Consider the following 55,538-nt stretch of genomic DNA (forward strand, 5'->3'; position numbering starts at 1 on the left):
CCGCTCGCAACCACAAGGAACCTCGGAGAACCCGCCACCGGAACGGTCATCCGGGATACCGGCCTGCCCCACAACCGCGAAAGGCACCCGAAAACCAAGATCGGAAATCACGCGGTGGATCGAGGCTGAATACCCGATCACCCCACAACGGGGACGGCCCGACTCCGAGTTCTTCGCCCTCCTTGCCGAATGCATCGTCAACGACCTCAAGAGTCAGACGGCCCAGTTCAAGACGCTGACGGCCGCGGCACCGGACGACGTATCGCTGCTGCGCGTGTTCGACGTTGTCGCATGGAGTCTCCGCAAGACCGCTTGAGCTGGCCGCCACCTCCTGCCTGACGGAACGGCGCCCGTGCGGGTCCGTGGCTTTTTGTTGACCTGTCGGCAACTGGCCGTTCTGGCATCAGGGTTGTCGGGCGCGGACACAATGCGCATGGACGCTGCTGCCGCAGCTCGGCACGCCGCCTGCACCGCCGTGGCGACCTCCGAGGCCAGGCTCTGAGGCGCATCTGCGCATCACCATCGACCGGGCCATCACCGAAGCGGTGAAGAGCCTGCCGCAGATCACCGAGACTGCCCCGGCCGGTGAGCCTCCCGCCGCGGTGGAGCCCCTGCATGAGCTGGACGCGGAGGAGTGGCGGGCGCATGCCGGCCAGGCCTGGACGAAGGCACTTCCGACGCTGCATCACGGTCCTGCCACCATCAGTGACTTGATCGCCTCGTACTGGCGAGGGCGGCGCGGAGTAGATGGCCGCGCCGTTCGTGCTGCTCCGACGTACCGTCGCCGTGGTGATGGAAAGGGCCGCTTGGTCTCCAGAGAATCGGGTCCAGCTGACCGTTGCGGCCGGGTGGGAGCACGGACACGACGAGCTCCCCGAGGGGTGCGCTCTGCCACGGCGAGCAGCTGGCCCGTGTCTCAATCCAGCAATACCGCCACGCGGATGCGACGGTTCCGGTCAAATGGGTCGCCTCACCCCAGGGGGACCCATGCGCACAACCCACGCCATCGCCGCGACCGCGGCCATTCTTCTCGCCGCCGGCTGCTCCAGCGGCGGCACCCCGACGGTCGGGAGCAACGGGCCCGGCAGCACGTCAACTGCGGCCAGGCCCGCCCCGTCCACCGTCACGGCCACGACCGCGCTCCAGAAGCTCACCACGACTGTCCCGAGCGCCAAGCTCACCGTCACCGTGACCGCCGAGAACGATGGCAACCATCTGCTGGGCAGGCCCGGCCAGTACACGTCCATGGTCAAATTCGCGGACACTCGCATCCCGGCCGCAGACGTCAGCTTCTACAAGAAGGGCGACGTGGAACTCGGCGGCGCCATCGAGGTATTCCCCACCGCAGACGACGCGGCCACCCGCGCCCAGTACATCCAGACGGTCACGAAGAAAATCCCGGCGCTCGCCGAATACGACTACCCGCACGGCACCGTTCTCGTGCGCCTCTCCCGCTTCCTCACCCCTACCCAAGCCGCCGCCTACGACAAGGCAGGCGCCCAGTTCGGATAGCTGTAGACATGATGAAGGCCCCGCCGGGGATGCATTGCCCGGACGGGGCCTCGTGACGCTATCGGTTTCGGTGCGCTCAGGTGGCTGTCGGCGTGCCGGGGATGACGAACCCGCGGACCGGGTTGTGCCTGCTGCTTGCGCCAGGCAGGCGCGGCTGGTCATCGGCGGCGGCTTGTGCCTTCTTCATCGCCGCGACCAGGTTGGCGTACTTCGGGTCTGTCCACGTCATCGGTAGTCCTCCCGTTCCAGTACGTAGGGTACGCGCGGCCTCCGCCTAGGTGCGCGGGTCGGGAGGCGTGGGCATGGGCAGGATCGCGCATTCGGGGGAGTGCTGGCACTCCGCTGCGACGGAGACGAGGCGGTCGGTAGGGCTGCCCCACAGTTCGGCGTCGACCGCGTAACCCGCCTCGCCGATCATGGCTCCGGCCCGGTCGAGGATCTCGGGGTCGTAGAACGTCGGGTCGTAGCCAGGGGTGTGGTGGACGAATACTCCGAACCTGCTGCACAGGTTGGCGTAGAGGCGGGTGTGGAGGATCAGGGCATGCCAGCCTTCGTCTACGACCCGGCTCGGCGCCAGGGGGACGGCGGGGAACTGGGCTGCGGCCACGACGAACTTGATGGCCTCGCCGACGATGCGGTCGGCCATGTCGTCTGCCATGCCGGGGTTGTTGTCCCGGACGGTCTTGGTGACGCCGGCGAATTCGGCCGCGTTGAGGATTCGCGCACGTCGGTCATGCGATTGCCTCCGCGGTTCGGGAGCCGGCCGGGGTTAACAGGGCGCGCATAGGATCGCTCCTTGTGCTGGTGGGTACGGGGTTCGGCCCCGCGCCGTCGTGCACGTGCACCCGTCCCGGCCGGTTCGCTGTCCAGGCCAACGGCCGGGGCGGGGTCTATCGGACGGCCTCACCGGGATGCAGTACCGGTGAGGCATTGGGACCGCCCTCGCAGCCAGGGGGATGCTGCTGCAAAGGCGGAACGGTGAGCCGCCGACGCCGCGGGGGCAAGGCCGGCGGCCCGGTCTCAGAGGGCTATGCGCCGCTCGATGTACCGCGGCTTGCCGTTGGTATTCGGCGGGTGGTCCGCGAACGGCATGATGCGGTAGGCGACCTTGCAGGGACTGCAGGCGTACACGGGGCGTCCGGGGCCGGAGGCGACCTCGACCACGCCGACCATGACGCGGTCGTTCTCGGCGAGTTCAGCCTTGCACCAGGGGCACCATGCGGGCGCGCTCATCGGATGGCCTCCCCGGCGCGGCACCGGGCGCAGCAGCAGATCGGCCACTGGCCCGTGATGGGCACTATGCCGGCGGGCACGGGCCGTGCGGGCTGGAGGGTGGTGCGGCGGCCGTGCTCGTCGACCTTATAGACGCCGATGATCAATCCCGGATGTGCATCAATACTCCGTGATGTCGTCACATGTACACGGTGGCCCTGGCGGTGAGCATCGCGCGGCGGCGTAGCAGGCGTCATTCCGGCGTCATTAAGGGCGACAATCCGACGTCGTTTTCGGGCGCAGACGGCTACCGTGAATCCATGGGTACACCGAACGCCACGCTGCGCGCGATCCGCATGGGAATGCTCCTGTCGCAAGACGACCTGGCCCGCAATATCCGTAACGCCGGCGACCGCGCCGGGGAGCCGAACGACGCCAACAAGCGGCTCGTCCAGCGCTGGGAGTCCGGAGAGACCACGGCACCGCGGCCGGTGTACGCCCGCGCGCTGGAGGCCGTGACAGGGCTGCCGATAGAGTCCCTCGGCTTCACCCTGGCCATGCCGCAGGCCCGTGTTTCCGATGACGGTCACGGCGGTCACGACATGGAGCCGTCGCCGGCCGGGATCGCAGCTGCCAGCGCCTCGCCAGCTCCGCAGACCGGGCCGCGCGGTAACCATTCGGGGGTGTGGCTGTCGCGGTACGAGTACTTCTCCAGCGGCCGGGACGGCTCGTTCAAGGGCCAGCACTACGTAGTGCTGCTCCAGCACGGGAAGCGGCTGACGGCGCGGAGCCTGCCCGGCTCGTCGGACTCGCCGCTGACGATGGACCTGGAGCTGGACGGCAACGTCATCACGGGCACGTGGACGGAGCAGACGGCCCGGGAGGGCTACTACCAGGGCGCCCGGTACCACGGTGCGATTCAGCTTCTCGCCGAGCCGACGGGCCGGCGGATGTCCGGGAAGTGGGTCGGTTTCGGTAAGGAGTTCGACGTTAACACCGGCCCGTGGGAGCTGATTTTCCAGGACGCGTCCACCTCGAAGGCGACCTTGCAGGCGTACAACCGGCGCCCCTGAGAACGAACGAAGCCCCGCCCGGATTGGACCGGGCGGGGCTCTCTCGTGCGGGGCAGCGGGCGCCTCCCTGCCTCCCCGACGGGCCCGTTACCCCTCAACCGGCCTGTAGCGGGCTGGGGAGATGGCCATGACCCCGCTGGACTTGTACGGTGCGGCCCCGACGACGTCGAGGACACGCGTCAGGTCGGATGCCGTCCACTCCCGGTACGCATCCGGGTTGCGCTCGGCAAGCTGCTGGCGGACTTCGTCGGTGCGCATCCGTTGGACGTCGCCGAGGACGGCCGCGATGTCGGCGAGCGGGTCGGCTTCCTCGGCGGGCTCGGCCGCGGCGCGGGTCTTCACTCACGCTCGGCGCGCCTTGATGCGCTCGGCGATCTCGTCGGCCGTGCCCAGCAGCTCGCCGGCGGCCTGCCGTGCGTCGGGCCCGCGCTGGCCGCGCCGCTGGAGGCCCGCGCGCACGCCATCCTGGGACGCCGGGAGGAGACCTCGGGCGCCCTGGACGCGGCGGAGACCGCCCTCAAACCGGCTCGACCCGGGCGACCGCATCGGCAGCGCGTTCGGGTACAGCGAGTCGCAGCTCCGGTTCCACAGCGGCAACGCCTGGACACACCTCTGCGAGACGGGACGGGCGCGGGAGCAGCAGGCGCGGGCGCTGCGCCTGTACCCGATGGGCGGCCACACCGACCGCGCGCTGATCCAGCTCGACCAGGCCGTGTGCCTCGCGGCCGGCGGAGAACCGGCCGCCGCCGCGGCGCATGCGACCGACACCATCGTGAACCTGCCGCCCGAGCACCGCTCCGCCGTGATCATCCATCGGGCGCGGGAGCTCGCGGCTACTGTTCCCGAGGCACGGGAACTGCGGTTACTGCGCGAGGTCTTGGCGCTGCCCCTGGCGAGAGGGACAGTTGACATGGTGGCGATCGAGCGGGCAACGGCGGCCGACGCGGGCGTGATCTCCGAGCCCCGCCGGATCACCAGCCCCGGGCCCGCCACTCCGCGAGATGCGGGCGCTCCGCGCCGAGCGACGTGTCGCCGCCATGGCCGGGGTAGACCCAGGTCTCGTCGGGGAGGGCGTCGAACAGCTTGGTGGTCACGTCGCCCAGGAGCCGGGTGAAGGCCTCCGGATCGTCGTGGGTGTTTCCGACGCCGCCCGGGAAGAGGCAGTCGCCGGTCCACAGGTGCGGGTGGCCGTGCGGGTCGTCGTAGACCAGGGCGATGCTGCCGGGGGTGTGGCCGACCAGGTGGCGGGCGGTCAGCGCGATCCGCCCGACCCGTACGGTGTCGCCGTCCTCCACGAGGACGTCGGTGGGCACCGGGATGCCCTCCGCGTCATAGCGCCCGGCATAGGTGCGGGCACCGGTGGCAGCGGTGACCTCGCGGAGCGCACCCCAGTGGTCGGCGTGCTGGTGGGTGGTGACGACGGAGGCGATGCCGTCGTCACCGATGAGGCCGAGCAGGGTGTGGGGCTCGCTGGCCGCGTCGATCAGCAGCTGCTCGCCGGTGTCGCGGCAGCGCAGCAGGTACGCGTTGTTGTTCATCGGGCCGACCGCGACCTTGGTGACGATGAGGCCGGTGAGCTCATGCACGTCCGGCGCGCCGCCGACCTTCACTTCTCCGTTATAGGGCATGCCGCCAGGTTAGTGGCGTCAGATGAGCGGCGGGAGGACGGGCAGTGGGTGGTCGGGGTTGGTGGCCAGACCCTCGCCCTTGGCGCGGCCGCTGACCCAGGCGAGCAGGGCGTTGCCGGTGCCGCTGACGGTGAGCTCCGGTGCGTTGGCGGCGCCGAGATCCCACGTGGACCCGCTGCCGGTGTCGTGCAGCCGGACGGCGGCGACGCCCTCGTGGCCGGAGAGGCTGTCGAGGAGGGCGTCGAGCTGCCGCCCGGTGAAGTCGGCCGGCAGATCGTCGAAGCCGATGCCGATACCGAGGTCCACATGGTGGAAGTTGATCTCGACGAGCCGCCGCCACGGGATCTCCGCCGCGGCGATGACCTTGCCGGAACGCATCCGCACCTGGCTCGCCCAGGCGCGTGAGGGCGTCACCTGCACGGCCATCGCGAAGCGGTCCGCGGAGATCCGCAGATCGTCCAGGTGCTCGGACAGCGGGCGGTTCGCGCCGTCCTCGATGTCCTTGTCGCGGATCTCGGTACTGGCGTACTGCGGGATCTCCTCGCCGGTGCGCGCCCAGGTGAGGAGGTTGACCAGGGAGTCTGCGTTGCGGGCGAGGTGGGTGAGGACGTGGCCGCGGGTCCAGCCGGGGAGCAGCGAGGGCTCGGCGACCGCGGAGGCGGTGAGCGCCGCGACCGCCTCGATCAGCCGTTCGGTGGCCGTGTGCACGGCGGCGGCATCGAGGGCGGGGTCGGGTCGTTGGACGGACACGGGGCCTCCTTGATCGACGGTGTGATGACGACGCTAGCGCGGTCACTCGGTCGGGTGAACATGGCAGGTGCACCCCGTAAATCGAATGCGCGTGCTATAGGCTCGGTGTGCCGCAACAGGAAGAAATGTTGACGGCGCCCCGTTTAGGCTGACTGGGGGGTGCCGACTCTCTCCTTTTCCAGACCTTCCTTATCTATGAAAGGTGCGCACTGGCGTGGCCGATCGACTCACAGTCCGTGGCGCTCGCGAGCACAACCTCAAAAACGTCTCGCTCGATCTTCCCCGTGACTCGCTCATCGTGTTCACGGGGCTCTCCGGGTCGGGCAAGTCCTCCCTCGCGTTCGACACGATCTTCGCCGAGGGGCAGCGCCGGTACGTCGAGTCGCTCTCCTCCTACGCCCGGCAGTTCCTGGGCCAGATGGACAAGCCCGACGTCGACTTCATCGAGGGCCTGTCGCCGGCCGTCTCGATCGACCAGAAGTCCACCTCGCGCAATCCGCGCTCGACCGTCGGCACCATCACCGAGGTCTACGACTACCTCCGGCTGCTCTTCGCCCGGATCGGCAAGCCGCACTGCCCCGAGTGCCGCCGGCCGATCTCCCGCCAGTCGCCGCAGGCGATCGTCGACCGGGTGCTGGAGCTGGAGGAGGGCAGCCGCTTCCAGGTGCTGTCCCCGCTGGTGCGCGAGCGCAAGGGCGAGTTCGTCGACCTCTTCTCGGATCTGCAGACCAAGGGCTACAGCCGGGCCAGGGTGGACGGCACCACCATCCAGCTGACCGAGCCGCCGGTGCTCAAGAAGCAGGAGAAGCACACCATCGAGGTGGTCATCGACCGCCTCACCGTCAAGGGCAGCGCCAAGCGGCGGCTGACCGACTCCGTGGAGACCGCCCTCGGGCTGTCCGGCGGCATGGTGATCCTGGACTTCATCGACCTGCCCGAGGACGACCCGCAGCGCGAGCGGATGTTCTCCGAGCACCTCTACTGCCCTTATGACGACCTGTCCTTCGAGGAGCTGGAGCCGCGCTCCTTCTCCTTCAACTCGCCCTTCGGCGCGTGCCCGCAATGCACCGGCATCGGCACCCGGATGGAGGTCGACCCCGAGCTGATCGTCCCGGACGAGGACAAGTCGCTCGAGGAGGGCGCGGTCGGGCCCTGGTCGGGCGGGATGTCCAAGGGGTACTTCGAGCGGCTGGTGGAGGCGCTCTCCGAGGAACTCGGCTTCCGCACCGACATCCCCTGGGCAGGACTGCCGCAGCGCGCGAAGAAGGCGCTGCTGTACGGGCACAAGACCCAGATCAAGGTGTCCTACAAGAACCGGTACGGCCGCGAGCGCGCCTACACGACCAACTTCGAGGGCGCGATCCCCTTCGTCAAGCGACGGCACCAGGAGTCCGAGACCGACTCCAGCCGGGAGCGCTTCGAGGGCTATATGCGCGAGGTGCCGTGCCCGACCTGCCAGGGCACCCGGCTCAAGCCGATCGTGCTCGCGGTCACCGTCCAGGACCGGTCCATCGCCGAGGTCTCGGCGATGTCGATCAGCGACTGCGCCGAGTTCCTGGGCGCGATGAAGCTGGACGCCCGGGACAGGACGATCGCCGAACGGGTCCTGAAGGAGGTCAACGAGCGGCTGAAGTTCCTGGTCGACGTCGGCCTGGACTACCTCTCGCTCAACCGCGCCGCGGGCACCCTGTCCGGCGGCGAGGCCCAGCGCATCCGGCTCGCCACCCAGATCGGCTCCGGCCTGGTCGGGGTGCTGTACGTGCTGGACGAGCCGTCGATCGGCCTCCACCAGCGGGACAACCACCGGCTCATCGAGACCCTGGTGCGGCTGCGGGACCTGGGCAACACCCTGATCGTCGTGGAGCACGACGAGGACACCATCAAGGTCGCCGACTGGATCGTCGACATCGGTCCCGGCGCCGGCGAACACGGCGGCAAGGTCGTGCACTCCGGTTCGCTCAAGGATCTGCTGGTCAACGAGGAATCGCTGACCGGGCAGTATCTGTCGGGCAAGCGCTCGATCCCGATGCCGGAACAGCGCAGGCCCGTGGACCGCGACCGGCAGCTCACCGTGCACGGCGCCCGCGAGCACAATCTGCAGGACATCGACGTGTCCTTCCCGCTCGGGGTGCTCACCGCCATCACCGGCGTCTCCGGCTCCGGCAAGTCCACCCTGGTCAACGACATCCTCTACACCCACCTGGCACGGGAGCTGAACGGGGCGCGCAGCGTCCCGGGCCGCCACACCCGGGTGGAGGGCGACGACCTCGTGGACAAGGTCGTGCATGTCGACCAGTCGCCGATCGGCCGCACCCCGCGCTCCAACCCGGCCACGTACACCGGTGTCTTCGACCATGTCCGCAGGCTCTTCGCGGAGACGATGGAGGCGAAGGTGCGCGGCTATCTGCCGGGCCGGTTCTCCTTCAACGTCAAGGGCGGCCGCTGCGAGAACTGCTCGGGCGACGGCACCATCAAGATCGAGATGAACTTCCTGCCGGACGTCTACGTCCCGTGCGAGGTCTGCCACGGCGCCCGCTACAACCGCGAGACGCTGGAGGTGCACTTCAAGGGCAAGTCCATCTCCGAGGTGCTGGACATGCCGATCGAAGAGGCGCTGGACTTCTTCGAGGCCGTCCCGACGATCTCCCGCCATCTGCGTACCCTCAACGAGGTCGGGCTGGGCTATGTCCGGCTCGGGCAGTCGGCGCCCACCCTGTCCGGCGGTGAGGCGCAGCGCGTGAAGCTCGCCAGCGAACTGCAGAAGCGCTCCACCGGCCGGACGGTCTACGTCCTTGACGAACCGACCACCGGTCTGCACTTCGAGGACATCAGCAAGCTCATCAGGGTGCTGTCCGGCCTGGTCGACAAGGGCAACACGGTGATCGTCATCGAGCACAACCTCGATGTCGTCAAGACCGCCGACTGGGTCATCGACATGGGTCCCGAGGGCGGCAACGGCGGCGGTCTGGTGGTGGCCGAGGGCACCCCCGAGGAGATCGCGGCGGTGACGGCCAGCCACACCGGCAAGTTCCTGCGCGACATCCTCGGCGACCGGGTGAGCGACGCCCCGGTGGCGCCGAGGAAGAAGGCGGCGAAGAAGAGCACCGCGAAGAAGGCCGTCGCGGCGACCGCGGTCTCCTCATCCGGCTCCGCCTCCGCATCCGCCTCCGTATCCGCCTCCGTATCCGCCAAGAAGGCGGCAGCGCCGAGGAAGAAGGCGGCGGCGAGCAAGGCGTGACGGATGGGCACAGGCTCGGGCCGTAGGGTACTGGTCGCAAGATCAGTCCCTACGGCCCGTAGCCTGGAGCACCGCCATGACGGAACCGCACGCCACCTGCCGCCGCACCGTACTGCGGGGCGCGACCCTCGCCGGAGCCGTCGGCCTGGGTCTCACGGCCTGCGGTGGATCCGGCAAGGACACTGCCGCTGCCGCGTCTCCGGCCGACCTCGGCGCGGCCACCGATGTCCCGGTCGGCGGTTCCAAGCTGTACCGGGACGACAAGGTCGTGGTCTCGCAGCCCACCCAAGGCGTCTTCAAGGCCTTCAGCGCCGTGTGCACCCACGCCGGCTGCGTGGTGGACAAGGTCGAGAACGGCGTCATCTCCTGCCCCTGCCACGGCAGCCGATTCAACGCGACGACCGGCGCTGTCGAGCAGGGACCGGCGTCCGCGCCGCTGCCCGCCGTCGAGGTGCGCGTCGAGGGCGGCAAGCTCGTCACCGGCTCCAAGGCCTGACGCGAGACCCAAGGCCTGACGCGAGCCCCTGGGCCTGACGCGGGGCTCGCGTCAGGACCAGTCCCAGGCGATCCCCAGCAGGCCCGGCCGCACCGTCTCCTGGACGAAGTGGACGGTGCCGCGCCCGTTGAGCACCAGCTCGGCGACGGCCTGCCGCGGCGCGCTGGACGAAGGCTGGACGAAGCGCCGGCAGCGCACCGGCAGGGCGCCGGGAGCGAAGCCGGCCTGCAGCACATACTGCCCACCGCCGAAGGGGAATCCGCGCACGTACTCGCCGCTGGGCGGCCCGCTTCCGTCCTCGAAGCCGTAGCCGAGCAGCGCCGTGTCGCCGGACCGCAGCCGCCCGTCGAAGAGCAGCTCGGCGACCACGACGCCGGACTCCTCGTGCCGCCGGATGCGCCCGACCCGGCAGTTGTCGGCCGCCCGCACCCGGACCCGGGTGACATCGCAGCCGGGATCACCGTGGTGGATGGCCACATAGCGGTCCACACCGTCGCGGTGTGCGCGGACCACATGCTGCGAATCGTGCGCCACGAGCTCCCGCGCCTCCCCGATGCGCACCCGCTCGTAGTGCATGACCGTGTGGAGTCCGCCGTCCGCCGGGGAACCGATGTCGGCGAGCAGCGTCTCCAGGGCGGCGGCCGGTTCCATCAGCGACTGGTACGAGCGGGCCGCGGGCCGGCCCGGCGCCGTGCGCGGCACGAGCAGCCGGGTCAGCGAGTGCGCCGGCAGCTCCAGGACCTCCTCCAACACCCGGACGGCGCGCAGTGATTCGGCCCGCTCCGGTCTGCGGACGCCGCTCTGCCAGTAGCTGAGACTGGTCACGGACACCTGCACGCCGCGCTGCGCGAGACGGTGCCGCACACGTTGCAGGGCCAGGCCGCGGGCGGCGACGGCCGCCCGCAGCGCGCTGTGGAAGGGACCGGTGCGCAGCGCCTCGGCCAATACGGTCCTCTGGGACATCACGCTCCTCCCGCCGCGCAGCGTGTGAACGTTCAACCGCGCAGCTGCCGGGTACGCCCCACGGCACATTGCTGACCTGCTGATCCGCGCCCGGCGTTCACACCAGTACCGCCGGCGTTCACATCCGGCTCGCCCGCCATAGTGAAGCCGTTGACCTGTTCCCGACAACACCCGATGCTCTGACCAGCGTCCGGACGCGCTCCTCCACCCCCCACTTCCCGACAGGGAGGAACGCCATGCTCCATTCCCTCCGCATGCGCTTCCGAGGCCGCGGGCGCCTCGCGGCCGCCGCACTCGCCCTCGCCGCGCTGCTCGGCCTCGGCATCGCCGGCACCCCCGCGGCCGGCGCAGCAACCGGCGCGAAGCAGCTGAACATCACCATGCAGGCGCAGCAGAACACCAACTGGTGCTGGGCCGCCGGCGGCAACACCATCGCCACCTGGTTCGGCCGCGGCTACTCGCAGAACCAGTTCTGCAACGCTGCCTTCAACAGGCCGCAGGGCTCCACCTGCGGCAACTGGCAGGCATCCCTGGACAACGTCCAGACCGCCCTGGACTGGGCGGGCATCAACCCCGGCAGCTACGTGAGCGGCTATCTGCGCTACAGCACCGTGCAGACCGAGATCAGCGGCAACCGGCCGGTCGAGACCCGTATCGAGTGGAGCTCCGGCGGCGGTCACATGCATGTGCTCTACGGCTACGACACCGCCGCCAACCAGGTCTACTGGGGAGATCCCTGGCCGTCCAACTACCGCTACAACTGGGCGGACTACTCGTACTACGTCAGCAACAGCTCGTTCTCCTGGACCCACTCGCTCTACCGGATCGGAGCGTGAGGGACCGATGAAGACGAGGAAGATCGCGGCAGGCGCCGCCGCCGTCCTGGCATCCGGCGTCCTCACCCTGGCCGCAGTCCCGACGGCGCACGCGGACGACGCCCCCACCGCCGCCCGCGACGCCGCGGCAGCCCCCACCACACTCGACACGCTCTCCCGCTTTTTCGCACGTGACGGCGTCACCGCCATGAAGTCCGCCGCACCGCACATCGAAGGCGCGACCGTCACCGTCAACACCCTCAATCCCGGCTTCGTCGCGGGCGACCGGGGCGCGGCCGTCGCCCTGCCGGACTTCGCCGCCACGAAGGCGGTTTCCGCCGACGGGCGGACCGCATCCGTGTGGACGGTGCGCAGTGGCGCGACCTGGAAGGTGGTGAACATCGCCACCGGCAGCGACGAGACCGACTACGTCGCCCAGGGCGGCGCGCAGCCCGGCTCCACCGTCTTCCGCGAGCCGCAGATCGACGCCTGGTACGTGCTGCGTGCCGGCCGGGTCCTGCCGCTCGACCCGGACGCGGTCAAGGCCGTCGGCCGCGGCGGCACCACGCTGGCCGGCTACCAGCAGCTCGTCCACCGCCGCTACGGCGACAAGCTGCCCGGCTCGGCGTACGACAGGGCGGGCATGGGCGGTGGCTACGACACACAGGCCGGCGCCCAGCCCGGCGCCCAGCCCGACACCCGGGCCGGCGCCCAGGCACCCGCCGTCGCCGGGGGCGCCCCCGCGGCGCAGGAACCCCGGAACGCTGCGGCCGGCGAGCACACCGGAAGCGGTGCCTCGATCGGCGCGGTCGGCGCCGGCCTCGCGCTGATCACGGCCCTGGCCTTCGCCGTACGCCGCCGCACCACGCGGCGTAGCTGAACCGTCATTCCCGGTCCCCGCGCGTGACCCGCGCCGGGACCGGGAATGTCACCGCCCGCCAGTAGGGTGGAGGCATGGCAGACCCCTCCAGTTACAGACCGAAGCCGGGTCAGATCCCCGACTCGCCGGGGGTCTACAAATTCCGGGACGAGCACGGCCGCGTGATCTACGTCGGCAAGGCCAAGAGCCTGCGACCGCGGCTGTCCTCGTACTTCCAGGACATCGCCAATCTGCACCAGCGCACCCGCACCATGGTGACCACCGCCGCGTCCGTCGAGTGGACCGTGGTCGGCACCGAGGTCGAGGCGCTGCAGCTGGAGTACTCCTGGATCAAGGAGTACGACCCGCGGTTCAACGTCAAGTACCGCGACGACAAGAGCTATCCCTCGCTGGCCGTCACCATGGGCGAGGAGTTCCCCCGGGTCCAGGTGATGCGCGGGCCGAAGAAGAAGGGCGTGCGCTACTTCGGGCCGTACGCCCACGCCTGGGCGATCCGCGAGACCGTCGACCTGATGCTGCGCGTCTTCCCCGTGCGGACCTGCTCCGCCGGGGTGTTCAAGCGTTCCGCGCAGATCGGCCGCCCCTGTCTGCTGGGCTACATCGGCAAGTGCGCGGCTCCCTGCGTCGGCCGGGTCACCCCCGAGGAGCACCGCCAACTGGCCGAGGAGTTCTGCGACTTCATGGCCGGGCGCACCGGCACCTATCTGCGCCGCCTGGAACAGCAGATGCGGGACGCCGCCTCCGAGATGGAGTACGAGAAGGCCGCCAGGCTGCGGGACGACATAGAGGCGCTCAAGCGCGCCCTGGAGAAGAACGCGATCGTCTTCAACGACGCCACCGACGCCGACCTGATCGCGGTGGCCGAGGACGAGCTGGAGGCCGCCGTCCAGATCTTCCACGTCCGCGGGGGCCGGGTGCGGGGACAGCGCGGCTGGGTCACCGACAAGGTCGAGGCCGTCGACACCGCGGGACTCGTCGAGCACGCCCTGCAGCAGCTCTACGGCGACGAGAAGGGCGAGGGCGTCCCCAAGGAGGTGCTGGTCCCGGCGCTGCCGCAGACCTCAGAGGCGCTCACCCAGTGGCTCAGCGTGCGCCGCGGCTCGCAGGTCAGCCTGCGGATCCCGCAGCGCGGCGACAAGAAGGACCTGATGGTCACGGTGCAGCGCAACGCGCAGCAGGCGCTCGCGCTGCACAAGACCAAGCGCGCCTCCGATCTGACCACGCGCGCCCGGGCCCTGGAGGAGATCGCCGAGGCCCTGGAGCTGGACACCGCTCCGCTGCGGATCGAGTGCTTCGACATCTCGCACCTCCAGGGTGACGACGTGGTGGCGTCGATGGTGGTGTTCGAGGACGGTCTGGCCCGCAAGAGCGAGTACCGGCGCTTCCAGATCAAGTCCTTCGAGGGTCAGGACGATGTCCGGTCCATGCACGAGGTGGTCTCCCGCCGCTTCCGCCGCTATCTGCAGGAGAAGCAGAAGACCGGCGAATGGATCGACCAGGAGGCCGGCGGCGAGGTCACGGAGGCGGTGGGCGGGCCCATCGATCCGGAGACCGGCCGGCCGCGCAAGTTCGCGTACCCGCCGCAGCTGGTCGTCGTCGACGGCGGGCAGCCGCAGGTGGCGGCCGCCCAGCGGGCCCTCACGGAGCTCGGCATAGAGGACGTCGCCGTCTGCGGTCTCGCCAAGCGACTGGAGGAGGTCTGGCTGCCGGACAACGACGATCCGGTGATCCTGCCCCGCACGAGCGAGGGCCTGTATCTGTTGCAGCGGGTCCGGGACGAGGCGCACCGCTTCGCGATCTCCTACCAGCGCAACAAGCGCTCGAAGTCGATGAAGGCGGGCGCCCTGGACGCGGTGCCGGGCCTCGGCGAGACCCGCCGCCAGGCGCTGCTCAAGCATTTCGGATCGCTCAAGCGGCTGCGGGCCGCCACCGTGGAGCAGATCTGCGAGGTGCCGGGCATCGGCCGCCGCACGGCCGAGACGGTCGCCGTGGCCCTGGCCGGAGCCGCGCCCGCCACTCCTGCCGTGAACACCGCGACAGGAGAGATCATTGAGGATGAGTAGACGGCCGCACCCGGGGGCCGGCTCAGTGGAACGGGGGAGACAGCGATGAATGAGAACGACGGAGACGGAGCACAAGTGACGACCGGTGGAGCGGGCGAGGCCGCTGAGGCCATCCCCGAGCTGGTGATCATCTCCGGCATGTCCGGGGCCGGCCGCAGCACCGCGGCCAAGTGTCTGGAGGACCTCGGCTGGTTCGTCGTGGACAACCTGCCGCCCGCCCTGATCCCCACCATGGTGGACCTGGGCGCGCGCTCGCAGGGCAACGTGGCGCGGATCGCGGTCGTCGTGGATGTCCGGGGCCGTCGCTTCTTCGACAATCTGCGGGAATCCCTGGCGGACCTCGACGCCAAGGGCGTCAAGCGCCGCGTGGTGTTCCTGGAGGCGTCCGACGACCTCCTGGTCCGCCGCTTCGAGTCCGTACGCCGACCGCACCCGCTCCAGGGCGACGGACGCATCGTGGACGGCATCGCCAAGGAGCGGGACCTGCTGCGCGAGCTGCGCGGCGAGGCCGACCTCGTGATCGACACCTCCAGTCTCAACGTGCACGAGCTGCGATCGAAGATGGACGCCCAGTTCGCGGCTGACGGGGAGCCCGAGCTGCGGGCCACGGTGATGTCATTCGGCTTCAAGTACGGGCTGCCCGTCGACGCCGACCTGGTCGTCGACTGCCGGTTCATCCCGAACCCGCACTGGGTGCCGGAGCTGCGCCCGTTCACCGGACTGAACGACGAGGTCGCCCAGTACGTCTTCAACCAGCCCGGCGCCAAGGAGTTCCTCGACGGGTACGCCGAGCTGCTGCACATCATCGCCGCCGGCTACCGCCGTGAGGGCAAGCGGTATGTGACCATCGCCGTCGGCTGCACGGGCGGAAAGCACCGCAGTGTGGCCATGTCCGAGCGGCTCGCCCGCCGGCTGTCCGCGGACGGAGTGGAGACCGTCATCGTCCACCGGGACATGGGGCGCGAGTGATCCGGACGGCACGGCGCCTGCGTCGCACGAGCCGACGCTCCGGAGTACCACCGAAAGTGGTCGCCCTGGGCGGCGGCCACGGGCTGTCCGCCTCACTGAGCGCCCTGCGCCGGATCACCGGCGACCTGACCGCCGTCGTCACCGTCGCGGACGACGGCGGCTCCAGCGGCCGGCTGCGCGAGGAGATGGGCGTCCTGCCGCCCGGCGATCTGCGCAAGGCGCTGGCGGCGCTGTGCGGGGACGACGAGTGGGGACGGACCTGGGCCAAGGTGATCCAGCACCGCTTCGTCAGCGGGGGAGACCTGCACGGACACGCCGTAGGCAATCTGCTGATTGTCGCCCTCTGGGAGCAGCTCAACGACGAGGTCGCGGCCCTCGAATGGGTCGGGAGGCTGCTGGGCGCCCACGGCCGGGTGCTGCCCATGTCCGCGGTGCCGCTGGACCTCCATGCGAGCGTCCGCGGGCACGACCCGGCGAAGCCCGCCGAGATCACCACCGTACGGGGTCAGGCCACGGTCGCCCTCACCCCCGGTGACGTGCAGGAAGTCTGGTTGCTGCCCGCCGATCCACCGGCCGTTCCGGAGGCCGTTCAGGCGGTCCTGGACGCCGACTGGGTGGTCCTCGGACCGGGGTCCTGGTTCTCGTCGGTGATACCGCATCTGCTGGTCCCCGAACTGGCCGACGCACTGATGAACACCCGTGCCCGCAGGGTCCTCACACTGAACCTCGCACCCCAGCCGGGAGAGACCGACGGCTTTTCTCCGCAGCGTCACTTGGAGGTTTTGGCCCGACACGCCCCTAAACTCACCATCGACGTGGTGCTGGCCGACGAGGCCGCCGTGCCCGACCGGGAGAGCCTGGCAAAGGCTGCCGAACGGTTGTGCGGAACGGTCGAGCTGGCCCGGATCGCGGCCCCTGACGGGCCGCGGCACGATCCGGAGCTGTTGGCCACCGCGTATGACCGGATTTTTCGTATGCGTGGAAGGATCGGCCCATGGCGATGACGGCAGCGGTGAAGGATGAGATTTCCCGGCTCCCCGTCACCCGGACCTGCTGCCGGAAGGCGGAGGTCTCGTCGATCCTGCGGTTCGCGGGCGGTCTCCACCTGGTGAGCGGTCGCATCGTGATCGAGGCGGAGCTGGACACCGGGATCGCGGCCCGGAGGCTGCGCAAGGACATCCTGGAGATCTTCGGCCACTCCTCCGACCTGGTGGTGATGGCCCCTGGCGGGCTGCGCCGCGGCAGCCGGTATGTGGTCCGGGTCGTCGCGGGCGGCGACCAGCTGGCGCGGCAGACCGGCCTGGTGGACGGCCGCGGCCGCCCCATCCGGGGTCTGCCCCCGCAGGTCGTCTCCGGCGCCACCTGCGATGCCGAGGCGGCCTGGCGCGGCGCCTTCCTGGCACACGGCTCCCTCACCGAGCCCGGCCGCTCCTCGTCGCTGGAGGTCACCTGCCCCGGCCCCGAGGCGGCCCTGGCCCTGGTCGGCGCGGCCCGCAGGCTGCAGATCCCGGCCAAGGCCCGCGAGGTGCGCAATGTCGACCGGGTGGTCGTACGGGACGGGGACGCGATCGGCGCGCTGCTGACCCGGCTGGGCGCCCATGACTCCGTCCTGGCCTGGGAAGAGCGCCGGATGCGCCGCGAGGTGCGCGCCACCGCGAACCGGCTGGCGAACTTCGACGACGCGAATTTGCGCCGTTCGGCGCGGGCGGCGGTCGCGGCCGGCGCGCGGGTGCAGCGCGCGCTGGAGATCCTCGGCGAGGAGGTGCCGGAGCACCTTGCGGCGGCGGGCCGGCTGCGGATCGAGCACAAGCAGGCGTCGCTGGAGGAACTGGGCTCGCTCGCGGAGCCGCCGCTCACCAAGGACGCGGTGGCGGGCCGGATCCGGCGCCTGCTGGCGATGGCGGACAAGCGGGCCTCGGACATGGGAATGCCGGGCACGGAGGCGAACCTCACCGAAGAGATGGTCGGCTGACGTCCGCGCCGCCGCGTCGTGGGTGGGCCGCGTCTGGGCCGGGGTCGGGCCCGTTCCCTCGGTGGTGTTGTCCCGGCGGTTGGCGCGGTGACCGCGATGGTTGAACGGGTCCGCTGAATTCAGCCCGTCCAGCCGAGTACCTCCCAGCGGTAGCTGGGGGAGTTTGAGGACCGCGCGGCCGGCGGACGTGTAACCCGGAGCCGGTTGCGGCACCGGCGAGTCTCCGCTTGCCGTGAGCGACTGGTGGTAGCAGCCTGTGATCTTGTGACGGATCGAGAGCTTGGCCGCCGGTTGGGGCGGATTCGGCGGGCGCTGGTGGCCGCCCTCGTGACGGTTGTCTCCGCGTTGATGGTGGCGGCGGCACCGGGTGGCGGGCCGGCCGACGATGTGGGTGCCGATGTGGCCGCGTATACGGCGCGGGTGGCAGCCGGGCAGGTGCCGTCGCTCCTGCGGGCCGGTGTGGACGCGGGAGAGGTGGCCGGGCTGCCCGGGGCGGTCGAGCTGGATCTCACCGCGAAGCAGGCCGCGCGGCTGGCCGGGGAGGGCATCGCGCTTACCCCGCGTCCCGCGCCGCGGCGCAGGTCCGCCGCCCTCGGCGGTGGCGTGTTCCGCCCGTACGGCGGATCCGGCGGACTGAAGGCGGAGGTCGTGGCCACGGCGGCCGCGCATCCGGGCCTGGCGCGGACGGAGGTCATCGGCCGCACCGTGCTCGGGCAGGAGATCCTCGCGCTGCGGGTCGGCAAGGCCGGCAACCCCGCCGTGCTGTATCTGGGCGGGCAGCACGCCAGGGAGTGGATCACGCCGGAGACCGTCCGCCGGCTGATGCACCACTACGTGGACGGCTACGGGTCGGACCCCGAGGCCACCCGGATCGTCAACGCCACCGAGCTGTGGTTCGTGATCTGCGCCAATCCCGACGGCTACGACTACAGCTTCACCCCCGGCCACCGCCTGTGGCGCAAGAACATCCAGGGCGTCGACCTCAACCGCAACTTCGGCTACAAGTGGGCCTACGACAACCAGGGTTCCTCGTCCGATCCGGGCGCCGAGACCTACCGCGGGCCCGCCGCGATGTCGGAGCCGGAGACCCGCGCCCTGGACGACCTGGAGCGCCGGATGCACTTCCGGTACGCCGTCAACTACCACTCGGCGGCCCAGCTGCTGCTCTACGGGATCGGCTGGCAGGTCGCCACGCCCAGCCCCGACGACGTACTGGCCCGGGCGCTGGCCGGTACTCCCGGCCACTCGGCGATCCCCGGCTACCGGCCGGTGCTGTCCTCCGCGCTGTACGTCACCAACGGCGACGCCGACGGGCACGCCGCGAACATGCACGGCACCTTGATGCTCAGCCCGGAGATGTCCACCTGCGAGACCGCCACTGCCGCCTCGACGGCCGGTTCCTGGTGGCCGGAGGACTGCGCGAGTGTCTTCGCCTTCCCCGACGACGAGCAGTTGATCCGGCGCGAGTTCGAGAAGAACGTGCCCTTCGCGCTCTCCGTCGCGTCGAGTGCCGCGGACCCGGGCCGGCCGGCGGTCGCCGACTTCACGCCTGACGCCTTCACGGTCTCGTACGACGACGCGGGCGCGCAGCAGGTGGCCGTCACCGCCCGTCGGAGCGTTCCGGACAAACGGGTCAACTGGCGCATCGGCGGTGGCGCCGAGCACTCCGCACCGGTCGAGGCATGGCGCGGCGGCGTGACGTACGGCGGCACGGACCACACGTACTTCGACGAGTACCGGGGCACGGTCGCCGGCGCCCGGCCCGGCGACACGGTGAGCGTGTGGTTCACCGGCGGCGGCGCGGCGAGCACGCCGTTCATGTACGCCGTCGCACCACGGCCGGCGGGCGATGCGCTGGTCCTTCCCGTACCGGGCGGCACACCCCACCCGCTGGGTGTGCTGAGTCACTTCCGGCAGGTGACGTACCCCGCCGACGCGGGGCTGCCGGACCGGCCCACGCTGCTCGCCCTGCGCGACTACGTGAATGAGGGCGGAAGGCTCCTCCTGGACGGGACCATGGTCCAGGACTCCGAACTGTCGGGCGCGGCCGGCGTCGCCGTACTCAACCGCCTTGCCGGTGCGGCCCGGTGATGGAAGTGAACGGTTTGTTGAATTCGGCGGCCGGTCGTCTCAGTATCCGGAGCGGCCTCCTCGGGCCTCCGTGGTGACACTCCGTGACACATACGGTGAACTGGGAAAACGCCCGCTGAGCGGGCGCTCAGAGCCCGTCCGGGCGCTCTCGATGTCACTGGGAACACGTGGGCGAGGTAGGGTCGTGACTGGTCGGGGACATCCCATATTTCGCAGCCGGAGTGGATTCCGGCACATCAGCGAGGAGATCGGTTCGTGACGATCCGGGTAGGCATCAACGGCTTCGGTCGTATTGGTCGCAACTTCTTCCGTGCCGCCCTTGAGCAGGGCGCGGACATCGAGATCGTCGGTGTCAACGACCTGACCGACAACGCGACCCTGGTGCACCTTCTCAAGTACGACAGCATCCTGGGCCGCCTCAAGTACGAGGTCACGCACACCGACGACAGCATCACGGTCGGCAGCCAGACCTTCAAGACGATGGCCGAGCGGGACCCGGCGAACCTGCCGTGGGCCGAGCTCGGCGCCGACATCGTGATCGAGTCCACGGGCTTCTTCACCAAGCGCGAGGACGCCGCCAAGCACCTCGCGGCCGGCGCGAAGAAGGTCCTCATCTCGGCTCCGGCCAAGGACGAGGACGTCACCGTGGTCATGGGCGTCAACCACGAGAAGTACGACGCGGCGAAGCACCACATCATCTCCAACGCCTCGTGCACCACGAACTGTGTGGCGCCGATGGCGAAGGTCCTCCTGGAGAACTTCGGCATCGTCAAGGGCATGATGACCACGGTCCACGCCTACACGAACGACCAGAAGATCCTGGACTTCCCGCACAGCGACCTGCGCCGTGCGCGTGCCGCCGCGATCAACATCATTCCGACCTCGACGGGTGCCGCCAAGGCCACCGCGCTGGTCATCCCCGAGCTCAAGGGCAAGCTGGACGGCACCTCGCTGCGCGTCCCGGTCCCGACCGGCTCGATCACCGACCTCGTGGTCACCGTTGAGCGCGACGTCACCAAGGAAGAGGTCAACGCCGCCTTCCAGAAGGCGGCCGAGGGCCAGCTCAAGGGCATCCTCGAGTACACCGAGGACCTGATCGTCTCCTCGGACATCGTCAACGAGCCGGCCTCGTGCACGTTCGACGCGCAGATGACCATGGTTCAGGGCGACCAGGTCAAGATCTTCGGCTGGTACGACAACGAGTGGGGCTACTCCAACCGACTGGTGGACCTGACCACCTACGTCGGCGGCCAGCTCTGAGTCGCGGTCACGCCACGCAGATGTGAGTGACAGGGCCCGTCCGGCGCGAAGGCGCGTCGGCCGGGCCCTGTCCCTTGTCGACCATGAGGCCACGAGGAGCCCACCGGATATGAAGACGATCGACGACCTCCTGAACGAGGGACAGGTCGCGGGCCAGCGGGTGTTCGTCCGCGCCGACCTGAATGTGCCGCTTTCGGGCGCCACCATCACCGACGACGGCCGGATCCGCGCCGCCGTCCCGACCATCACCAAGCTCGCCGCCGCGGGCGCCAGGGTGATCGTCGCCTCACACCTGGGCCGCCCCAAGGGCGCGCCCGACCCGCAGTTCTCGCTCGCGCCGGTCGCCGCGCGGCTCGGCGAACTGCTCGGCGCGGAGGTCGCGTTCGCGGCCGACACCGTCGGGGACAGTGCGCAGTCGGCCGTCGCGGGCCTGGCCGACGGCGGAGTGGTACTGCTGGAGAACCTGCGGTTCAACGCGGGCGAGACCGCGAAGGACGACGCCGAGCGCGGCGCCTTCGCCGACCAGCTCGCGTCGCTCGCGGACGTGTACGTCGGTGACGGCTTCGGCGCCGTGCACCGCAAGCACGCCTCCGTGTTCGACCTCCCGGCGCGGCTCCCGCACGCCGCGGGCGGCCTGATCGCCACCGAGGTCGACGTGCTGAAGAAGCTCACCTCCGACGTGCAGCGGCCGTACGCGGTCGTGCTCGGCGGGGCGAAGGTCTCCGACAAGCTCGGTGTCATCGACCACCTGCTGGAGAAGGCCGACCGGATCCTGATCGGCGGCGGGATGGTCTTCACCTTCCTCAAGGCCCAGGGCCACGAGGTCGGCAGGAGCATGCTCCAGGAGGACCAGATCCCGGTCGTCCAGGAGTACCTCAAGCGCGCCGAGGCCAAGGGCGTGGAGTTCGTGCTGCCGGTCGACGTCGTCGCCGCGGGCGCCTTCCCCGACCTCAAGACGCAGGCGCCGACGAACCCGCTCACCGTGGACGTGGACGCCATCCCGGCCGATGTGATGGGCCTGGACATCGGCCCGAAGTCCAGCGCGCTCTTCGCCTCGAAGCTCGCCGACGCGGCCACCGTGTTCTGGAACGGCCCGATGGGCGTATTCGAGCACCCCGACTACGCCGAGGGCACCCGCGCGGTCGCCCGGGCCCTTATCGACAGCCCCGCGTTCACCGTGGTCGGCGGCGGTGACTCGGCCGCGGCCGTGCGCATCCTCGGCTTCGACGAGAACGCTTTCGGCCACATCTCGACCGGTGGCGGCGCCAGCCTCGAATACCTCGAGGGCAAGACGCTCCCCGGCCTCGCCGCACTGGAGGACTGACCCAGCATGAGCACCCGTACCCCGCTGATGGCGGGCAACTGGAAGATGAACCTCAACCACCTCGAGGCCATCGCGCACGTCCAGAAGCTGTCCTTTGCGCTCACCGACAAGGACTACGACACGGTCGAGGTCGCCGTCCTGCCGCCCTTCACCGACCTGCGTTCGGTGCAGACCCTGGTCGACGGCGACAAGCTGAAGATCAAGTACGGCGCCCAGGACCTCTCCGCGTACGACTCGGGCGCGTACACCGGTGAGATCTCCGGTCCGATGCTCGCCAAGCTGAAGTGCACGTATGTGGCCATCGGCCACAGCGAGCGCCGCCAGTACCACGGTGAGGACGAGCCGCTCCTCAACGCCAAGGTCAGGGCCGCGTACCGGCACGGCCTCACGCCGATTCTGTGCGTCGGCGAGGGCCTGGACGTCCGCAAGGCCGGACAGCAGGTCCCGCACACCCTCGCCCAGCTCGACGGCGCGCTGAAGGACATCCCGGCCGAGCAGGCCGGGACGATCGTCATCGCCTATGAGCCGGTGTGGGCGATCGGCACCGGCGAGGTCGCCACACCCGAGGACGCGCAGGAGGTCTGCGGTGCCATCCGCGGCCGGCTGGCCGAGCTGTACAGCCAGGAGCTGGCCGAAAAGGTCCGTATCCAGTACGGCGGCTCGGTCAAGTCCGGAAACGTCGCGGCGATCATGGCGCAGCCGGACGTGGACGGCGCCCTGATCGGCGGCGCGGCGCTCGACGCGGAGGAGTTCGTCAAGATCGTCCGCTTCCGCGACCAGTAGGGCCGGCACGCGGTGGGCCGACCCGGCCCGCACGAAGTACCCTGTCGGGGCCGGACCGGCGCATTGGCGCCCGGTTCGGCCCCGCGCCGTCGTTCGTAGTCGAGAGAGTTGGTCCAGCCGTGGTTCTCGGGTTCTCCATCGCCCTCATCATCTTCAGTCTGCTGCTCCTGCTGCTGGTGCTGATGCACAAGGGGAAGGGCGGCGGCCTCTCGGACATGTTCGGTGGTGGCATGCAGTCCTCCGTCGGCGGCTCCTCGGTGGCCGAACGCAACCTCGACCGCATCACCGTGGTGATCGGTCTGTTGTGGTTTACGTGCATTGTCGTACTTGGCCTGGTGCTGAAGTTCCAGAAGTAACACCGGTGGCGTACTCCCGTGAGTCCAGGGAGAACTGACGCCTCGTCGCAAACGCGGCTTATCATGGGAGGGCGTCCTACGGGGCTGGGTACATCACCTGCCACTGGACGGCACGTAAGGTCTCCGTAAACTGGGCGACCTCGCAGCACCATCACGCAGGGAGTTACGACCGTGGCAAGTGGCAACGCGATCCGTGGCAGTCGGGTCGGAGCGGGGCCGATGGGAGAGGCCGAGCGCGGCGAGTCCGCGCCACGCCTCCGCATCTCCTTCTGGTGCTCGAACGGGCACGAGACCCAGCCGAGTTTCGCCAGCGACGCGCAGATCCCGGAGACCTGGGACTGCCCGCGCTGTGGTTTCCCGGCAGGGCAGGACGAGGAGAACCCGCCGGCGCCGCCGCGGACCGAGCCGTACAAGACGCACCTGGCCTATGTGCGGGAGCGGCGCAGCGCGGCCGACGGCGAGGCGATTCTCGCCGAAGCGCTCGCGAAGCTCCGCGGCGAGATCTGAGCGATCTCACCGCGTACGGCGCGCGCGGACATCGCCCTCATTCGCCGGCCGGAAGCCGCCCGGCGAATGAGGGCATTTCTCTGTCGGCGTCTCCGGTCCGAGTACCCTGCGGAAGCGGCTGACAGTAGCCTGGGAAGTGCCGGTGGGACCCGGACATCCGGGGGAGCTCGGAACGGATCACATCGGTGATCAAAACGGCTCCCCCCGGCCCGGACCCTTGTTCCGGGGTGAATCCATCAACCACCATCCAAGACGATGAACGAAATCCACAGCCGACCCCTGGTGGTCGGCATCGACGCCGGTGGCACCCGGACCCGCGCCTACCTCGCCGAGGCGGAGGGTGACGCGGACGGCAGGGTGCTCGGTACCGGTGCGGGCGGCCCCGGCAACGCGCTGAGCGTGGACCGGTCCGCCCTGACCAGGCATCTGGCGGACGCGATCAGGGCCGCCGTCCCGGAGGGCCGCCGTACCGACGTCGTGGCCGTCGTCGGCGGCTTCGCGGGCGCCGCGAACGGCGCGGGCCCCGAGGCCGGCCGCGACCTGGCCCGCTCCTGCCTGCGGGCCGCGCTCGACGGGCACGGCATCCGCACCCCGCGCATCGCGGTCTGCGGCGACCTCGAGGTGGCCTTCGCCTCGGCGCCCGGCACCCCGCCCGACGGGCTGGTGCTCATCGCCGGTACGGGAGCCGTCGCGGCCCGCGTCGAGAAGCACCGCAAGACCGTCACCGCGGACGGCTACGGTTGGCTCCTCGGCGACGACGGCAGCGGCTTCTGGCTGGGCCGCGAGGTCGCGCTCGCGGTGCTGCGCGCACTGGACGGCCGGGGCTCGTGGACCTCGCTGGTCGAGGCGGTCGCCGCGCACTACCTGGGCAACCCGGGCGGCCCGTACCTGGCGACGCAGCGGCCCGGACGGCACGATCGGGAGGTGCTGCGGGCCCGGATCATCCCCCGGGTGTACGCCGACACGCCGCTCGCGATGGCCCGGCTGAGCCCGCTGGCGGTCACCGCCGAAGAGGACGGCGACGAGGTCGCCACCGCCCTGCTCGACGCCGCCGCGGACGAGCTGGCCGCCACCGTCGAAGCCCTGGAACCGCGCGAGGGTGAGCCACTGGTGGCCGCCGGCGGCCTGCTCGGCCCGCACGGGCCGCTGCTGGGACGGGTCACCGCCCGCGCCGAGACGATGGGCCTGCGGGTGCTCCCGGTGCGGGACGGCGGGGCGGGGGCGCTGGCGCTGGCCCGGCTGCGGCTCCGGGGTATTGACGTGGACTAGTCCACTGGTTCATTGTTTCAGCGATCCGATGCCGCTGTGAATTGAGCCGAAGGGGAATCCGGCCATGCCCGGACCAGAGCCGCACCAGTCCGGCGCCGCCCGGTTCGCCGACCTCGCCCTGGCCGCCATCGACCGCGCGATCGGAGCCAACACCGACTCCGTCGCCGCCGCGGCCCGCCTCGTCGCCGACAGCGTCGCCGCCAACGGTGTCATCCACGCCTTCGGCACCGGGCACTCGCAGGCCACCGCGCTGGAGATCGCCGGGCGGGCCGGCGGCCTCGTCCCGACCAGCCGCATCGGCCTGTCCGATCTCGTGCTGCGCGGCGGCGAGGACCGCTCGGTCCTCGCCGACCCGCTGCTGGAACGCTCCCCGGGCCTGGCCAAACGGCTCTACGAACTGGCCACCCCGCAGCCGCAGGACCTCTTCGTGATCATCTCCAACTCGGGGGTCAACAACTCCATCGTCGACATGGCGATGCGGGTCAAGGAGTCCGGCCACCGGCTGATCGCCCTCACCTCCCTGGAACACACCCACGCGGTGCCCGCGCTCCACAGCAGCGGCAAGCGGCTCGCCGATCTCGCCGACGCGGTGCTCGACAACTGCGCGCCGGCCGGCGACGCGCTGCTGCCGATGCCGGGCGGCGGTGCGCTGTGCGGTGTCTCCACCATCACCTCTGCCCTGCTGATCCAGATGATCGTGGCCGAAGCAGTCGGCATTCTGGCCGCAGAGGGGCATGAGCCGCCGGTCTACATCTCGGCCAACCTGCCGGGCGGATTCGAGCACAACGCCGTACTGGAGGCCCGCTACGAGGGCAGGCTGAACCGCGGAGGGTTCTAGGATCCGCGGCGGGTTTCTAGATGCGGGCCTCCCTCGGCCGGTGCCTGTCCGGAGCCGGTAGCCGGCTGGCCAACTGCGGTGTCAGTGGCCGCCGCTACGGTTCCAGGACGAGATCACATCCTGGCCCGAGGGGGAGCTTTGACCGCGAGTGACAGTGATCTGCGGCCGGTCGCAGAAGCCGCCGTGCCGTCCTGGCGCGGAGGCTTCGGCCGGCTGTGGAGCGCCGCGGTGGTCTCGCGGCTCGGGGACGGTCTGCGGGCCGCGGCACTGCCGTTGTTCGCCGTGGGCCTCACCGACTCACCGATACTCGTCTCGCTGGTCACGGCCGCCGGATTCCTGCCGTGGATCCTGTTCGGTCTGCTCGGCGGCGCCATCGCCGACCGGGTGGACCAGCGGCGCGCCATGTGGGCGGTCGACGCGGCGCGCTGTGCGCTGATGGCCGGCTTCACCCTCGCCGTCGGGCTGGACGAAGTGAGCATCGCGCTGCTGCTGGTGCTCGCGTTCGTCCTGACGACGATGCAGACCCTCTTCGACAACGCCGCGACCGCGCTGCTGCCGTCCGTGGTCCCCACCGCGGGCCTCGGCCGCGCCAACGCGCGGCTGATGACCGGGCAGACCATCGCCGGCACCTTCCTGGGCGCCCCTCTGGTGCCCGTGCTGCTCGGCCTCTCCGCGGCCCTGCCGTTCGCGGCGGACGCCGCCACCTATCTGATCGCGGCGGCGCTGGTCGCCTCCATACGGATGCCCCCGCGCGAGCGTGCCCCGCGCGCGGCGGGCCGGACCCTGCGGCAGGACATCGCCGAGGGCATCAGGACGCTGTGGCGGGACCGGGTCCTGCGGTCGCTCTGCACGGCCAACACCATCGTCAACACCGGTGTGGGCGCGCTCATCGCCACCCTGGTCCTGCACGTCACCGGATGGCTGCACGCCGGGCATGCCGGGTACGCGGCCGTGCTCACGGCCTACGGCGCCGGGAGCGTTGCCGGCGGCCTGGCGGCCGGCCGGATCTCCGAACTCCTGGGCCGGATCAGGGCGCTGGTGCTCGGACTGCTGTTCCAGACCGGCGCCCTGGCCGTCCTCGGCACCGTGCGCTCGCTGCCCGTCGCGGTCGGCGTCATGGCGGTCTTCGGCGCCGTGGGGATGCTGTGGAACGTCAACGAGGTCACCCTCGTACAGGAGCGGACGCCTCCCGCCCTGCTCGGGCGGGTCAGCGCCGCCAACCGCACTCTGTCCATCGCCGGTGCACCGCTCGGCGCCCTGCTCGGCGGCGCCGTGGCGACGGCCTGGGGGCTGAACACCCCGGCGCTGGCCGCCGCCGCACTCTTCGCCTGCGGGGTGATCGCGCTCCTACCGGCCGTCATCAATTAGTTTGGACCTATGTCCGACACCAATACGCACGGCCGTTCCCGTCTCGACCAGTTGCCCGAATGGCACGCCCTGGGCAAACACCGCGAAGAGCTGGGGGAGGTACACCTGCGCGATCTGTTCGCCGAGGATCCGCAGCGCGGCGACCGGTACACCCTGCAGGTCGGTGACCTGTACCTGGACTACTCCAAGCACCTGGTGACCGACGAGACGCTGCGGCTGCTGCGCGAGTTGGCGGCGTCGAGCGGTGTCGCCGAGCTGCGCGACGCGATGTTCCGCGGCCAGCGGATCAATGTCACCGAGGACCGCGCGGTACTGCACACCGCGCTGCGCGCACCGCGCTCCGCCGTCATCAAGCTCGACGGCCACGACGTGGTACCCGCCGTCCACGCGGTCCTCAGCAAGATGTCGCTGTTCAGTGACCATGTCCGCTCCGGCGGGTGGACCGGCCACACCGGCAAGCGCATCACCTCCATCGTCAACATCGGCATCGGCGGCTCCGATCTGGGCCCGGCGATGGCGTACGAGGTGCTGCGCCCGTACACCGACCGCGGGCTGCGGTTCCGCTTCGTGTCCAACGTCGACGGCGCGGACCTGCACGAGGCCCTGCGCGATCTGGACCCTGCCGAGACGCTCTTCATCATCGCCTCGAAGACGTTCACCACCATCGAGACCATCACCAACGCCACCTCCGCCCGCGACTGGCTGCTGACGGGACTGGGCGCAGACGCCTCTGCCGTCGCCAAGCACTTCGTCGCGCTGTCCACCAACGCGGAGAAGGTCACCGAGTTCGGCATCGACCCGGCGAACATGTTCGAGTTCTGGGACTGGGTCGGCGGCCGGTACTCCTTCGACTCGGCGATCGGCCTGTCGCTGATGCTCGCCATCGGCCCGGACCACTTCCGCGAGATGCTGGCCGGCTTCCATTTGGTGGACGAGCACTTCCGCTGCGCCCCGCCGGAGGAGAACGTCCCGCTGCTGCTCGGCCTGCTGGGCGTCTGGTACGGCGGTTTCCACGACGCGCAGTCGCACGCGGTCCTCCCGTACAGCCACTACCTGTCGAAGTTCACCGCGTATCTGCAGCAGCTGGACATGGAGTCCAACGGCAAGTCCGTGGACCGGCAGGGCAATCCGGTCGGCTGGCAGACCGGCCCGGTCGTCTGGGGTACTCCGGGCACCAACGGCCAGCACGCGTATTACCAACTGCTGCACCAGGGCACCAAGGTCATCCCCGCCGACTTCATCGGCTTCGCCCGGCCGATCGGTGAACTCGGCCCGCTCGCGGACCAGCACGATCTGCTGATGGCCAACTTCTTCGCGCAGACCCAGGCGCTGGCCTTCGGCAAGACCCCGGAAGAGGTCGCCGCGGAGGGTGTGCCCGCGGAGCTGGTGCCGCACAAGACGTTCCGCGGCAACCACCCGACGACCACCATCCTGGCCACCGAACTGAGCCCGTCGGTGCTCGGCCAGCTGATCGCCCTCTACGAGCACAAGGTGTTCGTTCAGGGCGCCGTGTGGAACATCGACTCCTTCGACCAGTGGGGCGTCGAACTGGGCAAGGTCCTCGCCAAGCGGATCGAGCCCGCGCTCACCGACGGGGCCGATGTGCCCGGCCTCGACGGATCCACCACCGCGCTCGTCGCCCGCTACCGGACCCTCCGGGGGCGATAGCCCCGGCGCCGTGACCGGCCGGAGTACGACGATGGCCGGCCCCGATCGGGGGCCGGCCATCGTCATTCCGTCGTCAGGCGGACGACGGCGGGTACAACTGGGGCGGCAGCTTCGCGGCCGCCGCCCGGTCCAGCAGCCACAGCGTCCGGCTGCGGCCGCGCGCGCCGGCGGCCGGCGCCTGTATCTCGCCCGCGCCGGACAGTGCCATCGCGACCGCGTTGGCCTTGTCCTCGCCCGCCGCGAGCAGCCACACCTCGCGCGCCGCGCGGATCGCCGGAAGGGTCAGCGAAATCCGGGTCGGCGGCGGCTTGGGCGCGCCGTGCACCCCCACCACCGTCCGCTCCGTCTCCCGTACCGCCGGATGCTCAGGGAACAGCGACGCGACATGGGTGTCAGGGCCGACACCCAGCATCAGCACATCGAACGTCGGCACCGGACCGTGGTCCTCGGGCCCGGAGGCCTTGGCGAGTTCGGCCGCGTAGCCGGCCGCCGCGGCGTCGACGTCACGGCCGTGGGGGCCGTCGGACGCGGGCATGGCGTGCACCCGCGCCGGATCGAGCGGCACCGAGCCGAGCAGGATCTCGCGGGCCTGGGTGACATTGCGCTCGGGATCACCGTCCCGTTCGAACCGCTCGTCACCCCACCACAGGTCCAGACGCGCCCAGTCCACGGCGTCACGGGCCGGGGACCCGGCCACCGCGGCGAGCAGCCCGTTGCCGTTGCGCCCGCCCGTCAGCACCACCGAAGCGGAGCCGCGGGCGGCCTGGGCGTCCACGATCTTCGTGATCAGCCGGGCCGCCGCGGCCTTCGCCATCAGCTCCTTGTCCCGGTGGACGACGACCTGCGGCACGGTCATGTGGAGGTCGCCGTCTTCTTGGCCTCCGCGGCCTTCTTCGCCGGTGCGGCCTTCTTGGCGGGAGCGGCCTTCGCATCCGCCGCGGCCCCGGCGGACGTGGCGCCGCCCTTCGCCGGGGTAATCAGCTCGACCGACTCGACCGGGTCTTCCGAATCCTTGTTCCCGGCATCGGTCAGCCGGCCGACCCCGAACTTCACCGTCGACTTGTAGATGTCGTCCGGGTCCAGCCGGCGCAGCTCCTCGGCGATCAGCTCGGAGGTCTCCCGCCGCTTGAGCGCCACATGCCGGTCCGGCTGGCCCGGCATGGCCAGTTCGGCCAGCAAGCCGTCGGCCCGGTCCAGCCGGATCTCGCCGTCGGCGGTGGCCAGCTGGACGCCGGTGATGCCGGGTCCGTCCGAGACCTTGCGCTCCACCGAGATCTTGAGCCGGTCGGCGAGCCACAGCGCGAGCAGTTCCGTGCTCGGGTTGTAGGCCTCGCCTTCCACCGACGCGGAGACGATCTTGGAGTGCTTCTGGTCCAGGGCCGCCGCCAGCATGCTGCGCCACGGGGTGATCCGGGTCCAGGCCAGGTCCGTGTCGCCGGGCGAGTACGCGGCGGCGCGCTGGCCGAGCGCGGTCACCGGGTCCTCGGCCGCGGCGGCGTCGGTGATCCGGCGCTGACCGAGGCGGCCCAGCGGGTCCTCGGCCGGCTTCGCGGGGGACTCCTCGGGCCACCACACCACGACCGGGGCGTCCGGCAGCAGCAGCGGTAGCACCACGGACTCGGCGTGGTTGGCGAGTTCGCCGTGCATGCGCAGCACGACGGTCTCGCCGGTGCCGGAGTCGGAGCCGACCAGCACCTCGGCGTCCAGCCGAGCCCTCGCGCGGTCGCGCGGCGAGCGGCCGGGCCGCTTGATGACGGCCAGGATCCGCGACGGGTGCTCCCGGGAGGCGTCACTGGCCGCCTTGAGGGCGTCGTAGGCGCTGCCCTCGTCGGTGACGATGACCAGGGTGAGCACCATGCCGACGGCCGGAGTGCCGATGGCGCGGCGGGCCTCGATGAGCCCGGCGTTGATACGGGACGACGTGGTGTCCGTCAGATCGATCCTCATGGCCGGCGCCAGCTCCTACCGTCTCGTGCGAGCATCTCGTCCGCCTCCACCGGTCCCCAGGTGCCCGCCGCGTACTGGGCGGGCTTGCCGTGGGTGTCCCAGTACTTCTCGATCGGGTCGAGAATGTCCCAGCACAGCTCGACCTCCTGGTGGCGGGGGAAGAGGTTGGCATCGCCGAGCAGCACATCGAGGATGAGCCGCTCGTACGCCTCGGGGCTGGACTCCGTGAAGGACTCGCCGTAGGCGAAGTCCATCGTGACGTCCCGGACCTCCATCGAGGTGCCGGGCACCTTCGACCCGAAGCGCACCGTCACGCCCTCGTCCGGCTGCACCCGGATGACCAGAGCGTTCTGCCCCAGCTCCTCGGTGGACCCGGCCTCGAAGGGCAGATACGGGGCGCGCTTGAAGACCACCGCGATCTCGGTGACACGGCGGCCGAGCCGCTTGCCGGTGCGCAGATAGAAGGGGACTCCGGCCCAGCGGCGGTTGTTGATCTCCAGCTTGACCGCCGCGAAGGTGTCGGTCTTCGACTTGGGGTCGATGCCCTCTTCCTCCAGGTAGCCGACGACTTCCTCGCCGCCCTGCCAGGCGTGCGCGTACTGGCCTCGTACCGTGTGGGCGCCCAGGTCCTTGGGCAGCTCCACGGCGCCGAGCACCTTGAGCTTCTCGGCGACCAGTGCCTTCGGGTGGAAGGAGCCGGGCTCCTCCATCGCGGTCAGCGCGAGCAGCTGCAGCAGGTGGTTCTGGATGACGTCACGGGCCGCGCCGATGCCGTCGTAGTACCCGGCCCGGCCGCCGATGCCGATGTCCTCGGCCATCGTGATCTGCACATGGTCGACGTACGACCGGTTCCAGATCGGCTCGAACATGGTGTTGGCGAAGCGCAGCGCCAGGATGTTCTGGACCGTCTCCTTGCCCAGGTAGTGGTCGATCCTGAAGACCTCGTTGGGCGGGAAGACGTCGTGCACGAGCTGGTTGAGCTCCTGCGCGCTCTCCAGGTTGTGGCCGAACGGCTTCTCGATGACCGCGCGCCGCCAGGAGTCGCCCTGTCCCTCGGACAGTCCGTGCTTCTTCAGCTGCTGCACGACATTGGGGAAGAACTTAGGCGGTACGGAGAGGTAGAAGGCGAAGTTGCCGCCGGTGCCGCGCGCCTTGTCGAGTTCGTTGATCGTCGACTTCAGCTTCTCGAAGGCGGTGTCGTCGTCGAACTCGCCCTGCACGAAGCGGCAGCCCTCGGCGAGCTGCTGCCAGACCTCCTCGCGGAAGGGCGTACGGGCGTGCTCCTTGACCGCGTCGTGGACTTCCTGTGCGAAGTCCTCGTCCTCCCAGCTCCTGCGGGCGAAGCCGATGAGCGCGAAGCCCGGTGGCAGCAGGCCGCGGTTGGCCAGGTCGTACACGGCAGGCATCAACTTTTTACGGGACAAATCGCCCGTGACGCCGAAAATGACCAGGCCGGACGGCCCCGCAATACGCGGGAGCCGCCGGTCCTGTGCGTCACGCAGCGGATTGCTGCTGGTCAACTCATGCCTCCACGGGCGTCTGACGCTTGAGTACCGCCGAAGTGGAATCCAGCAACTCGTTCCAGGAGGCCGCGAACTTCTCGACGCCTTCGTCCTCGAGAACCTGCACCACGTCGTCGTACGGGATACCGAGGCCCGCCAGCGCGTCGAGCTCGGCCTGGGCCTGCTCGTACGTGCCGCGGATGGTGTCGCCGGTGACCTCGCCGTGGTCGGCGGTGGCCTCCATGGTGGCTTCCGGCATGGTGTTGACGGTGTTCGGGGCGACCAGCTCGGTCACGTAGAGCGTGTCCGGGTAGGCCGGGTCCTTGACCCCGGTCGAGGCCCACAGCGGGCGCTGCTTGTTCGCGCCCGACTTCTCCAGCGCGTTCCAGCGGTCCGAACCGAAGACCTCTTCGTACGCCTGGTAGGCGAGCCGGGCGTTGGCCAGCGCGGCCTTGCCCTTGAGCGCCTTGGCCTCGTCGCTGCCGATCTTGTCCAGGCGCTTGTCGATCTCGCTGTCCACGCGGGACACGAAGAAGGACGCGACGGAGTGGATCTGCGAGAGATCCATGCCCGCGGCCTTGGCCTTCTCCAGACCGGCCAGGTAGGCGTCCATGACCTCGCGGTAGCGCTGCAGCGAGAAGATCAGCGTGACGTTCACGCTGATGCCCCGGCCGATGACCTCGGTGATCGCGGGCAGGCCCGCCTTGGTCGCCGGGATCTTGATGAGGGTGTTCGGCCGGTCGACGAGCCAGGCGAGTTGCTTGGCCTCGGCGATGGTGGCCGGGGTGTTGTGGGCCAGCCGCGGGTCGACCTCGATGGAGACCCGGCCGTCCTGGCCCTCGGTGCGGTCGAAGACCGGCCGCAGGATGTCGGCGGCGTCACGGACGTCCGCCGTGGTGATCATGCGGAGGGCCTCTTCGACCGTGACCTTGCGAACCGCCAGATCCGTCAGCTGCTGCTCGTAGCCGTCGCCGCCGGCGATCGCCTTCTGGAAGATCGACGGGTTGGTGGTGACGCCCACGACATGCTGCTGATCGATCAGCTCGGCCAGGTTGCCCGACGTGATCCGCTTGCGGGACAGGTCGTCCAGCCAGATCGCGACGCCTTCGTCGGAGAGGCGCTTGAGTGCGTCTGTCATGGAAATTACATCTCCTACTGGTCGGGTGCGGGTCGTCAGCGGGTGGCCTTGGCCACGGCCTCGATGGACTGCCGGGCGGCATTGGCGACGGCGTCGGCCGTGAAACCGAACTCACGGAACAGGACCTTGGCGTCGGCCGAGGCACCGAAGTGCTCCAGGCTGACGATCCGGCCGTGATCGCCGGTGTAGCGGTGCCAGGTCAGACCGATACCGGCCTCGACCGCGACACGTGCCTTGACGTCCGGCAACAGCACGCTGTCGCGGTACGCCATGTCCTGCTCCTCGAACCACTCGACGGACGGCATCGAGACGACACGCGTCGGGATGCCGTCGGCCTGGAGCGCCTCGCGGGCCTCGACGGCCAGCTGCACCTCGGAGCCGGTGGCGATGAGAATCACCTGCGGACGGCCGCCCTCGGCGTCGAACAGCACATAGCCGCCCTTGGCCGCGTGCTCGTTCGCCGCGTAGGTCGGCACACCCTGGCGGGTCAGCGCCAGACCGTGCGGAGCGGGCTTGGAAGCATGCCGCTTGAGGATCTCGCGCCAGGCGATCGCGGTCTCGTTCGCGTCGGCCGGGCGGACGATGTTCAGGCCCGGGATCGCGCGCAGTACGGAGAGGTGCTCGACCGGCTGGTGGGTCGGGCCGTCCTCGCCGAGACCGACGGAGTCGTGCGTCCACACGTACGTGACGGGCAGCCCCATGAGCGCGGCCAGCCGGACGGCGGGGCGCATGTAGTCGGAGAACACCAGAAAGGTGCCGCCGTAGATGCGGGTGTTGCCGTGCAGCGCGATGCCGTTCATCGTCGAGCCCATGGCGTGCTCACGGATGCCGTAGTGCACCGTGCGCCCGTACGGGTTCGCGCCCGGCAGCGGGTTGCCCACCGGGAGGAAGGACGAGCCGCTGTCGATCGTGGTGTTGTTGGAGCCCGCGAGGTCGGCCGAGCCGCCCCACAGCTCCGGTACGACCGCGCCGAGCGCCTGCAGGACCTTGCCGGAGGCGGCGCGGGTCGCGAGGCTCTTGCCGGTCTCGAAGGAGGGCAGCGCCTTCTCCCAGCCGTCGGGCAGCTCACCCGAGGCGATCCGGTCGAACTCTGCCGCGCGCTCCTGGTTGGCGTCGCGCCACTCCTGGAACCGCTTGCCCCAGACGGCGTGCGCCTCGCGGCCGCGGTTGGCGACCTGGCGGGCGTGCGACAGCACCACGTCGTCGATCTCGAAGGTCTGCCCGGGGTCGAAGCCCAGCACCCTCTTGGTCGCGGCGACCTCGTCGCCACCCAGGGCCGAGCCGTGCGCGGCCTCGGTGTTCTGCGCGTGCGGGGCCGGCCAGGCGATGATCGAGCGGGCCGCGATGAACGAGGGCCGCTCCGTCTCGGCCTTGGCCGCCTTCAGCGCCTCGTACAGGCCCTGCGGATCCAGGTCGCCGTTGGGCAGCTGCTCGACGCGCTGGACGTGCCAGCCGTACGCCTCGTAGCGCTTGAGAGTGTCCTCGCTGACCGCGGTCTCGGTGTCGCCCTCGATGGAGATGTGGTTGTCGTCCCACAGCAGTACGACATTGCCGAGCTTCTGGTGGCCCGCGAGCGAGGACGCCTCACCGGAGACACCCTCCTGCAGGCAGCCGTCGCCGGCGATGATCCAGACGGTGTGATCGAACGGGGAGCTGCCCGCCGCCGCGTCCGGATCGAACAGGCCGCGCTCGTAGCGGGCCGCCATCGCCATGCCGACACCGTTGGCGATGCCCTGGCCGAGCGGCCCGGTCGTCGTCTCCACGCCGACCGTGTGGCCGTGCTCCGGGTGGCCCGGGGTCTTGCTGCCCCAGGTGCGGAAGCCCTTGAGGTCATCCAGTTCCAGGCCGTAGCCGGACAGGTAGAGCTGGATGTAGAGGGTCAGGCTGGAGTGGCCGGCGGAGAGGACGAAACGGTCGCGTCCGGTCCAGTCGGGATCCGACGGATCGTGTCGCATCACCTTCTGGAACAGCAGGTACGAGGCGGGCGCGAGGGCCATGGCCGTGCCGGGATGGCCGTTGCCGACCTTCTGCACGGAATCCATGGCCAGGACGCGAGCGGTGTCCACGGCCCGCTGGTCCAGATCGGTCCACTCAAGGTCTGTGGTGGTCGGCTTGCTGGTCACCCTGGTTCAGGGCTCCTCTCCACATGTCGGAATACCGGTGACGTGGCGCCTGCCCGGCGTTGCCGAGCCTACCGCCGCAAGGGCGTGCACTTTTCGAGCGCCCTGTTCGACGCTTCGGGCTCCGCTTCGGTCTCCGTTTCAGGCTCCGTCTCAGGCTCTGTTTCGGGCAACCAGGACCGGCGCACGGGCATTCCCGGCATCCCGGGATAGTGACAGCCTGCCCCGGCCCGGCCGCGTTCGCCTCCTGAACGCACGGGAAATGTCCGGTGGCAACACGGGTCACCCCCCGGGGCGGGCGGACTATTCCGTACGTCTACAGTGGCGTGGTACGCGCAAGACTTACCGGACCTTCACGTCTGGGACCGGGACTTGCTGGACTTAATCCTCTCCAGGGGTGTTTGTGACGGCCGTCGAATCCCGACCCGCAGGGGTCATCGGGACGAGCCCCGGACAGCGGCCGTTCGCGGCTCGTGTCATGGCGTTCGTGGCGCTGACCAAGCCACGCATCATCGAGCTGCTGCTCATCACCACGGTTCCGGTGATGTTCCTCGCGGCGGGTGGCGTCCCTGATCTGTGGCTGGTGCTGACGACCGTCGTGGGCGGTTATCTGTCGGCGGGCGGTGCCAACGCGCTCAACATGTACATCGACCGCGACATCGACGCGCTGATGCACCGCACCGAGATGCGTCCGCTGGTGACCGGCATGGTGTCGCCGCTCGAGGGGCTGATCTTCGGCATCGCGCTCTCGGTGGTCTCGACGGTCTGGTTCGCGGTCCTGGTGAACCCGCTCTCGGCGGCGCTGTCGCTGACCGCCATCCTCTTCTATGTGTTCGTGTACACCCTCGGCCTCAAGCGCCGTACCGCGCAGAACATCGTGTGGGGCGGCATCGCGGGCTGTATGCCGGTCTTCATCGGCTGGTCCGCGGTGACGAACTCGGTCTCCTGGTCCGCGCTGGTGCTCTTCCTGGTGATCTTCTTCTGGACGCCGCCGCACTACTGGCCGCTGTCGATGAAGGTCAAGGACGACTACGAGCGGGTGGGCGTGCCCATGCTCCCGGTCGTGGCCGGCAACCTGGTGGTCGCACGCCAGATCGTCATCTACAGCTGGGTGATGGTGATCGTCTCGCTGGCCCTGTGGTGGCCGCTGGGCGAGACGTCCTGGCTGTACCCGGTGGCGGCGGTGCTGCTCGGCGCGATGTGGCTCAAGGAGGCGCACGGGCTGTACAGCCGGGCGAAGGCCGGGGTCAGCGGTGTGAAGCTCAAGGAGATGCGGCTGTTCCACTGGTCCATCACCTATCTGACGCTGCTCTTCGTCGTCGTCGCCGTGGATCCTTTCCTTCACTGATTGCTGACGCTGACTATTGACGTTGACTACTGACGTTCTGATTACTGACGGGTAGCATCTGCGTCATGGCTGAGACCGCAGAGAGCACCGTGGAAGAGACCCCGAAGGCGGACCCGCGCGCCGAGCGCCGCACCGCCAGGCTGGCGAAGCAGATCAACGCCTTCGCCAAGAGCCACGGGGGCGGCGCCGAGGCCAACCTCGCCTACATCGGCGAGACCGGCACCCGGATCGTCCTGGTCGGCGAGAACGGCGAGTGGGGCGACCTGGTGGCCCCCACGTACGCCATGGCCCAGGCGGCCGTCGAGCGGGCCGGCATCACCGTTCACGAGGACTTCGACGGCGAATTCGCCGCCAAGCTGCGCACCGGCCCGTACGAGTGGTCGCGGATGGCCGGAATCCAGCTCGGCGGTCCCAGCAACACCTGACGCCCCGCCCGCCCGTTAGGGACCATGGGAAATGGTCCCGGCGGGCGGCGCGAGGAGTCAGTGATGCTGGAGCTGCCACCTTTGGTCGACGCGCACTGCCACGGGGTGGTCCCCGGCGAGATCGGCCTCGGCTCGTTCGAGGCGCACCTTCCCGGGGCCGCCGCGCCCGGCACCACGCTCTTCGACAGCCGCACCGGCTTCGCCCTGCGCCGTTGGTGCCCGCCCCTGCTGGACCTGGAACCGCACTGCACCCCCGCACGCTATCTGGCGGGACGCCGGCAGCTGGGCACGTACGAGGCCACCCGGCGGCTGCTGCGCGGCACCGGCATCGGCACCTATCTGGTGGACACCGCCGTGGATGCCGCGTCGTCCTCGGATGCCACGTCGCCCTTGGACGCCTCGGATGCCGTGGCCGCGGCGCTGCCCCGTGATCTCACCGCGCCCAGGGAACTGGGCGCGGCCGGAGCCGCCGCGGCGTACGAGATCGTCCGGCTGGAACCACTGGCGCAGCAGGTCGCCGACACCTCGGGGACCGTCGGGGCGTTCCTCGCCAACGTGGCCGAGGCGGTGCACGGAGCGGCACGGACGGCTGTCGCCTTCTCCGCGGCCGGTGCCTGGCCGCCCGGACTCCCCGCGGGACCGCCCGAGCCCGGACCGGTGCGGCGCGCGGCCGGGGCGTGGCTGGCGAACCGGCCGGCCGGCGGACGGCTCACCGACCCCGTACTCCTGAGCCATCTGGTGTGGAACGCCGTCGCGACCGGCCTGCCGCTGCAGATCCGCGGCCCCGCGGGCGCCGACCCGCTGCTGCTCACCGGCTTTCTGCGCGCCACCACCGGGCTGGGCACCGATGTGGTGCTGCTGCACGGAATCCCGGACCACCGGCACACCGCGCGGCTGGCGGCCACCTTTCCGCACGTCTACGCGGACATCGGCTCCGCGTCCGCCGCGCCCGGGGTCATGGCGGAGGTGCTGGAACTGGCGCCCTTCGGCAAGGTGCTCTTCTCCACCGGCGCGTACGCGCTGCCCGAGCTGTACGTGACCGGGGTGCGGTTCTTCCGCGAGGCGCTGGACCGGCTGGTCACCGAGCGGGTCACCGCCGGAGCCTGGACACCGCCGGACGCGCGGCGCGTGGCCGCGATGGTCGCCGGGGGCAACGCGCGGCGCGTGTACGGACTGCGGGCTCCGTCAGACGGCGGAGGCCACGGCTGACCCGGACTGCGCCGGGCCCGGGATACCGGGCTGGGCGTGCGGGCGCTCGCGCATCGACAGTGCGACCCGCACCACCCCGATCCAGATCAGCGCCGAGCCCAGCATGTGCAGCCCGACCAGCACCTCCGGCAGATGCGTGAAGTACTGCACATAGCCGATGACGCCCTGTGCGAGCAGGACGAGGAACAGATCCCGGGTGCGGGCCCTGGGCCCCGCGGGGGCGTCCACGGCACGCAGCAGGAACCACAGCGCGAGCGTGAGGGCCACGACGACCCAGGCCAGATCCGCGTGCAGCTGCGCGAGCGACTTCCAGTCGAGCGGGATCCGGTGGACCTTGTCGGAGTCGCCCGGATGAGGCCCGGCGCCCGACACGATCGTGCCGGCCGCGATCAGTGCCGCGCTCGCGCCGGTCAGCACCCAGCCCAGCTGCCGCACGGGAGCGCCGACCAGCGGGCGGGGCTCGGTGTCGCCCTCCCGGGCACGCTGCCACATCAGCACCGCGACCGTGATGAGCGCGACGGAGAGCAGGAAGTGCGTGGAGACGACGTAGGGGTTCAGGTGGGTGAGCACCGTGAGCCCGCCCCATACCGCGTTGCCCATCACGACCCAGAATTGCGCCCAGCCGAGCCGGGTGAGGCTGCGCCGGCGCGGGTTCGCGGAGCGCGTGGCTACGATCGCCCAGCCGACCGCCGCGCACAGCACGTACGTCAGCATGCGGTTGGTGACTTCGATCGTGTGGTGGATGCCCATCGCGCTGGTGCCCAGGAGGCTGTCGCCGTTGCAGGTGGGCCAGGTCGGGCAGCCGAGACCCGATCCCGTCAGCCGCACCGCGCCGCCGGTGACCACGATGATCACCGACATGACCAGGGCGGACGTCGTCGCCCGGCGGACCGTCACCGCGGACGGGGTCCAGCGGGCGGCGATGTAGGCGAGGGGGTTTCGCATGACTTCGGGCAACTTCGGCACGCGCCCATCGTAGGCGGCAGCTTGTGCACGCTTTCACGAGGGGGTCCCGGTGCGTCGCTGCCGACCACGGCGCGGCCGCGTTCATCGCCGCCGGCTCGCACGACAAGACGTTCGCCCGCTTCGTCGACTGCATCATGCCGCACGGCTGAGGGGGGCATGATGCAGTCGCGCCACTCCCACCGGCCGCGTCATTCCCACTTGAAGAAACGGGCCGCCGCGCCCAGCCCCAGCACGGCCCAGACCGCCAGGATCCCCAGGTCGCCCCAGGGCAGGCCCGCGCCGTGCTGCAGTACGTCCCGCAGGCCGTCCGACAGAGCCGAGACCGGCAGCAGCCGCAGCACGTCCTGCGCCGCGCCCGGGAATCTGTCGAGCGGCACGATGACGCCGCCGCCGACCAGCAGCAGCAGGAAGACCAGGTTCGCGGCGGCGAGCGTCGCCTCCGCCTTCAGCGTTCCGGCCATCAGCAGGCCGAGCCCGGAGAAGGCCGCGGTACCGAGGACGAGCAGCAGCAGGACGGACAGCGGGTTTCCGTGCGGCGACCAGCCGAGCGCGAACGCGATCACCGTCAGCAGCACGATCTGCAGCATCTCGGTGACCAGCACGGTGCCCGTCTTCGCGGTCATCAGCGCCCAGCGCGGCAGCGGCGAGGCGCCGAGCCGCTTCAGGACGCCGTAGCGCCGCTCGAAGCCGCTGGCGATCGCCTGGCCGGTGAACGCGGTGGACAGCACGGCGAGCGCCAGGATGCCGGGGGCCAGGAAGTCGACGGCCTTGCCCGCGCCCGTATCGACGATCGAGACGGCGCTGAACAGTACGAGCAGCAGCGCCGGGATCACGATGGTCAGCAGCAGCTGCTCACCGTTGCGCAGCAGCATCCGCGTCTCGAACGCCGTCTGCGCGCGGATCATCCTGGAAAGCGGCGCCGCGCCCGGGTCCGGAGTGAATATTCCCGCGGTGTCGCGCGCCGAATTCCCCATGATGCCCTCTGCCGAATTCCCCACGGTGCCCTCTGCCGTCGTCACGCGCGCAGCTCCTTGCCGGTCAGGTCGAGGAATACGTCCTCCAGGGTGCGGCGCTCGACCGCCAGTCGGTCCGGCATGACGCCCTGCTGCGCGCACCAGGAGGTGACGGTGGCGAGCAGCTGGGGATCGACGGCGCCCTCTATCCGGTAGCTGCCCGCCGTCAGCTCGGCCGCCGCGGTGCCGTCGGGCAGCGCCTTGAGCAGCGAGACGAGGTCGAGGCCGGGGCGGCCGGTGAAGCGCAGGGTGTTCTCGGCGCCGCCCCGGCACAGCTCCTCCGGCGTGCCGTGCGCGATGGCCCGGCCGTGGTCGATGATCACGACCTGGTCGGCGAGCTGTTCCGCCTCGTCCATGAAGTGGGTGGTGAGCACGACGGTCACACCGTCGGCGCGCAGCTCCCGTACGAGATCCCAGGTGGCGCGGCGGGCCTGCGGGTCGAGCCCGGCTGTCGGTTCGTCCAGGAACACCAGCTCGGGCCGGCCGACCACGGCCATGGCGAGCGCGAGCCGCTGCTGCTGCCCGCCCGACAGCCGCCGGTAGGGGGTGCGGCCGCAGGATTCCAGGCCGAGCCGCTCGATGAGCAGCGCGGGGTCCACGGGCCGCGCGTGCAGCGCGGCGGTGTGCCGCAGCATCTCCTCGGCGCGCGCGCCGGGGTACACGCCGCCGGACTGCAGCATCACGCCGATGCGCGGCCGCAGCGTGGCGCCCTGGGTGGCCGGGTCGAGGCCCAGCACCCGAATGGCCCCGGCGTCGGGGCGCCGGTATCCCTCGCAGGTTTCGATGGTGGTGGTCTTCCCCGCGCCGTTCGGCCCGAGCACGGCGGTCACCGAGCCGCTCGCCACGGACAGGTCCAGGCCGTCCACCGCTGTTTTGTCGCCGTATCGCTTGACCAGGCCGACGATTTCGACCGCCGGTCCGACCGCCGATGGCTGACTGGTGCTGCCGCTTCGCATGCCTGCGAGTCTAAGGATCGCCGGGCCCCGCCCGGCACCCGCCCATCGACAGGGCATGGGAAACGATCTTGGAGAAGATCTTGGATTACCAATTCCGCAGGTGAACTTAGGTTTACCTAAGTGACGAACTCCACCGGGGGTCCGCTCCGGCATGGGTTGCCGGGGCCCGATGAATTACGCAACAATGAAGTTGTGAAAAACGTCGGCGCGTCCCAGGAGGAGCAGGCGACCGGGGAGCGGAGTACCCGCAACCGGGTCGCCCGGTCGATCCTGGACCACGGCGCCTCGACCACCGCCGATCTGGCGGAGCGGCTCGGCCTCACCCAGGCCGCCGTCCGCCGCCACCTGGACCATCTCGTCGCTGAGAACATCGTCGAGCCGCGTGAGCAGCGGGTCTACGGAGCACGCACCCGGGGACGCCCCGCCAAGGTCTTCTCACTCACCGACAGCGGACGCGACGCCTTCGACCAGGCGTACGACCAGATCGCGGCCGACGCACTGCGCTGGATCGCGAAGTCCGCGGGCGGCGGGGAGAAGGGCGATGCGGCTGTCACCGCGTTCGCCCGGGCCCGGGTCGCCGCGCAGGCCGACCGCTACCGCGCCACCGTCGAGGCGGCAGAACCCGCGCTGCGCACTCAGGCGCTCGCCAAGGCCCTGAGCGAGGACGGGTACGCTGCTACCACCCGCAGCGCCTCGGCCGTCGCAGGTCAGACGCGTGAGCCGGCCGGCGAGCAGCTCTGCCAGCACCACTGCCCGGTGGCGCACATCGCCGAGGAGTTCCCGCAGCTGTGTGAGGCGGAGGCCGAGGTCTTCTCCCACCTGCTCGGAACACACGTGCAGCGGCTGGCCACCATCGCCCACGGCGACGGAGTCTGCACGACGTACATCCCGCAGCACCCGCACCACCCGCAACCCAGTACCGCACCGAATACCGCACCAAGTACTGCAAGCACGGCTAATACCGCCAATACCGCAGTTGATATCGCATCCGCCAGTACGGCCGGGAGGAACCCCGCATGACTGCTCCCACGGAGACCACGCACCCGGAACTCGATGGGCTGGGCACGTACGAGTTCGGCTGGTCCGACTCTGACGCCGCCGGTACCAACGCCAGGCGTGGAATCAACGAGGATGTCGTGCGCGACATCTCCGCGAAGAAATCCGAGCCGGAGTGGATGCTGAAACTGCGGCTCAAGGGCCTGAAGCTGTTCGGCAAGAAGCCCATGCCGACCTGGGGCTCGGACCTGAGCGGCATTGATTTCGACAACATCAAGTATTTCGTGCGTTCCACCGAGAAGCAGGCCGCTTCCTGGGAGGACCTGCCCGAGGACATCAAGAACACCTACGACCGGCTGGGCATCCCGGAGGCCGAGAAGCAGCGCCTCGTCGCCGGCGTCGCCGCCCAGTACGAGTCCGAGGTCGTCTACCACCAGATCCGTGAGGACCTGGAGGAGCAGGGCGTCATCTTCCTCGACACCGACACGGCGCTCAAGCAGTACCCGGAGATGTTCCAGGAGTACTTCGGCACCGTCATTCCGGTGGGCGACAACAAGTTCGCCTCGCTGAACTCGGCCGTCTGGTCCGGCGGATCGTTCATCTACGTGCCCAAGGGCGTGCAGGTCGACATCCCGCTGCAGGCCTACTTCCGTATCAACACGGAGAACATGGGCCAGTTCGAGCGGACGCTGATCATCGTCGACGAGGACGCCTACGTCCACTACGTCGAGGGCTGCACCGCTCCGGTCTACTCCTCGGACTCGCTGCACAGCGCCGTGGTCGAGATCATCGTCAAGAAGGGCGGCCGCTGCCGCTACACGACCATCCAGAACTGGTCGAACAACGTCTACAACCTGGTCACCAAGCGCGCGGTCGCCTACGAAGGCGCCACGATGGAGTGGGTCGACGGCAACATCGGCTCCAAGGTGACCATGAAGTACCCGGCTGTCTACCTGATGGGTGAGCACGCCAAGGGCGAGACCCTGTCGATCGCCTTCGCGGGCGAGGGCCAGCACCAGGACGCCGGCGCGAAGATGGTGCACATGGCGCCGAACACGTCGTCCAACATCGTCTCGAAGTCGGTGGCGCGCGGCGGCGGCCGTACCTCCTACCGCGGTCTCATCGAGATCGGCGAGGGCGCGGCCGGATCCAAGTCCAATGTGCTCTGTGACGCCCTGCTCGTCGACACGATCTCCCGCTCGGACACGTACCCGTACGTGGACGTCCGTGAGGACGATGTGTCCATGGGCCACGAGGCGACCGTCTCCAAGGTCTCCGACGACCAGCTCTTCTACCTGATGAGCCGCGGCATGACCGAGTTCGAGGCCATGGCGATGATCGTGCGCGGCTTCGTGGAGCCGATCGCGCGCGAGCTCCCGATGGAGTACGCGCTGGAGCTGAACCGGCTGATCGAGCTGCAGATGGAGGGCTCCGTCGGCTAGTACGCACCCGTACTGGTACGTCCGCGCACCAGTTCTCGTACCAGTACGGCCCGACGGCCTTTCCACCAGCGACGCGACGACGTTCCTCCAGAAAGAGAGCAGTACGACAAGCCATGGCTGACAACATCCCTGCCGGCAGCACCACCGAAGGTGCCATCACGGTCGGCCACCCGGCCGATGCCCGGGTCAGCGCCGCGCCGTCCTATGACGTGGCCGACTTCCCGGTGCCGCAAGGCCGCGAGGAGGAGTGGCGTTTCACTCCGCTGGAGCGGCTGCGCGGCCTGCACGACGGCACCGCCGAGGCGACCGGCACCCTCCGGGTCGAGGTGACCGCCCCCGAGGGCGTCTCCGTCGAGACGGTGGACCGCACCGACGCCCGCGTCGGCAAGGCCGGCAAGCCGGCGGACCGGGTCGTGGCCCAGGCGTTCAGCTCCTTCGAGAAGGCCTCGGTCGTCTCGATCCCCAAGGACCTCGTGCTCACCGAGCCGGTCCGGATCGCCGTACACGGCGAGGGCGGCACGGCCTACGGTCACCAGATCATCGAGATCGGCGCCTTCGCCGAGGCCGTCGTGGTCATCGACCACACCGGTGACACCACGCTTGCCGCCAACGTCGAGTACCTGATCGGCGACGGCGCCAAGCTCACCGTCGTCTCGGTCCAGGACTGGGACGCCAAGGCGGTGCACGTCGCCCAGCACACCGCGCTGGTCGGCCGTGACGCCACGTTCAAGTCCGTGATCGTCACCTTCGGCGGCGACCTGGTCCGGCTCCACCCGCGAGTGATCTACGGCGCCCCGGGCGGCGATGCCGAACTGTTCGGCCTGTACTTCACCGACGAGGGCCAGCACCAGGAGCACCGGCTCTTCATCGACCACGACGAGCCGCACTGCCGCAGCAACGTCGCCTACAAGGGCGCGCTGCAAGGCCAGGACGCGCACGCGATCTGGATCGGCGATGTGCTCATCCGCGCCGCCGCCGAGGGCACGGACACCTACGAGCTCAACCGCAACCTGATCCTGACGGACGGCGCGCGGGTCGACTCGGTCCCGAACCTGGAGATCGAGACCGGCGAGATCGCCGGAGCCGGCCACGCCTCGGCGACCGGCCGCTTCGACGACGAGCAGCTCTTCTATCTGATGGCCCGCGGCATCCCGGCCGCCGAGGCCCGCCGCCTGGTCGTCCGCGGCTTCTTCGGCGAGCTGGTCCAGCAGATCGGACTGCCCGACCTCGAAGAGCGCCTGATGGCGAAGATCGACGCGGAGCTGGAGGCGTCCGTCTGATGACCACCACGGCCCAAGGCTTCGTCCGCGTCTGCGCGCTGAGTGAGCTGGAGGACGACACGCCCAAGCGCGTCGAACTCGACGGCACACCGGTTTCCGTGGTGCGCACCGAGGGCGAGGTGTTCGCGATCAACGACATCTGCTCGCACGCGAACGTCTCCCTCTCCGAGGGCGAGGTCGAGGACTGCCAGATCGAGTGCTGGCTGCACGGCTCCAGCTTCGATCTGCGTACCGGCAAGCCGTCCGGGCTGCCCGCCACGCGGCCCGTCCCCGTATATCCCGTAAAGATCGTTGGGGACGACGTGCTCGTCTCCGTCACCCAGGAGTCCTGAGGTACCCATGGCAACGCTTGAGATCCACGACCTGCACGTCTCCGTCGAGGCCGAGAACGGTCCCCGCGAGATCCTCCGCGGCGTCGACCTGACTGTGAAGCAGGGCGAGACCCACGCCATCATGGGCCCCAACGGCTCCGGCAAGTCCACCCTGGCGTACTCGCTCGCCGGTCACCCGAAGTACACGATCACCGGCGGCACCGTCACCCTCGACGGTGAGAACGTCCTGGCGATGACCGTCGACGAGCGTGCCCGCGCCGGCGTCTTCCTCGCCATGCAGTACCCGGTCGAGGTCCCCGGTGTCTCGGTCTCCAACTTCCTGCGCACCTCCGCCACCGCGATCCGCGGCGAAGCCCCCAAGCTCCGCACCTGGGTCAAGGAGGTCAAGGCCGCCATGGAACAGCTCTCGATGGACCCGGCCTTCGCCGAGCGCAATGTCAACGAGGGCTTCTCCGGCGGTGAGAAGAAGCGCCACGAGATCCTTCAGCTGGAGCTCCTCAAGCCGAAGATCGCCATCCTCGACGAGACCGACTCCGGTCTGGACGTGGACGCGCTGCGCCAGGTCTCCGAGGGCGTCAACCGCGTCCGCGAGACCGGCGAGGTCGGCACGCTGCTGATCACCCACTACACCCGCATCCTGCGCTACATCAAGCCTGACTTCGTTCACGTCTTCTCGAACGGCCGCATCGCCGAATCCGGTGGTGCCGAGCTGGCCGACAAGCTGGAGAACGAGGGCTACGAGGCGTACAGCACGAAGGGCGGCGCTTCCGCGTGACACCACTGCATGGCCTCCTCGACACCGAGGCGATCCGTAAGGACTTCCCGATCCTGGACCGCACGGTCCACGGCGGCAAGAAGATCGTGTACCTGGACAACGCTGCGACCTCGCAGAAGCCGCGCCAGGTGCTCGACGCGCTGAACTCGTACTACGAGCAGAGCAACGCCAACGTCCACCGCGGCGTGCATGTGCTCGCCGAGGAGGCCACGGCGCTGTATGAGGGCGCGCGCGACAAGGTCGCCGCGTTCATCAACGCGCCGAGCCGTGACGAGGTGATCTTCACCAAGAACGCCTCGGAGTCACTCAACCTCGTCGCGAACATGCTGGGCTGGGCCGACGAGCCCTACCGGGTGGACCGCGAGACCGAGATAGTGATCACGGAGATGGAACACCACTCCAACATCGTCCCGTGGCAGCTGCTCTCGCAGCGCACCGGCGCGAAGCTGAAGTGGTTCGGGCTGACCGACGACGGCCGGCTCGACCTCTCCGACATCGACCAGGTGATCACCGAGAAGACGAAGATCGTCTCGTTCACCCTGGTCTCCAACATCATGGGCACGGTCAACCCGGTCGACGCGATCGTCCGGCGCGCCCAGGACGTCGGCGCGCTGGTGCTGATCGACGCCTCGCAGGCCGCACCGCACATGCCGCTCGACGTGCAGGCGCTGGGCGCGGACTTCGTGGCCTTCACCGGCCACAAGATGTGCGGCCCGACCGGCATCGGCGTCCTGTGGGGCCGCCAGGAGCTGCTCGAGGACCTGCCGCCGTTCCTCGGCGGCGGCGAGATGATCGAAACCGTCTCGATGCAGTCCTCGACCTATGCCCCGGCGCCGCACAAGTTCGAGGCCGGTACGCCCCCGATCGCCCAGGCCGTCGGCCTCGGCGCGGCCGTGGACTACCTGACCGCGATCGGCATGGACAAGATCTGGGCCCATGAGCACGCCATCACCGAATACGCGGTGAAGCGCCTGCTCGAGGTCCCCGACCTGCGGATCATCGGCCCGGCGACGGCTGAGGACCGCGGCGCCGCGATCTCGTTCGTGCTGGGCGACATCCATCCTCACGATGTCGGCCAGGTCCTGGACGAGCAGGGCATCGCGGTCCGCGTGGGACACCACTGCGCGCGCCCGGTCTGCCTGCGCTACGGAATTCCTGCGACCACGCGGGCGTCGTTCTATCTGTACTCCACCCCCGCGGAGGTAGACGCCCTCGTCGAGGGGCTGGAGCACGTACGGAACTTTTTCGGTTGATGGAGCACAGCGGGTGAGGGCTGACTGGTGAAGCTGGATTCGATGTACCAGGAAGTGATCCTGGACCACTACAAGCACCCGCACGGGCGCGGCCTGCGCGAGGGCGACGCCGAGGTGCACCACGTCAATCCGACGTGTGGTGACGAGATCACGCTGCGTGTCAGGCTCGACGGCTCGAAGATCGCGGACGTCTCGTACGAGGGGCAGGGCTGTTCGATCAGCCAGGCCAGCGCCTCCGTGCTGAACGAGCTGCTGGTCGGCCGTAACCTGGATGAGGCGATGAAGATCCAGGAAGTCTTCCTGGAACTGATGCAGTCCAAGGGCAAGGTCGAACCGGACGACGCGATGGAAGAGGTACTGGAGGACGCGGTCGCGTTCGCCGGTGTCTCCAAGTACCCGGCGCGCGTGAAGTGCGCCCTGCTGAGCTGGATGGCGTGGAAGGACGCGACCGCACAGGCGCTGTCCGAGAAGGAGTCCGCATGACCGACAACGCAGATGTCGCAGAAGCCGCCGTGGTCACCGCGGTCGCCGATGCCGCAGTCACCACGAAGCCGGCTTCCGAAGAGGAAGTCCGCGAGGCGCTGTACGACGTCGTCGACCCCGAGCTGGGTATCGACGTCGTCAACCTGGGCCTGATCTACGGCATCCACATCGACGACTCCAATGTCGCGACGCTGGACATGACGCTGACCTCCGCGGCCTGTCCGCTGACCGATGTCATCGAGGACCAGGCCCGCTCGGCGACCGACGGCATCGTCTCCGACCTCAAGATCAACTGGGTCTGGATGCCGCCGTGGGGCCCGGACAAGATCAGCGACGACGGCCGCGAGCAGCTGCGGGCGCTCGGCTTCAACATCGGCTGAGTTGTCCTTAGCCTGCTTTACCGGACGGCCCGCACGCGTCGCGCGTGCGGGCCGTCTGCCGTTGTTCGTGTGACGACCGATGACGGATCGGCGGACCTGTACGGCGACGGCACGGCGGCCAAGGGCCTCGCGCACGCGGAGTGGAAGAAGTCCCGGGCGACCTGGTTCACCGTCAACTGACATCTGGTCGTTGACTGGTGGCCACTCCGCGTATGTGTACAGGCGTACGTATCGTTGCGTACGCTTGTACACATGGGTTTCCTCATGCTGGGCGGCGCCATCATCGCCGAGATCCTCGGGACCACCGCGATGAAGTACAGCGAGGGTTTCAGCAAGTTCTGGCCGTCCACGATCACGATCGTGGGCTACGTCATCGCCTTCACGCTGCTCGCGCAGACCCTGAAGACGATCGAGGTCGGCACCGCGTACGCGATATGGGCGGGCGTCGGCACAGCGACCATCGCCGCGATCGGCATGGTCTTCCTGGGGGAGGCGGCGAACGCCGCGAAGATCCTCGGGGTGCTGCTGGTGATCGCGGGCGTCATCGTGCTCAACCTCGGCGGGTCGCACTGATGGCGCGCCGCTACGACCCCGAGCGGCGCCAGCGCATCATCGACGCCGCGATCCGCGTGGTCGGCGAACGCGGTATCGCCGGGCTCAGCCACCGCTCGGTCGCCGCAGAGGCGGACGTACCGCTCGGCTCGACCACGTACCACTTCGCGACCCTCGACGACCTGCTGGTCGCCGCACTCCGCCAGGCCAACGAGGGCTTCGCCCGGGCCATCCGGGACAGCCGTGCCCTCGCCGACCCGGGGGCCGATCTCGCGGACGAGCTGTCCGGGCTGCTGGAGGAATGGTTCTCGGGAAACCGGGCCCGGATGGTGCTGGAGTACGACCTGTACCTGGCCGCGCTACGGCGTGAAGCGGTACGCCCTGTCGCGGCGGAATGGGTGGACCTCGCGACCGGTCTGCTGTCCGCCCACACCGGCCCGGCCACCGCGCGGGCGCTGGTGGCGCTCATGGACGGCATCTGTCTGCAGGTACTGCTGACCGGAGGCACATACGACCGCGACTACGCCCGCGAGATGTTCGCGCGGCTCATCGGCTGACCGCGGGGGCGGCGGGGGTGGCGGGGGTGGCGGGGGTGGCCGGGGTGGCCGGGTGACTGTCAACGACAGCTCATCGCTCGCACAGCCGCGAGGGCGGCGTCCACGCTCTGGGTGATGTCGGCGATCGGGTAGAGCGCTTCGTGGATGACGCGGTCCGGGCCGATGACGAGCGTGAGCCGCTTGAGGCGTGTGGTGCCGCCGGCGCGGAAGGTCGGGAGGCGCAGCGCGGCGGTGAGGGTGAGGTCCGCGTCCGAGAGGAGCGGGAAGCGCAGGCGCTCCTTGGCGGCGAACGCGCGCTGCTCGTCCGGGCGTTGGCCGCTGACGCCGTGCACGACGGCTCCGGCCGCGGTGAATTCGGCGAGGCGGTCGCGATAGGTGCAGGATTCGAGGGTGCAGCCGGTGGCGCCCGGGATGTCGGCCCACCCCGGAGGGTAGGACTCGCGCTGGGCGTAGGCACCGGGGAAGCAGTACAGGACGGTGAACGCGGCGTCCGCGACCGGGTCGTGGGCCAGGCCGTCGGCCCCGGGGAGGGTGAGCGGCGGCACTTTGGTGCCGATCAGGTCGTGGACGCGCCCGGCTTCGCGTGATCCCTCGGCCGCGGTGGCGGTGGTCATGGGGGGTTCTCCGTCCCCGAGGATCCATGCGTCGCCCCAGTCCTGGAGGGCGACGAGCACGGGCAGCAGCGCCCGGCCGCGCGGCGTCAGCCGGTATTCGTGGCGGGGCGGCCGCTGCTGGTACGGCTCGCGGGACAGTACGCCCGCGTCGACGAGCAGTTTCAGGCGCTCGGCGAGCACCTTGCGGGACATGCCGAGCTCGCGCTGCAGGTCGTCGAAGCGATGAACGCCGCGGGCGGTGTCGCGGACGATCAGCAGCGTCCACCAGTCGCCGACCACGTCGAGGGCCTGGGCGATGGCGCAGTTCGCGTCGCCGAGGTCGGTACGCCGGGCCATGTGATCATCCCCTCGCAAGTATTCACGTTGACGGCCGTGGCCCATCCTGGCATGGTTAGTTTCCAAAAGGAACTGACTTGGGAGAGTCCGGATGAAGGACGTGCCGAAGGTCGTATGGCTGCTGGCCGCAGGGCTGTTCGTCAATATGGTCGTCAGTTTCACCTTCGTGTACCTGTTCGTGTACTTGACCGGGCCGCGCGGGCTCAGCGTTCCGCAGGCCGGGCTGATCGCGGGCGTCGGCGGCGTCGGGCTGGTCGCGGGGAACTTCACCGGCGGCTGGTTCGGGGACCACTTCGGGCACCGCCGCACCCTGCTCACCGGCTCGGTCGTCTCCGGCCTGGGACTCGTCGCGCTGCCCGTCCTGCCGACCGCCGCTCTGCTGCTGGTGCTGCCGCTCAGCCAGTACGCCGCCGGCACCGTCCGCGCCGCGAACTCCGCGCTCGTCGCCGTATCCGTACCCGAGGGCGCGCGGCGGCAGGGCTTCGCCGTCACACGGTTCGCGGGCAACGCCGGCTTCACCGTCGGCCCGCCCGTCGGCGCGCTCATCGCCGCCCACTTCTCCTACGACTGGCTCTTCCTCGCCGACGGCCTCGGCACCCTCTTCTTCGCTGGGTACGCGGCCCTGGTGCTCCCCGCGCAGGGGGCCAGGCGCCACCGCGCCGCCGCGCCCGACGGCGCCCCCGGACTGTGGGCGGCACTGCGCGCCCGCCCCGCCGTCCTGCTGCTGCTCATCGCGATCCTCGTCGTGGACACCGTCTACCGGCAGCAGTACTCGACCCTCCCGGTCTTCCTCGCCGACCACGGCATCGGCACCAACGTGTACGGCTGGCTGCTCGCGATCAACGGCGGCGTGATCCTGTGCCTGGAGATCCCCGCCACCGTCGCACTGCGCAAACGTGCCCCGCTGCGGATCATCGGCATTGGCCTGATCCTCGTCGGGCTCGGCTTCAGCGGTCTGGCCCTGGGCGCGTACGTCGCGACCGCCGTCGCCATGATGCTGCTGGTCACGGCGGGCGAGGTCCTCTACAAGACCCCGGCCACCGCCTACGTCGCCGACAGCTCGCCGCCTCACCTCCAGGGCCGCTTCCAGAGCCTGTACGCGGGCGCGTCGATCAGCGGCACCGTACTCGCCCCGCCCCTCGGCGGAGCGCTGTACTCGACGGCGCCGGGGCTGCTGTGGCCGCTGTGCGGGGCGCTCGCCGCGCTGGCCGGGGTGGCGGTGCTGGTGGCGCAGGCGCGCGACCGGCCGATAGCCGACGCGGCGCCCGCGCCGGTGTCGGTCGTGGCGGATGCCCAGGCCTGAGCGATGGCCGCCGCGGGCCGGCCGCAGGGGGCCGGCCGCCGAGGGCCGCTCGCGGGGCGCCCGGCACGGGGCCGGCCACGGGTCTCGCGGACTGGCCCCTGGGGGTTTGCGATCGGGGGCCGGCCACCGGGGGCCGCTCGCCGCAGGGGCTCCCGCGGCACTGCGGGCCAGACGCGCCGCCCGCTCGCCTGCTTGCCGTCCGCCCGCCGTCCGCCACCCGGCCGCCCACCGCCACCGGCTCGTCCGCCTGCCGCCTGCCGGCCGTCCCCCGCCTCCCGGCCGTCGCCCACCGTCGCCGCGGAAACGCGATTCCGCATGCCGGGCCGGTTGGGCATAGGGCGTGGCCAGCGGCTAGCGTGCGAGGCATGACTGACACGACCGCTAACCGCTCCACCGGCGCTGTTGCCGCCGGCCTTGCCACCATCGCCGATGACGGCACGGTCCTCGACACCTGGTACCCCGCCCCCGAGCTCGTCGCCGCACCCGGCCCGGCCGGGACCGAGCGGCTGACCGCCGAGCGCGCTGCCGAGCTGCTGGGCGCCGCCGCGCCCAAGGCGCTCGGCCCGGACCCGCGCCGCGGGGTCGAGGTCGTCGCCGTACGTACCGTCATCGCCTCGACCGATGACAAGCCGCTCGACGCCCACGACGCGTACCTGCGCCTGCACCTGCTCAGCCACCGCCTGGTGAAGCCCAACGGGCAGAACCTGGAGGGCCTGTTCGGGCTGCTCGCCAATGTCGCCTGGACCTCCATCGGCCCGGTCCCGGTCCCCACCGTCGAGCGCGCGCGCCTCGCCGCCCGTGCCGAGGGCCTGCACCTGGCCGTCTACGGCATCGACAAGTTCCCCCGCATGACCGACTACGTCGCCCCCTCCGGCGTGCGTATCGCCGACGCGGACCGCGTCCGCCTCGGCGCACACCTCGCCGCCGGGACGACCGTCATGCACGAGGGATTCTGCAACTTCAACGCCGGGACGCTGGGCACCTCCATGGTCGAGGGCCGCATCTCCCAGGGCGTCATCGTCGGTGACGGCTCCGACATCGGCGGCGGCGCCTCGATCATGGGCACCCTCTCCGGCGGCGGCAAGCAGGTCGTCTCCATCGGCGAACGCTGCCTCCTCGGCGCCGAATCGGGCATCGGCATCGCGCTGGGCGACGACTGCATCGTCGAGGCCGGCCTCTACGTCACCGCGGGCACCCGCGTCACGCTGCCGGACGGCCAGATCGTCAAGGCCCTGGAACTCTCCGGCGCCGACAACCTCCTCTTCCGCCGCAACTCCACCACCGGCACGGTCGAGGTCCTCCAGCGCACCGGCTCATGGGGCGGCCTCAACGAGGTGCTGCACAGCCACAACTGAGCGGTCTACGGGTCGGGGTCGGGTCCGGGTTTCCGGACCCGACCCGTGTTGACTTCCGTCAGCCGTAAATCCTGTCGCCGTACCGGGGTCCGTAGTAGACCTCCAACTCCTCCAGGGACTCGTCCTTGCGCTCGAGACTCTTCGAGATGCGAGCGCGGGACGGAGCCGCCTCGGGGTCCCAGGTCTCCGGCTTCCAGAGCGCGGAGCGCAGGAACGCCTTGGAGCAGTGGTAGAAGACCTCTTCGATGTCCACGACCAGCGCGAACTGCGGGCGGTGTCCCTTCACGATCATCCGCTCGAAAAACGGCGCGTCGCGCACCAGACGGGCCCGGCCGTTGATGCGGAGCGAGTCGCCGCGCCCCGGGATCAGATAGATCAGGCCGACGTGGGGGTTGGCCAGGATGTTGTGGAAACCGTCGGCCCGCCGGTTGCCGGGGCGTTCCGGGAGCGCGATCGTAGTGTCGTCGAGGACCAGCGTGAAACCGGCGGGATCGCCCTTGGGCGAGACGTCACAGCTGCCGTCCGCGCCCGACGTCGCGACGAGACAGAGCGGCGAGGCCGCCAGCCACGCCTTGTCGTGCTCGTGCAGCCCGGGCCGTTCCTTGCTCGCATCCCGCTGCGACGGCTCCCCAAGCAACTCCCGCAACTCGGCCGCCGACGTTATGTCCACGGCCTCTTCCTGTTCCTGCTGTTCCTGCTTCTGCATCTGAACGCCCGCCCCCGTGAGTTCCGATTCGGAACTGACACAATACCGGAGCCCGTTGCGGTAGTACGGGGGCGGACGCGATCCGGGCAGTGTCCGCGTCTTCCCCGGCAACTCCACCACCGGCCCGAGCCATCTCGATCCTGTCGGTCATTTCGACGGTCACCGTGCAGCTCCGGGTCAGGCCAGTGCCGGGTTGCCGCAGCACTTTTTGTACTTGCGGCTGGAGCCGCACCAGCACGGGCCGTTGCGCGGCGGGGGCCAGGCGGTGCCCAGGCCCCGGGCCGCCAGATCGGCGGCGTACTCGGCGCGCAACCCCTCGGACTCCGGCGGCAGGCCTTCGGACTCGGTAAACGTGACGAAGCCCGCGACCGAGCCGGGGGCGACGGCCAGGCGGGGCTCGCCCTCTTCGGAGAGTGTCCGCACAACTGTCTCCACTTGGCGCAGATGCGCGGCGTGCTCCTGGCCATAGTCGTCCGCGAATGACGGCCAGCGGCCCAGCAGTTCCGTGAACTCCTGCGGGGGCCAGAACACCACACAGACCACCGCGGGCGCGAAGAGCGCGGCCTTTCGCTGTGCGACTTCCGCGCTCAGCCGCTCGAACTCGGCGCGCAGCGCCTCCGGGTCGTCGGAGTCGAAGGCGCCCAGCCGCTCCGGCCCGTGCAGTTCGTCCAGCGAGGCCGCGCCCCGCACAGCGACGGGCCGTGACTCGTGCAGCGCGTCCGCGAGGTCGTCCCAGTCGTCGTGGGCGTCACCCGCCAGCCGCCGTACCCGGTGGCGTCCGATCACCAGCATCTCGGCGTCGAATTGTCCCTGCTGTACGTCGGAGACGGTCAACGGGGCAGCGGTACCCAGGAGGTGGCTGATCCCGGCGGTGTACCACTCGGCGGCCGCCCGCAGATCACCGCCGGTCTCGAAGGTCTCGGCGACATAGTTCCAAGCGCCGCCGTCGTGCGGGTGCGCGGTACGCAGCTTTCCGGCGGCGGCGCGGGCCTCTTCTTCGCGTCCCGCGTCCCAGAGCGAACCGATCCGGTACGACTCGATCAGATGAGGGCTCTCGCAGCCTTCGGCCAGCAGCCGCTCGTACACGGACAGGGCACGTTCGTATTCCCCGGCGACGTTCCACTCTCCGGCTGCCTCAATGAGCAACTCCTCGCGTTCCTCAGGATATTGACCGGCCAGTGCCTCCAGTTCGGCGGCGTACTCGGCCGGGGTGATGGGGGGTACGACGCGCTGGGTGGACTGCCGGCGCGGTTTGCGCGAGCGGTGCTTACGGGACATGCCCCGACGGTAGGGCGCCGCCCGGTGACGGGGCCAGCTCTCGTCCAAGCCGCACGCACCGTAGTCGGCTGCCCGGCTCAGACAGGACAACCCCGCGCCGGACGCCCAGGATGGCTGCGGCAAGCGCGCTCACAGCCGCTCCGCCCACCGTGCCAGTGCCGCGAAGTCGGCCTCGCGCAGCCCGCGGCGGGGGCTGATGCGCAGCAGCAGTGCCGGCGCGTCGTGCTGGACTGCGAC

At 70.1% G+C, this 55,538-nt stretch carries 57 protein-coding genes (1 of these 57 running past the window's edge); 37 read left to right on the plus strand and 20 right to left on the minus strand.

The features are described from left to right. Both QMK24_RS28905 and QMK24_RS28910 read left to right on the plus strand, forming a co-directional pair. Positions 1-316, plus strand: a 316-nt coding sequence (locus tag QMK24_RS28905) for a DUF6308 family protein (protein WP_283469748.1), incomplete at its 5' end; no start/stop codon positions are given. Between the two features lie 671 nt (positions 317-987). Next, entirely contained in the window at positions 988-1,512 is a 525-nt protein-coding gene (locus tag QMK24_RS28910) for a hypothetical protein (protein WP_283469749.1), read from the plus strand. A 76-nt stretch (positions 1,513-1,588) separates the two neighbouring features. On the opposite strand, the gene QMK24_RS28915 is transcribed toward QMK24_RS28910, so the two are convergent. From QMK24_RS28915 to QMK24_RS28925, 3 genes are all read right to left on the minus strand, one after another. After that, positions 1,589-1,741, minus strand: coding sequence for a hypothetical protein (locus QMK24_RS28915; RefSeq protein WP_283469750.1), 153 nt, complete (start codon positions 1,739-1,741; stop codon positions 1,589-1,591). Between the two features lie 45 nt (positions 1,742-1,786). Then, positions 1,787-2,230, minus strand: a complete 444-nt coding sequence (locus tag QMK24_RS28920; RefSeq protein WP_283469805.1) for a glycine-rich domain-containing protein — start codon at positions 2,228-2,230, stop codon at positions 1,787-1,789. Positions 2,231-2,532: 302 nt separating this feature from the next. Continuing rightward, a complete protein-coding gene (locus tag QMK24_RS28925) occupies positions 2,533-2,745 on the minus strand; it encodes a hypothetical protein (protein WP_283469751.1) in 213 nt (70 codons plus the stop codon). A 299-nt stretch (positions 2,746-3,044) separates the two neighbouring features. Here QMK24_RS28925 and QMK24_RS28930 point away from each other — a divergent pair, with 299 nt between their 5' ends. Further along, positions 3,045-3,797 carry a helix-turn-helix domain-containing protein gene (locus QMK24_RS28930; protein WP_283469752.1) on the plus strand — a complete coding sequence of 251 codons (753 nt, stop codon included), beginning with the start codon at positions 3,045-3,047 and terminating at the stop codon, positions 3,795-3,797. An 87-nt stretch (positions 3,798-3,884) separates the two neighbouring features. Here QMK24_RS28930 and QMK24_RS28935 read toward each other — a convergent pair whose 3' ends face one another. The 4 genes from QMK24_RS28935 to QMK24_RS28950 all read right to left on the minus strand — a co-directional run bounded on the left by QMK24_RS28935 (position 3,885) and on the right by QMK24_RS28950 (position 6,175). After that, entirely contained in the window at positions 3,885-4,139 is a 255-nt protein-coding gene (locus QMK24_RS28935; RefSeq protein WP_283469753.1) for a hypothetical protein, read from the minus strand. A gap of 175 nt (positions 4,140-4,314) precedes the next feature. Then, positions 4,315-4,554, minus strand: coding sequence for a hypothetical protein (locus QMK24_RS28940; protein ID WP_283469754.1), 240 nt, complete (start codon positions 4,552-4,554; stop codon positions 4,315-4,317). A gap of 214 nt (positions 4,555-4,768) precedes the next feature. Continuing rightward, positions 4,769-5,425 (minus strand): MBL fold metallo-hydrolase, encoded by a 657-nt coding sequence (locus tag QMK24_RS28945; protein ID WP_283469755.1) that lies wholly within the window; start codon positions 5,423-5,425, stop codon positions 4,769-4,771. An 18-nt stretch (positions 5,426-5,443) separates the two neighbouring features. Then, on the minus strand, positions 5,444-6,175 hold the full coding sequence (locus tag QMK24_RS28950) for a maleylpyruvate isomerase family mycothiol-dependent enzyme (RefSeq protein ID WP_283469756.1): 732 nt from the start codon (positions 6,173-6,175) through the stop codon (positions 5,444-5,446). 214 nt (positions 6,176-6,389) lie between these two features. On the opposite strand from QMK24_RS28950, the gene uvrA reads away from it, so the two are divergent. Together uvrA and QMK24_RS28960 are read left to right on the plus strand one after the other, a co-directional pair. Then, the gene (gene uvrA, locus QMK24_RS28955; protein ID WP_283469757.1) at positions 6,390-9,413 is read left to right on the plus strand and encodes an excinuclease ABC subunit UvrA; all 3,024 of its coding nucleotides are present in this window, start codon (positions 6,390-6,392) and stop codon (positions 9,411-9,413) included. A gap of 76 nt (positions 9,414-9,489) precedes the next feature. Beyond that, positions 9,490-9,909 (plus strand): Rieske (2Fe-2S) protein, encoded by a 420-nt coding sequence (locus QMK24_RS28960; protein WP_283469758.1) that lies wholly within the window; start codon positions 9,490-9,492, stop codon positions 9,907-9,909. A 51-nt stretch (positions 9,910-9,960) separates the two neighbouring features. Here the strand turns inward: QMK24_RS28960 and QMK24_RS28965 are convergent, their stop codons facing one another. Then, on the minus strand, positions 9,961-10,872 hold the full coding sequence (locus QMK24_RS28965; RefSeq protein ID WP_283469759.1) for a hypothetical protein: 912 nt from the start codon (positions 10,870-10,872) through the stop codon (positions 9,961-9,963). Between the two features lie 236 nt (positions 10,873-11,108). On the opposite strand from QMK24_RS28965, the gene QMK24_RS28970 reads away from it, so the two are divergent. The 16 genes from QMK24_RS28970 (at position 11,109) to pgi (ending at position 29,035) form a co-directional block, all read left to right on the plus strand. Continuing rightward, on the plus strand, positions 11,109-11,708 hold the full coding sequence (locus tag QMK24_RS28970; protein WP_283469760.1) for a papain-like cysteine protease family protein: 600 nt from the start codon (positions 11,109-11,111) through the stop codon (positions 11,706-11,708). A gap of 7 nt (positions 11,709-11,715) precedes the next feature. Beyond that, positions 11,716-12,567 carry a hypothetical protein gene (locus tag QMK24_RS28975; RefSeq protein WP_283469761.1) on the plus strand — a complete coding sequence of 284 codons (852 nt, stop codon included), beginning with the start codon at positions 11,716-11,718 and terminating at the stop codon, positions 12,565-12,567. A gap of 74 nt (positions 12,568-12,641) precedes the next feature. Then, positions 12,642-14,630, plus strand: a complete 1,989-nt coding sequence (gene uvrC / locus QMK24_RS28980; protein WP_283469762.1) for an excinuclease ABC subunit UvrC — start codon at positions 12,642-12,644, stop codon at positions 14,628-14,630. Between the two features lie 45 nt (positions 14,631-14,675). After that, positions 14,676-15,599 (plus strand): RNase adapter RapZ, encoded by a 924-nt coding sequence (rapZ, locus tag QMK24_RS28985; protein ID WP_283469763.1) that lies wholly within the window; start codon positions 14,676-14,678, stop codon positions 15,597-15,599. Further along, complete coding sequence (locus QMK24_RS28990) at positions 15,596-16,603, plus strand: gluconeogenesis factor YvcK family protein (protein ID WP_502962668.1); 1,008 nt, start codon at positions 15,596-15,598, stop codon at positions 16,601-16,603. The genes rapZ and QMK24_RS28990 overlap by 4 nt, the downstream gene beginning before the upstream one ends. Then, positions 16,594-17,571, plus strand: a complete 978-nt coding sequence (whiA, locus tag QMK24_RS28995; RefSeq protein WP_250975334.1) for a DNA-binding protein WhiA — start codon at positions 16,594-16,596, stop codon at positions 17,569-17,571. Before QMK24_RS28990 ends, whiA begins: the two co-directional genes overlap by 10 nt. A 327-nt stretch (positions 17,572-17,898) precedes the next feature. Next, complete coding sequence (locus QMK24_RS29000; protein ID WP_283469764.1) at positions 17,899-19,662, plus strand: M14 family metallopeptidase; 1,764 nt, start codon at positions 17,899-17,901, stop codon at positions 19,660-19,662. Between the two features lie 255 nt (positions 19,663-19,917). Next, the gene (gene gap / locus QMK24_RS29005; protein ID WP_283469765.1) at positions 19,918-20,922 is read left to right on the plus strand and encodes a type I glyceraldehyde-3-phosphate dehydrogenase; all 1,005 of its coding nucleotides are present in this window, start codon (positions 19,918-19,920) and stop codon (positions 20,920-20,922) included. Between the two features lie 109 nt (positions 20,923-21,031). Continuing rightward, complete coding sequence (locus tag QMK24_RS29010; RefSeq protein WP_283469766.1) at positions 21,032-22,246, plus strand: phosphoglycerate kinase; 1,215 nt, start codon at positions 21,032-21,034, stop codon at positions 22,244-22,246. Between the two features lie 6 nt (positions 22,247-22,252). Next, on the plus strand, positions 22,253-23,029 hold the full coding sequence (gene tpiA / locus QMK24_RS29015) for a triose-phosphate isomerase (RefSeq protein ID WP_283469767.1): 777 nt from the start codon (positions 22,253-22,255) through the stop codon (positions 23,027-23,029). A gap of 119 nt (positions 23,030-23,148) precedes the next feature. Next, positions 23,149-23,385: a preprotein translocase subunit SecG gene (gene secG, locus QMK24_RS29020; RefSeq protein ID WP_269272348.1), complete on the plus strand. Its 237-nt coding sequence runs from the start codon at positions 23,149-23,151 to the stop codon at positions 23,383-23,385. A 171-nt stretch (positions 23,386-23,556) separates the two neighbouring features. Then, positions 23,557-23,892: an RNA polymerase-binding protein RbpA gene (locus QMK24_RS29025; protein WP_073497103.1), complete on the plus strand. Its 336-nt coding sequence runs from the start codon at positions 23,557-23,559 to the stop codon at positions 23,890-23,892. A gap of 255 nt (positions 23,893-24,147) precedes the next feature. Then, positions 24,148-25,161, plus strand: coding sequence for an N-acetylglucosamine kinase (locus QMK24_RS29030; RefSeq protein WP_283469769.1), 1,014 nt, complete (start codon positions 24,148-24,150; stop codon positions 25,159-25,161). Positions 25,162-25,225: 64 nt separating this feature from the next. Continuing rightward, positions 25,226-25,999 (plus strand): sugar isomerase domain-containing protein, encoded by a 774-nt coding sequence (locus QMK24_RS29035; RefSeq protein WP_283469770.1) that lies wholly within the window; start codon positions 25,226-25,228, stop codon positions 25,997-25,999. Positions 26,000-26,137: 138 nt separating this feature from the next. After that, complete coding sequence (locus tag QMK24_RS29040) at positions 26,138-27,367, plus strand: MFS transporter (RefSeq protein WP_283469771.1); 1,230 nt, start codon at positions 26,138-26,140, stop codon at positions 27,365-27,367. A 9-nt stretch (positions 27,368-27,376) separates the two neighbouring features. Beyond that, positions 27,377-29,035 carry a glucose-6-phosphate isomerase gene (gene pgi, locus QMK24_RS29045; protein ID WP_283469772.1) on the plus strand — a complete coding sequence of 553 codons (1,659 nt, stop codon included), beginning with the start codon at positions 27,377-27,379 and terminating at the stop codon, positions 29,033-29,035. Between the two features lie 73 nt (positions 29,036-29,108). Here pgi and pgl read toward each other — a convergent pair whose 3' ends face one another. Genes pgl through tkt form a run of 5 tightly spaced genes read right to left on the minus strand, consistent with a single transcriptional unit; the run spans position 29,109 to position 35,745 of the window. Beyond that, the gene (pgl, locus tag QMK24_RS29050; protein WP_283469773.1) at positions 29,109-29,891 is read right to left on the minus strand and encodes a 6-phosphogluconolactonase; all 783 of its coding nucleotides are present in this window, start codon (positions 29,889-29,891) and stop codon (positions 29,109-29,111) included. Then, positions 29,888-30,982: a glucose-6-phosphate dehydrogenase assembly protein OpcA gene (opcA, locus tag QMK24_RS29055; protein WP_283469774.1), complete on the minus strand. Its 1,095-nt coding sequence runs from the start codon at positions 30,980-30,982 to the stop codon at positions 29,888-29,890. The genes pgl and opcA overlap by 4 nt, the downstream gene beginning before the upstream one ends. Then, positions 30,979-32,502: a glucose-6-phosphate dehydrogenase gene (gene zwf / locus QMK24_RS29060; protein ID WP_283469775.1), complete on the minus strand. Its 1,524-nt coding sequence runs from the start codon at positions 32,500-32,502 to the stop codon at positions 30,979-30,981. Before zwf ends, opcA begins: the two co-directional genes overlap by 4 nt. A gap of 1 nt (position 32,503) precedes the next feature. Then, complete coding sequence (tal, locus tag QMK24_RS29065; RefSeq protein ID WP_283469776.1) at positions 32,504-33,622, minus strand: transaldolase; 1,119 nt, start codon at positions 33,620-33,622, stop codon at positions 32,504-32,506. 35 nt (positions 33,623-33,657) lie between these two features. Continuing rightward, a complete protein-coding gene (gene tkt, locus QMK24_RS29070; RefSeq protein WP_283469777.1) occupies positions 33,658-35,745 on the minus strand; it encodes a transketolase in 2,088 nt (695 codons plus the stop codon). Positions 35,746-36,145: 400 nt separating this feature from the next. Here tkt and QMK24_RS29075 point away from each other — a divergent pair, with 400 nt between their 5' ends. The 3 genes from QMK24_RS29075 (at position 36,146) to QMK24_RS29085 (ending at position 38,724) form a co-directional block, all read left to right on the plus strand. After that, positions 36,146-37,090 carry a heme o synthase gene (locus QMK24_RS29075; RefSeq protein ID WP_283469778.1) on the plus strand — a complete coding sequence of 315 codons (945 nt, stop codon included), beginning with the start codon at positions 36,146-36,148 and terminating at the stop codon, positions 37,088-37,090. Positions 37,091-37,155: 65 nt separating this feature from the next. Then, positions 37,156-37,515: a hypothetical protein gene (locus tag QMK24_RS29080; RefSeq protein WP_283469779.1), complete on the plus strand. Its 360-nt coding sequence runs from the start codon at positions 37,156-37,158 to the stop codon at positions 37,513-37,515. A 63-nt stretch (positions 37,516-37,578) separates the two neighbouring features. Next, positions 37,579-38,724 carry an amidohydrolase family protein gene (locus QMK24_RS29085; RefSeq protein ID WP_283469780.1) on the plus strand — a complete coding sequence of 382 codons (1,146 nt, stop codon included), beginning with the start codon at positions 37,579-37,581 and terminating at the stop codon, positions 38,722-38,724. On the opposite strand, the gene QMK24_RS29090 is transcribed toward QMK24_RS29085, so the two are convergent. Further along, positions 38,701-39,669, minus strand: a complete 969-nt coding sequence (locus tag QMK24_RS29090; RefSeq protein WP_283469807.1) for a COX15/CtaA family protein — start codon at positions 39,667-39,669, stop codon at positions 38,701-38,703. The genes QMK24_RS29085 and QMK24_RS29090 overlap by 24 nt on opposite strands. A 44-nt stretch (positions 39,670-39,713) precedes the next feature. On the opposite strand from QMK24_RS29090, the gene QMK24_RS29095 reads away from it, so the two are divergent. Beyond that, a complete protein-coding gene (locus QMK24_RS29095; protein ID WP_283469781.1) occupies positions 39,714-39,839 on the plus strand; it encodes a hypothetical protein in 126 nt (41 codons plus the stop codon). A gap of 39 nt (positions 39,840-39,878) precedes the next feature. Here the strand turns inward: QMK24_RS29095 and QMK24_RS29100 are convergent, their stop codons facing one another. Together QMK24_RS29100 and QMK24_RS29105 are read right to left on the minus strand one after the other, a co-directional pair. Further along, positions 39,879-40,664, minus strand: coding sequence for an ABC transporter permease (locus tag QMK24_RS29100; RefSeq protein ID WP_283469808.1), 786 nt, complete (start codon positions 40,662-40,664; stop codon positions 39,879-39,881). Positions 40,665-40,705: 41 nt separating this feature from the next. Further along, a complete protein-coding gene (locus QMK24_RS29105; RefSeq protein ID WP_283469782.1) occupies positions 40,706-41,659 on the minus strand; it encodes an ABC transporter ATP-binding protein in 954 nt (317 codons plus the stop codon). 192 nt (positions 41,660-41,851) lie between these two features. On the opposite strand from QMK24_RS29105, the gene QMK24_RS29110 reads away from it, so the two are divergent. From QMK24_RS29110 to QMK24_RS29155, 10 genes are all read left to right on the plus strand, one after another. Next, positions 41,852-42,679 carry a helix-turn-helix transcriptional regulator gene (locus QMK24_RS29110; protein ID WP_283469783.1) on the plus strand — a complete coding sequence of 276 codons (828 nt, stop codon included), beginning with the start codon at positions 41,852-41,854 and terminating at the stop codon, positions 42,677-42,679. Further along, entirely contained in the window at positions 42,676-44,097 is a 1,422-nt protein-coding gene (gene sufB, locus QMK24_RS29115) for a Fe-S cluster assembly protein SufB (RefSeq protein WP_283469784.1), read from the plus strand. The genes QMK24_RS29110 and sufB overlap by 4 nt, the downstream gene beginning before the upstream one ends. A gap of 113 nt (positions 44,098-44,210) precedes the next feature. Continuing rightward, positions 44,211-45,377, plus strand: coding sequence for a Fe-S cluster assembly protein SufD (gene sufD / locus QMK24_RS29120; protein WP_283469785.1), 1,167 nt, complete (start codon positions 44,211-44,213; stop codon positions 45,375-45,377). After that, positions 45,377-45,709 (plus strand): non-heme iron oxygenase ferredoxin subunit, encoded by a 333-nt coding sequence (locus QMK24_RS29125; protein WP_283469786.1) that lies wholly within the window; start codon positions 45,377-45,379, stop codon positions 45,707-45,709. Before sufD ends, QMK24_RS29125 begins: the two co-directional genes overlap by 1 nt. Positions 45,710-45,716: 7 nt before the next feature. Continuing rightward, positions 45,717-46,484, plus strand: coding sequence for a Fe-S cluster assembly ATPase SufC (gene sufC / locus QMK24_RS29130; protein WP_283469787.1), 768 nt, complete (start codon positions 45,717-45,719; stop codon positions 46,482-46,484). Further along, on the plus strand, positions 46,481-47,737 hold the full coding sequence (locus QMK24_RS29135; RefSeq protein WP_283469788.1) for a cysteine desulfurase: 1,257 nt from the start codon (positions 46,481-46,483) through the stop codon (positions 47,735-47,737). The genes sufC and QMK24_RS29135 overlap by 4 nt, the downstream gene beginning before the upstream one ends. A 27-nt stretch (positions 47,738-47,764) precedes the next feature. Then, positions 47,765-48,220, plus strand: coding sequence for a Fe-S cluster assembly sulfur transfer protein SufU (gene sufU, locus QMK24_RS29140; RefSeq protein WP_283469789.1), 456 nt, complete (start codon positions 47,765-47,767; stop codon positions 48,218-48,220). Continuing rightward, entirely contained in the window at positions 48,217-48,600 is a 384-nt protein-coding gene (locus tag QMK24_RS29145; RefSeq protein ID WP_283469790.1) for a metal-sulfur cluster assembly factor, read from the plus strand. Before sufU ends, QMK24_RS29145 begins: the two co-directional genes overlap by 4 nt. A 252-nt stretch (positions 48,601-48,852) precedes the next feature. Continuing rightward, positions 48,853-49,173 carry a DMT family transporter gene (locus QMK24_RS29150; RefSeq protein ID WP_283469791.1) on the plus strand — a complete coding sequence of 107 codons (321 nt, stop codon included), beginning with the start codon at positions 48,853-48,855 and terminating at the stop codon, positions 49,171-49,173. After that, positions 49,173-49,709: a TetR/AcrR family transcriptional regulator gene (locus QMK24_RS29155; RefSeq protein WP_283469792.1), complete on the plus strand. Its 537-nt coding sequence runs from the start codon at positions 49,173-49,175 to the stop codon at positions 49,707-49,709. The genes QMK24_RS29150 and QMK24_RS29155 overlap by 1 nt, the downstream gene beginning before the upstream one ends. A 59-nt stretch (positions 49,710-49,768) precedes the next feature. Here QMK24_RS29155 and QMK24_RS29160 read toward each other — a convergent pair whose 3' ends face one another. Further along, positions 49,769-50,659, minus strand: coding sequence for a winged helix-turn-helix transcriptional regulator (locus tag QMK24_RS29160; RefSeq protein WP_283469793.1), 891 nt, complete (start codon positions 50,657-50,659; stop codon positions 49,769-49,771). A gap of 91 nt (positions 50,660-50,750) precedes the next feature. Between QMK24_RS29160 and QMK24_RS29165 the strand changes: the two genes are divergently transcribed. Together QMK24_RS29165 and dapD are read left to right on the plus strand one after the other, a co-directional pair. Continuing rightward, entirely contained in the window at positions 50,751-51,962 is a 1,212-nt protein-coding gene (locus tag QMK24_RS29165; RefSeq protein ID WP_283469794.1) for an MFS transporter, read from the plus strand. Between the two features lie 365 nt (positions 51,963-52,327). Further along, entirely contained in the window at positions 52,328-53,317 is a 990-nt protein-coding gene (dapD, locus tag QMK24_RS29170) for a 2,3,4,5-tetrahydropyridine-2,6-dicarboxylate N-succinyltransferase (RefSeq protein WP_283469795.1), read from the plus strand. Between the two features lie 58 nt (positions 53,318-53,375). Here dapD and QMK24_RS29175 read toward each other — a convergent pair whose 3' ends face one another. The 3 genes from QMK24_RS29175 to QMK24_RS29185 form a co-directional block, all read right to left on the minus strand. Next, positions 53,376-54,023: a pyridoxamine 5'-phosphate oxidase family protein gene (locus QMK24_RS29175; RefSeq protein ID WP_283469796.1), complete on the minus strand. Its 648-nt coding sequence runs from the start codon at positions 54,021-54,023 to the stop codon at positions 53,376-53,378. 177 nt (positions 54,024-54,200) lie between these two features. Beyond that, positions 54,201-55,301 (minus strand): DUF8829 domain-containing protein, encoded by a 1,101-nt coding sequence (locus QMK24_RS29180; RefSeq protein WP_283469797.1) that lies wholly within the window; start codon positions 55,299-55,301, stop codon positions 54,201-54,203. Positions 55,302-55,430: 129 nt separating this feature from the next. Beyond that, positions 55,431-55,538, minus strand: the 3' portion of a protein-coding gene (locus tag QMK24_RS29185) for a hypothetical protein (protein ID WP_283469800.1). 93 nt of this gene lie beyond the right edge of the window; the window shows 108 of its 201 coding nt (coding positions 94-201); its start codon lies off the right edge, out of view; it ends in the stop codon at positions 55,431-55,433.

Source organism: Streptomyces sp. PH10-H1 (genome assembly GCF_030063355.1).
In the GTDB taxonomy this organism is placed as follows: Bacteria; Actinomycetota; Actinomycetes; order Streptomycetales; family Streptomycetaceae; genus Actinacidiphila.

Excerpts from the sequence above, each read along its gene's own strand:
- QMK24_RS28975 (WP_283469761.1), top strand. The coding sequence starts at position 11,716 with ATGAAGACGAGGAAGATCGCGGCAGGCGCCGCCGCCGTCCTGGCATCC.
- QMK24_RS29125 (WP_283469786.1), top strand. The coding sequence starts at position 45,377 with ATGACCACCACGGCCCAAGGCTTCGTCCGCGTCTGCGCGCTGAGTGAG.
- tal (WP_283469776.1), bottom strand. The coding sequence starts at position 33,622 with ATGACAGACGCACTCAAGCGCCTCTCCGACGAAGGCGTCGCGATCTGG.
- dapD (WP_283469795.1), top strand. The coding sequence starts at position 52,328 with ATGACTGACACGACCGCTAACCGCTCCACCGGCGCTGTTGCCGCCGGC.
- QMK24_RS29155 (WP_283469792.1), top strand. The coding sequence starts at position 49,173 with ATGGCGCGCCGCTACGACCCCGAGCGGCGCCAGCGCATCATCGACGCC.
- QMK24_RS29080 (WP_283469779.1), top strand. The coding sequence starts at position 37,156 with ATGGCTGAGACCGCAGAGAGCACCGTGGAAGAGACCCCGAAGGCGGAC.
- QMK24_RS29175 (WP_283469796.1), bottom strand. The coding sequence starts at position 54,023 with ATGCAGAAGCAGGAACAGCAGGAACAGGAAGAGGCCGTGGACATAACG.
- rapZ (WP_283469763.1), top strand. The coding sequence starts at position 14,676 with ATGAATGAGAACGACGGAGACGGAGCACAAGTGACGACCGGTGGAGCG.
- QMK24_RS29160 (WP_283469793.1), bottom strand. The coding sequence starts at position 50,659 with ATGGCCCGGCGTACCGACCTCGGCGACGCGAACTGCGCCATCGCCCAG.
- QMK24_RS28925 (WP_283469751.1), bottom strand. The coding sequence starts at position 2,745 with ATGAGCGCGCCCGCATGGTGCCCCTGGTGCAAGGCTGAACTCGCCGAG.
- QMK24_RS28910 (WP_283469749.1), top strand. The coding sequence starts at position 988 with ATGCGCACAACCCACGCCATCGCCGCGACCGCGGCCATTCTTCTCGCC.
- opcA (WP_283469774.1), bottom strand. The coding sequence starts at position 30,982 with ATGAGGATCGATCTGACGGACACCACGTCGTCCCGTATCAACGCCGGG.
- sufC (WP_283469787.1), top strand. The coding sequence starts at position 45,717 with ATGGCAACGCTTGAGATCCACGACCTGCACGTCTCCGTCGAGGCCGAG.
- QMK24_RS28940 (WP_283469754.1), bottom strand. The coding sequence starts at position 4,554 with ATGCGCCGCGGCGGCGGCCGGTTCTCCGCCGGCCGCGAGGCACACGGC.
- QMK24_RS29100 (WP_283469808.1), bottom strand. The coding sequence starts at position 40,664 with ATGGGGAATTCGGCGCGCGACACCGCGGGAATATTCACTCCGGACCCG.
- QMK24_RS29010 (WP_283469766.1), top strand. The coding sequence starts at position 21,032 with ATGAAGACGATCGACGACCTCCTGAACGAGGGACAGGTCGCGGGCCAG.
- uvrC (WP_283469762.1), top strand. The coding sequence starts at position 12,642 with ATGGCAGACCCCTCCAGTTACAGACCGAAGCCGGGTCAGATCCCCGAC.
- sufD (WP_283469785.1), top strand. The coding sequence starts at position 44,211 with ATGGCTGACAACATCCCTGCCGGCAGCACCACCGAAGGTGCCATCACG.
- QMK24_RS29030 (WP_283469769.1), top strand. The coding sequence starts at position 24,148 with ATGAACGAAATCCACAGCCGACCCCTGGTGGTCGGCATCGACGCCGGT.
- pgl (WP_283469773.1), bottom strand. The coding sequence starts at position 29,891 with ATGACCGTGCCGCAGGTCGTCGTCCACCGGGACAAGGAGCTGATGGCG.
- QMK24_RS29145 (WP_283469790.1), top strand. The coding sequence starts at position 48,217 with ATGACCGACAACGCAGATGTCGCAGAAGCCGCCGTGGTCACCGCGGTC.
- QMK24_RS29150 (WP_283469791.1), top strand. The coding sequence starts at position 48,853 with ATGGGTTTCCTCATGCTGGGCGGCGCCATCATCGCCGAGATCCTCGGG.
- QMK24_RS29035 (WP_283469770.1), top strand. The coding sequence starts at position 25,226 with ATGCCCGGACCAGAGCCGCACCAGTCCGGCGCCGCCCGGTTCGCCGAC.
- QMK24_RS29090 (WP_283469807.1), bottom strand. The coding sequence starts at position 39,669 with ATGCGAAACCCCCTCGCCTACATCGCCGCCCGCTGGACCCCGTCCGCG.
- QMK24_RS29085 (WP_283469780.1), top strand. The coding sequence starts at position 37,579 with ATGCTGGAGCTGCCACCTTTGGTCGACGCGCACTGCCACGGGGTGGTC.
- QMK24_RS28945 (WP_283469755.1), bottom strand. The coding sequence starts at position 5,425 with ATGCCCTATAACGGAGAAGTGAAGGTCGGCGGCGCGCCGGACGTGCAT.
- QMK24_RS28965 (WP_283469759.1), bottom strand. The coding sequence starts at position 10,872 with ATGTCCCAGAGGACCGTATTGGCCGAGGCGCTGCGCACCGGTCCCTTC.
- whiA (WP_250975334.1), top strand. The coding sequence starts at position 16,594 with ATGGCGATGACGGCAGCGGTGAAGGATGAGATTTCCCGGCTCCCCGTC.
- QMK24_RS28960 (WP_283469758.1), top strand. The coding sequence starts at position 9,490 with ATGACGGAACCGCACGCCACCTGCCGCCGCACCGTACTGCGGGGCGCG.
- tpiA (WP_283469767.1), top strand. The coding sequence starts at position 22,253 with ATGAGCACCCGTACCCCGCTGATGGCGGGCAACTGGAAGATGAACCTC.
- sufB (WP_283469784.1), top strand. The coding sequence starts at position 42,676 with ATGACTGCTCCCACGGAGACCACGCACCCGGAACTCGATGGGCTGGGC.
- QMK24_RS29180 (WP_283469797.1), bottom strand. The coding sequence starts at position 55,301 with ATGTCCCGTAAGCACCGCTCGCGCAAACCGCGCCGGCAGTCCACCCAG.
- QMK24_RS29105 (WP_283469782.1), bottom strand. The coding sequence starts at position 41,659 with ATGCGAAGCGGCAGCACCAGTCAGCCATCGGCGGTCGGACCGGCGGTC.
- QMK24_RS28930 (WP_283469752.1), top strand. The coding sequence starts at position 3,045 with ATGGGTACACCGAACGCCACGCTGCGCGCGATCCGCATGGGAATGCTC.
- QMK24_RS29165 (WP_283469794.1), top strand. The coding sequence starts at position 50,751 with ATGAAGGACGTGCCGAAGGTCGTATGGCTGCTGGCCGCAGGGCTGTTC.
- pgi (WP_283469772.1), top strand. The coding sequence starts at position 27,377 with ATGTCCGACACCAATACGCACGGCCGTTCCCGTCTCGACCAGTTGCCC.
- QMK24_RS28915 (WP_283469750.1), bottom strand. The coding sequence starts at position 1,741 with ATGACGTGGACAGACCCGAAGTACGCCAACCTGGTCGCGGCGATGAAG.
- QMK24_RS28970 (WP_283469760.1), top strand. The coding sequence starts at position 11,109 with ATGCTCCATTCCCTCCGCATGCGCTTCCGAGGCCGCGGGCGCCTCGCG.